The organism is Paucibacter sp. XJ19-41 (assembly GCF_028462495.1).
GTDB lineage: Bacteria > Pseudomonadota > Gammaproteobacteria > Burkholderiales > Burkholderiaceae_C > Roseateles_E.
The window spans coordinates 1-47,484 of the sequence record NZ_JAQOWX010000032.1; the positions used below are offsets into that span (position 1 = coordinate 1).

Sequence of the window (47,484 nt, forward strand, 5' to 3'; positions counted from 1 at the left end):
TCGGCCGAGCCGGCGCGCCGCCAGCACGGCCAGCGCGGCGCTGGCCAGCAGCGCCAGATCGACGCCGGCCACCGGCCAGTAGGCGCGGCCCAAGGTGCTCAGCAGATGATCGCCGGTGCTAGCCCAGTTCAGCAGCACGGCAGTGATCGCCAGGGCGGCCACCGCCCAGCACTGCTCGCCCCAGGCCGGTGCGATGCGGCCCTCGGACACCGGCGCCGTGCGCCACAGCGCATGGGCAAAAGCCAGCAGCCAGGCGCCCCAGAAGCCGTACTGCTCCCAGTCGCCGCGCGCCGGCAGATCGCCGGGCAGCAGACGGTTGGCGATCAGCACGGCCATGGTGGCGATCAGCATGCCGGTCACCGTGGTGACGGCCAGCGCATCGACCCAGCGCGCGCCGCTGAGCCCTTGCTTGGCATGCTGGCGCTTGCGCTTCTCGACGAAGAAGATGAAGCCCGTCGCGATGCAGACGCAGCCCGACAGCCCGCCCAGCACATAAAGCCAGCGCAGCAGCCAGTGGCGGAAGTGCTGCAGATGCAGGCCGGTCAGGAAGTTGTTGATGCCGGCCACCGCGGTGACCGGGGGATCCTCGCGGATCAGCGCGCCGCTGCTGCCCTTGAAGTGCATGCCCTCGCCGGTCAGCGTGACCCGGTCGGTGCCGGCGCGGTAGATGCTGACATAGGCATTGGCGTCGCCGACATGCTGCACGCTCAGAAAGCCGACCTCGCCGGCCATGCCCTTGGCGGCCCAGCGGCGCTGGGCCTCGGCCACCATCGCGTCGACCGAGGCCAACGCCGCCGGCTGGCCGGCGCGCTGGGCCGGCAGACCGGTTTCCATTGCCTCGTGCTGCTCATGCAGCTCGTGCAGCGGCTCCAGCTGGGTGTGGGTGACCGGGAAATAGATGCCGCCGAAGATCACCAGCCCCGACAGCGCGAAGATGAAGTGAAAGGGCAGGGCGACGACGCCGGTCAGGTTGTGCAGGTCCAGCGCGCTGCGCTGGGTGTGCTTTTTCGGCCGGAAGGTGAACAGCTCGCGGAAGATCTTGCGGTGCATCACGACGCCGCTGACCAGGGCCACCAGCATGATCAGGGCGGCGAAGCCGACGATCCAGGTGCCGAGGTTCTTCCAGTGCAGGTTCAGGCTGTAGTGCAGCGGGTAGAAGAACTGGCTGCCGATCTTCAGGTGGTCTTGCGGCAGTGGGCGGCCGTCGCGCGGATCGATGGTCAGGCTGCCCCAGACCACATCGTCGGCCTGCTTGGCATTGGGCAGCACAAAGCTGGTGAAGACGCTGAGCACCGGGTCGCGGTGCGTGGTGTAGGCGCCCCAGCTGTTGATGACCGGGAAGCTGTCGGCCATCGGACCGTTGACGCGCTCGCGCGCGGCCTCGATATTGGCCTCGTCGGGCTTGGTCATGGCCTTGAACACCGGTTGCAGCACCCGGTCGAACGAAGGCATCGGTTGCGGCGCGAAGCGCGATTCGGGAATCGCCCAGCGGTCGATCTCGCGATCGAACACCGACAGCGAGCCGAAGAAGAACACCACCATCAGCACAAAGCCCAGCACCAGGCCGAACCAGGTGTGCAGCCAGGCCATGGTGAGCCGGAAGTTCTGGAACACGGGTCTTACTCCTTGGGTCAGGGATTCAGAGCAGCGCGCGCTGGATCAGCCAGGCCGCCGCAGTCATCAGCGCGCCGCCACCCGCCAGCACACCCCAGACGCGGGCCAGGCTGCGGGCCGCGACGGCCCACAGAAACACCCCGAGGAAGTGGAGGAAGGCCAGCATATAGCTGAGCGACTCGGCATCGTGGAAAGGCATGCCGGCCGCGAACATCGATGCGATGAACAGCGCGACAAAGCCCCAGCAGAAGGCATAGCCGCCCAGCATCGCCGCCGCGATGCGGGCGACGACGTGCAGGCGGGACGGAGGGGTGAATGGGGTGCTGCTCATCGCGTGTCGCCGTCGCTTACCAGCGGTAGGCCAGCGAGCCCACCAGCTTGCGCTGGCTGCCGAACCAGCAGTCGCCCCGCTCCAGGCAGGAGGCGATATAGGTCTTGTCGGTGGCATTGCTGATATTGAGCGCGGCATGCCAGGGGCCCCGGTCCCAGGACAGCATCAGGTCCAGCAGGTTTGTCGAGGGCACGCTGGTGATGTCGGCGCCGTCCGCGGTCTTGCCCACATGGCGCAGCCCGACGCCGGCCTTGAAGCCGGCCAGGCCATAGGCGTCGAGCCGGTGCGTGGCCCAGACCGAGGCGCTGTGCTTGGGAATGCTGCTGAGCTGCTTGCCCAGATAGGCCCGGTCGCTGCCTTCGACCTTGGACTGGTAGGCGTCCATATAGGTGTAGCTGGCCAGCAGATCCCACTGGCGCAGGCTGGCGTTGAGCTCCAGCTCCAGGCCCTTGACCGTGACCTCGCCGCGCTGCACCGAGAAACCGACATGAGCAGGGTCCGGGTCATTGGTCAGGCGGTTGGTTTCGCGCAGCTCGTAGATGGCCGCAGCGGCCGTGATGTTGCGGTTGACCGGCGCCCATTTGAGGCCCAACTCGATCTGCTTGCCCTGCTTGGGCCTGAAGGCCTTGCCCTCGAAGTCCTTGCCCGCCACCGGCTCGAAGGACTCGGCATAGCTGGCATAGGGCGACCAGCCGCCATCCATCAGGTGCACCAGGCCCAGGTTCTTCGAGGTGGCGGAATCACGGGCATCGCCGCTCTTGACCTGGTCGTGGCGCAGGCCGGCTACCAGCACCCACTGCGGGCCGAACTTGATCTGGTCCTGCACGAGCAGCCCGGTCTGGCTGACACGGCTGATGTCGGCATTGACAGCGGACAGCGCCGGCAGCGGGAAGCTGCCATAGACCGGCTTGTAGACATTCAGCGCCGTGGCTGCGCCATCCCAGGACTTGTGGCCGCTGCGCGAGCGCATCGCGTCGACGCCCAGCAGCACGGTGTGCTGGATGGCGCCGAACTGCAGCCGGCCTTCCAGCAGCAGGTCGCTGTTGGTGATGCGGTTGCTGTCGTCGTTGGCAGACCAGGTGCGTTTCAGGTACTGGCCGTTCGGGTTGGCCTTGCCGTCGGCATCGAAGTAGCCTTCCCACCAGTTCGCATACATCGTGCGCATCTGGCCGTCGATGCGGTCATGGCGGAGCCGGTGCGTCAGCTTCCATTGCTCGTTCAGACGCTGCTCCCACTCGTAGCCCAGGCGCTTGCGTTCGCCGCCGTAGCGGTCCCAATCGGGCTCCCCGATGAAGACCGAGGGCGACAGATAGCCCTGCGGTCCCGGGCGCAGCGTGCCGTCTATCGGGAAGAAGGCATTGGTGTTGCCCGTCTTGTCCTTCTGGAACTCGCCGTAGACGCTCAGCTTGGCGCCGGCGAACGGTGTCCAGCTCAGCGAGGGCGCGAAAAACTGGCGCTCGTCATAGGCATGGTCGACCTGGGTGCCGCTGTCCTTGACCAGGCCGACCACCCGGTAGAGCAGGCTGGCGTCGCTGTTCAGCACGCCGCCCAGATCGGCGTAGATCTGCTTGTGGCCGTTATTGCCGAGCTGGACGCCGAGCTCGCGGAGGCTCTCGGCCTGCGGCCGCTTGGACACCAGGTTGACGACGCCACCGGGGCCATTCTGGCCGGCGATCACCGAGGCCGGGCCGCGCAGTACCTCGATACGCTCGAAGGCATAGGGCTCGTTGCGCACCACGCCCCACCAGCCGCTCAGCGGCAGGCGCAGGCCGTCCAGCAGGGTCGAGCCCTCGCTGCCGCCGCGCAGCGAGAACCAGTCGCCGCGGTTGTCCAGGCCGTACATCTCGGAGCGCACGCCGGCGCTGTAGCGCAGCACCTCCTGCATGGTCTGCGAGCTCTGGTCGCGGATCTGGTCGGCGCTGATCACCGAGATCGACTGCGGCACCTCGTTGAGCGGGGTGTCGGTCTTGGTGGCGGTGGCGCTGCGCTTGGCGACATAACCGTTGACCGGCCCGCCGGCGCTTTCCTTGTCGGCCGCAGCCTTGACCCGCACCGTCGGCAAGGCCTCGGCGGACTCGGGGGCGGGGCTGTTCTGCGCCCACAGCGCGGACGGCAGCAAAAGCAGCGCAGTGGCGCGGGCGATGGCGTGGGGACGCCAGGACTTCTGGGGGCTCATCAGCGGACAACTCCAGCGGGAATCAGGGGCGGGCAACGAGGGCGGGCGCGCTGCCTGGGCAGGCGCATCCGCTGTCGGGGGACTTCCGTGGCTGGCGATGGCTGGCGCGTCGGGCGGGCGGTCGCGCGCAGCGAGACCGCAAGAGGTGCAATCTTAATTGAGAATGATTCCCGTTATTGAATTCGCCCGCCGATCCGGTGGTGCTGATGCAACGGCCGTGCGCTCTGCAAACGCTTGCCAGCCTCACTAAATACTGTATATTTACACAGTATTGAGCGAGGGCCATCTCGCCAGCAAACCCGAGCGAGCGAGAGCATCACCATGAATCTCAATCTGAACGACCCTGACAGCATCATCGCCTGGTGGCGCGAGTTTCCCGAACGCCACTGGGACTATCTGGATGTGTTTGCCAAGCAGCCGCAGTTCATGGCCGCCGTGCGCCAGGCCCGCTTGCGCATCCGCAGCGACCCGCAGCTCGCGCCCATCCTGGACCGGGCGGTGAGCTCGGGCGCGGATCGCCGGCGCGCGATGGCGGCCTTGCTGGCTCGCCCGCGCGATCTTGAGATCGACGATGACGAGTTCGATCCCGGCGCCTACGGCTCGCACTGAGCGCCGCGCCTCCCTTTTTACCTTGCAGTTGCCGGGCGTTTGTTCTTCACGACCCGCGCGTTTTGCCCGACGGCCTTCTGAGGCCGTCGGGCTTTTTTTGCCGACCGCCGTTCGGCTGATCGGTCGTTCGTCAGGAAGCGTGCCGGGTCCGCTTGGCGCGGCGGGTGGTACTGGGAACAAGGCCTGGCTTCGGCGATGACATATCGCACCGATGGGCGCGCCATCAGTCGCTCGAAATAGGCGCCATCGATCATCCGAGTCTTTCTGTGGAGTCGCGATGCAGGGGGCCTGGTCTGTGCCGTGCCGCTCGGCCATGAGCCAGCATCGCGCCGCAGACATGGCCAACGTTGCCCGTTTTCCCGTCATCGCGCACGAACCGGTCTGCATATCGATCTTTCCGCCATGATGCTGAGCGCGCTCGTCGGCGCTCCTTGTCAGGGAAGGGCCTACTGGCCTGGGACTCACTAAGCCCTAAACTGCCCACCCGTTTCCGCGCCATTGGCAGGCGCGGCAATAGTGCGCGACCCCGTGTCCGTGCGCTCATAGAGGCCAAACTCAGGGAGTTTCCATGCTTTTAACGAACGTGCAACGTCGCTGTGCGGCGCTTGTTTTCGTCATGCTCAGCGCGTGTGGTGGTGGTGGTGGTGGTGGTGGTGGTGGTGGTGCCGACTCGGGCAATGCCCCGGCAATCACACCCCCTCCAACGACGATAGGAAGCTACGCTGTAGGTGGCTCGGTCAGTGGCTTGGCCGGCGGGGAGTTGGTCGTAGCGCTCAATGGCAGCCAGCTACTCAGCATCCGAAGCGATGGCATCTTCGCGTTTCCGCAGAAACTGGCTGATGGGACGTTGTATTCGGTTGCGGTGCATGCTCACCCGGCCTTACCCGCCCAGACCTGCTCTATCACCTCGGACCTTGCACGGGGCCAGGTGAGCGGCGCCGACAGTCGCCAAGCACTGATCCAATGTGGCGTCAATCACTATGGTATTGGCGGCACGGTCATCGGATTGAAGGGGCAAGGCCTTGCCCTCCAACTCAACGGGACGACGACCCTGCCGCTCGCTTCGGATGGCGACTTTCGGTTTCCCGACCAATTGCCCAGCGGCTCGACCTATCAGGTTCAAGTGAAATCTCAACCGCAGTCACCGGCGCAGACCTGTTCGCTCGGCAGCGGTACGGCGTCGGGCACTGTGGTTGCACTGGAGATCGGCGACCTGCGGGTCCAGTGCGCGACCAACCACTATGCCGTGACTGTTCAGGTCGCTGGCCTAACCGGCACAGGCCTCGTTCTGCGGAACAATGCAGCGGACGACCTCGCTGTCAGCGGCAACGGGTCTGCCACGTTCGCAGCGCCTGTATCCGCGAGTGCGGGCTATGCCGTCACGGTTCTACAGCAGCCGTCCTCACCCAGCCAGGCCTGCAGCGTGGTCAATGGCGTCGGTACCGCAGGGCCTTCGTCAGCCAATGTCGACACAGTCCGCGTGGTGTGCACGGATCGCAGCTTCACTGTCGCCGGTCAGATTCGAGGGCTCCAAGGAAGCGGCCTTGTGCTGCGCAACAATGGCGGCGACGAGACCGTTCCCGACCGCACCGGGCGCTTTCAGTTCCGTACGCCGGTTGCCAGTGGCGCTCGTTATGCCGTCACGGTGCGGACGCAGCCATCAAACCCGTCCCAGACCTGTACCGTCAATGCAGATACGGCCGTCGGACCGGTCACCGACGCGGATGTGAGCGGCGTCACGGTGTCATGCTCCACGAACGCATACAAGGTCGGAGGGGTGGTGCGTGGGCTTTGGGCGCCATCGCTCAGCCTCCAACTGAATGGCGCCGAGGATCTCGAGGTGCGCGGCGATGGCGCTTTCGAGTTCAAAGGTCCGCTTGCCAGCGGTTCGGCTTACCGGATCACCGTGAAGGCGCAGCCGCGCCGGCCGATGATGAACTGTGAGGTGATTGACGGAACAGGCGCAATATCTGCGGCTGACGTCGCGGCTCCTGTCGTGCAATGCGAGCCTGTCGGCGGAATGTTCGCATACTACCCTTCCATCTTTGGCGGGCTGGGTATGCTCGATATGGATCCGGCGACCGGCACATTCGCTCACTCGAGTGGCAATGGTTCCATATCCTTTTCCAGTGGCAGAGATCCGAAAGGTGCATCCTTCTCGGCAGACGGGGCGCTGGTGTTTGCTGCGAACGGCGATACAGGCGTGCCGTACTCGGGCTCATTGGACATGGTAACCCTGGATCCCCAAACTGGCCGGCTGGGTCGGATGGTGACCGAGATCATGAACTTGGACCGGCCGACCGGTATTACGGCCCATCCCTCAGGAAAGTACGCCTATTCCCCGACCAGGAACGGGAAGATCCGCTCGTTCAAGGCAGATCCCTTGGCCGGCACTCTGAAGCAGGTCGGCGAAATCACCTCCACGCTGTGGGAGGGGCGTGACGGTATCGTCGATCCAGCCGGGCGCTTCCTGTACGTGCAGTCTCCCACGGGTCACATCGAGGTGCTGCGCATCAGTGCGGTCGATGGGACCCTGACCTGGGTTCAGACAGCCCGGCCTTTCACGGACCCGCCGCGGATGGAGATGAAACTACATCCCTCGGGCCGCTTCCTCTATGTATTGCAGGGAGGGGTGTCGGGGATCGACTGGTTGCCTGGCTCGATTGCCACCATGTCGGTGGATGCCGAGTCGGGGCGCCTTACTTCAATCGGCTCGACCGGTGATCTGGGGAAGAACTCCCAGGCACTGGCCTTGCATCCATCCGGGCGTTATTTGTATGTCAACAGTGCGGGCCATTTCGACCATGGGCCGACGATGCCCATGGTTTTCGGGTCGCTGACCGCGATGTCGATCGATCCGGTCACGGGATTGCCATCGCGCCTGCAGCCTGACATTGACAATGGTTTCCCGGTTGCCTCCTGTGTCAGCGTCGATGTGTCGGGCCGCTATCTCTACGCAGATACCCTCTTGCCCGACGATTCAAGGGTAATCAGATTGTTTCGGATTGATGCCGGCACTGGAAAGCTGAGATTCGAGCGCAATCTTGCGAGGAATCTGCCGTGCCCGATGTATCGGGAGTCGGGTCTGTGACTAGGCCAGCGAGTTGCAGCGCTATAAGTGCCGCAACTGCGCCAAGGTGTTCAACGCCTTGACCGGCACACCGCTAGCGCGACTGCGTCAAAAGGCCAAGTGGCTGACTCAGGCACAGGTGTTGCGCCGAGGGGCTGAGCGTGCACCAGACGGCGCAGTGGTTGGATGTCGCGCCAAGCTTCGCGTTTCGCTGGCGTCACCGTTTTCTGCAACTGCCAAAAGACGTCAAGGCGCATGCTCTGCTCGGCGTGATCGAGGCGGACGAAACCTTTTTCCTGCGCTTGTACAAGGGGCAGCAAGTCAAGGGGCGCGCCCGGCGTCGGCGCGGCGGCAGTGCCGCCAAGCGAGGCTTGTCTGATGAGCAGGTGCCTGTGCTGGTGGCGCGCGACCGCTCGGGATTGAGCATGGACTTCATCTTGGAAGTGGCGGACAAGGCGCACGAGCTTGCCGTTCTGGCGCCACTGCTCGCCAGCGACTCCATCCTGCGCTCGGACGGCGGTGGCGGGTTGGTGGCCGTCGCACGCAAGCTCGACATCGAGCGCCATGTGCTCAATATGTCCAAGGGTTCGCGAGCACAGGGGCCGTGGTATTTTCAGAACGTCAACGCTTATCATGGTCGACTCAAAAACTGGATGGCGCGCTTCAAGGGAGCCACCTCTTACCTAGCCAGTTATCTTGGGATGGTTCGGAGCCAATGGATCGGTCGCCTCGAACTCGCGACCAGATCGCGTCATTGCTAGCTCTGGCTGCAGCCATGTGATCGCAGGCCTCAAAAAGACCTTTGCTGCGAACAAGGCCCGATGCACCGCGATGCGTCACTGGCCGAGAGCGGGATGCTCATATTCGGGCTCCGCAGCCCAACAGGAGTCTTGCCGAATCGCAGCGCACGGAAGACGCGACGAAAATTGCGGCGAGGAAAGCCGAGCTGGATGAGGCTTGCCACGATTTGGCCGAAGCTGAAAAGCCGCCAATACCAAGGCATCCCCCAAAATAGGTGGCGTGGCATCTAATCTCTTTAAGTTATTTCGGGCACAGTAGCGACCACACGAAGTGACCGCATGCCCTCCAGGGTGGCGAGATCATGTTTGGCCCGAGGGGGGGTGAATGCGTTTTTGGCAGCTCATAGCACAGGCGTGCCTGTCCATCAATATATTGGCCGGCTGCGGCGGCGGTGGTGGGGGCGAGCCTAACACCAGCACACCTCCGCCCGCTGCGGCTGCCATCGTGGGCCAGCCCTCCGACCAGACTGTCATAGAAGGCAGCGCAGCAACATTTGGAGTGACTGCGGTCAACGCAGTCGGATATCAATGGCAGATCAAATCTGCCGGAGGATCGTTCACCGACATCGCTGGAGCGACATCAGCGACCTACACGACATCAGCGACGGTTACTTCAATGACGGGTACGCAATACCGCGTCGTAGTCACCGGTAGCACTAACTCGGTTACGAGTTCGGCCGTCGTGCTGACCAGCATGACGCTAGTCATCGCCCCAACGATCATCGTGCAGCCGCCTGCCATTGCCTTGACCGAGGGGCAGTCGGCCAACTTCTCGGTGACGGCCACTGGTACGTCGCTAACCTACCAATGGCAGGTGAGCATTGACAACGGAATTCATTGGGTCCATATCGACACAGCCACAAGCGCGACCTTGAATGTCACCGCAGTCGCCGTGCCCGACAACGGCAAGCGCTATCGCGTTGTCGTCCGCAATGCTGCGAGCAGCATCGCCAGCGATGCTGCTTTGCTGACAGTGCAGGCGGCACCCGCCGTGCCGTTCTTCACCACACAGCCGGCTAACACCTCGGTCACTGCCGGCCGTAGCGCCATGTTCAGCGCGATGGCCAACGGCAACCCGGCACCGGCGATTCAGTGGCAGGTCAGTACCAATGGTGGCAGTGCATGGACCGATCTGCCGGGGGCCGTCGCCGGTAGCTATGCTATCGCGGCAACGACGAAGGCCGACGATGGTCGCCAGTATCGTGCGGTCGCAACGAATACCGCCGGCTCGCAGACCAGCATGCCTGCGCTGCTTACCGTGGAACCGGCGCCGGTGGAGCCTCGTTTCGTGACCTCCCCTGCCGATGTCGCGACAACAGCGCCGACGGGCGCGGCTTTCACGGTTGCCACGACGGGCACACCGACCCCGACCCTGCAGTGGCAGGTGAGCACTGACGGCGGTACGAGTTGGAGCAACGTCACGGGTGCTACCGGCGCCACGCTGAGCTTGGCCACGACAACACTGGTCGACTCAGGGAAGCGATTTCGCGCGGTTGCTACAAACACTGCCGGTGTCGTCGTCAGTACTGTAGGCACGCTGACCGTCACACCAGGTTTCACCTTCTCGGTGCATCCGGCTGACGCCAGCATCAGTGCAGGGGAGGCCGTGTCCTTCACTGCGTCGGCAGAGGGTGCGACTGCAGTGCAGTGGCAGGTCAGCTTGGATGAGGGGACCACCTGGCAGGACATCCGATGGGCCATGGGCACCGTCCTTGCGCTACCAGCCACTGCACCATGGGACGCCGGCAAGCGTTTCCGTGCTGTCGCAACTCAGGGGATCCGTACCATCAAGAGTCTACCTGCGAAGTTATCGTTCCACAGCATCCCAGCAACAGGGCTGAGCCTGCTGGCGGGGCAGATCGGGGGCTTCGGCAGTACTGACGGTAGAGCTGGAGCGGCGCGCTTCAACGAGCCCCGAGGCATCGCCATGGCACCCAATGGCGACATGGTTGTCGCCGATCACCTCAATTCCACGATAAGAAGAATTAGACCTGACGGCGGCGTGACAACCTTGGCCGGCTCGCCGCTGGCATCGGGCAGCGGCGACGGGACAGGTGCGGCGGCGCAATTCCGGAAGCCGCACAGCGTCGCGGTCGATGGTGCTGGCAACGTTTACGTTGCTGATGATTCGGCCGGTCTTCGCAAGATCACACCGGCCGGTGTCGTGACGACACTGGCGCATGGGGGCGGGGCAAGTGCGCTTGCTGTCGACGGTGCGTCGAACGTCTATGTCGCCAACCGCAGCATTCGCAAGCTTTCGCCGACCGGCCAGTTCAGCGTGCTTGTAGACGAAGTCACCGCCGACCTCGCTGATCCCAAAGGTATGGCCGTGGATGCGGCCGGAAATATCTACGTGAGCGATACCGATAACGGGCGAATCCGGAAGATCACATCTGCTGGCGTGGTATCCACGGTAGCCGGCGTGAAGGGGGACCGACAGATGGTCGACGGCACCGCCGTCGAGGCGCGTTTTCAGGCCCCTAAGGGGATTGCTGTGGACGCAGTTGGAAACCTCTATGTCGTTGAAGGCCTTGGGGCCGCAGTCCGCAAGATCACGCCGACGGGCATAGTGTCGACATTGGCTGGAGGCTCCGGCAATCATGGCCTGCTCGATGGGATGGGGCGTGCAGCGGAGTTCGCTTGGCCATCCGGTATCGTGGTCGATGCGATGGGGCACCTCTTTGTCGCCGATACCGACATGCATCGCATCCGCAAGATCACGCCGGCTGGCGACGTCAGTACCTTCGCCGGTGCACCGCCGACTTGGAGCAGCGTTGACAGCATCGGCAGCCTGGCACGCTTCGGCGAACGGCTTTCAGGAGGCATGGGCCTGGCGGCGGACACTGCGGGCAATATCTATGTCGCCGATTCCGGCAGTCGCTCGATCCGCAAGGTGACGCCGAACGGCTCGGTGAGTACGCTGCCGGGTCAGGCGACTGCGCCCGATTGGCTCACTGGTGTCAACGCACCGGATGATGTGGACATTGATGCCAATGGTCGTCTGTATGTGGCCCAGATGTTCGGTCACGGCTTTCACACCGTCAATGCTGGTGGCATCGTGTACTCGCTGTTCCCCGGCGTCGATCGTGTCGCGGTTGACGCGAACGGAAATGTCTACACCTCCAGCATCCAGAGCATTTTGAAGACCACACCACAGGGTGCGGTCACACTTCTGCCGCAGGTCGGCCGAGTTGGAGCGGTTGACGCGGCCGGTAATCTGTATATCTCGACCGGCACAACCATCGAAAAAATATCGCCAGCGGGCGTCGCGTCGACGTTGGCTGGCCTAGCGGGAACCAAGGGGGCGGCTGACGGTACCTGCAGCTCAGCGCGTTTTTACGACGTGGGACCGATGGCGTTCGATTCGCTTGGCAATCTGTATGTGGCGGACAACCAGACGATTCGCAAGCTTACGCCAGACTGTACCGTCACGACGGTACTCGGGATGCCAGGCCTGCAGGGGGTTGTGCTCGGCAGCAACGGGCGCCTGTCGCACCCGAAGGGCCTCGTAATGCTCGACTCAAAGCGCATGGCTATTGCATCGGAGAACGCGGTGTTGCTGTTCACGATGCCTTAGCCGATCACGACAACTCTGTCATGAACACCATGGAACACCGGCCGCCACTGCTGCAACAGGTTCTGAACGAATCTGGGCAGCCCGGCGCCTCAGTCGTACGGGGCGCCCAGCAGGGCGGGCTCGACGCGAGCTTGGACATTGAGTTAAGCATCTCATCTAAGTCGGCCGAGCCAAAGAAAAAGGCCTTGAATATCAAGGCCTGAGGATTCGCGTGGTGGAGAGGAGGAGGATCGAACTCCCGACCTCCGCATTGCGAACGCGGCGCTCTCCCAGCTGAGCTACCCCCCCGATGCGAGCAAAAAGTATAGCAATCGCACAAGCCATCATGGCCGGGCCTCACTGCGGGTTTTCGGCGAGAGCGCGCGTGGGGCGGGCTGGGGGACACTTGTGGCCATCTCGGTCCGCAACGACAAGCAAAGGATGCCCCATGGCCGACCACGCTCCCGAGTGGTTTGACACGCAGTACGACAACCGGGCCCGCGTGGCCGACAGCGCGCAGATCCTCGAGCGCTGGACGCGGGCGGCGCAGCTGTCGCGCGAGAAATCGGCGTGCCGGCTGGACCTGGCTTATGGCCCGCATGCCAGCGAGCGCCTGGACCTGTTCCCGGCCCAGACCGAGCACTCGGCGCTGGCCCCGGTGCTGGTCTTCATCCACGGCGGCTACTGGCGGGCGCTGGACAAGGCCGATCATTCCTTCCTGGCCCCGGTCTTCACCGACGAGGGGGCGATGGTGGTGATCCCGAATTACGCGCTGTGCCCCGGCGTCAGCATGGAACACATCCCGCTGCAACTGGTGCAGGCCCTGGCCTGGGTCTGGCGGCATGCGGCCGAGCATGGCGGCGATCCGAACCAGATCGTGCTGGTCGGCCATTCGGCCGGCGGCCATCTTGCGGCGATGCTGGCCTGTTGCGACTGGAAGGCGGTGGCACCGGATCTGCCGCGCCATCTGGTCAAGGGCGTGCTGTCGATCTCGGGCCTGCATGATCTGGAGCCGCTGCGCCATGCGCCGTCCTTCCAGCGCGATCTGCGCCTGGATGCCGATGCGGTGCGGCGCCTGAGCCCGGTCAATTTTCCGGCGCCCGACGAGACGCCGGTGTACTGCGTGGTCGGCGCCAAGGAGAGCGAGGAGTTCAAGCGCCAGAACGGCCTGCTGCGCCAGGTCTGGGGGGCGCGCAGCGTGCCGGTCTGCGAGGAGGTGCCAGGTCTTGACCATTTCAGCATACTGCACGATCTGGCCAACCCGGAAGGCCGCAGCCATCAGCTGGCGCGCAAGCTGCTCGAACTGCGTTGGTACAGCGGCCTGTTGTAGTCCTCAGGTCGCCATATAGCGGCCGGGCCGGTGATTGACCGCCAGCGCGGCATTGATGGCCGCCATGCCCAGCAGCGACAGGCCGATGCGGTCGGCCGGCACAAAGGCGGTCGAGGCCAGCAGGATGAGCGCGTCCAGCCCGGCCTGCACATAGCCGGCACGCCAGCCGTAGCGTTCCTGCAGATACAGCACCAGCACATTGAGCCCGCCCAGGCTGGCTCGGTGGCGAAACAGGATCAGCATGCCGGCGCCGATCAGCAGGCCGCCGGCGATGGCGCCGAACCAGGGGTTCAGATCGGCAAAGCGCAGCCAGCGCGGCAGCAGCTCGGACAGCAGCGACATCAGGCTTACCGCCAGCACGGTCTTGACGGTGAAGGCCAGTCCCAGCCGGCGATAGGCCAGCCAGTAGAAGGGCAGGTTCAATGTGAAGAACAGCGCGCCGAAAGGCAGGCCGCTGCCGTAATGGATCAGGAAGGCGATGCCCACCGTGCCGCCGGTCAGCATGCCGGCCTGCTTGAACAGGGCCACGCCCAGCGCGACGAACAAGGTGCCGGTGATCAGCGCCTGCGCGTCCTCGAACAGGCTGTGACGGAAGCTGCGGCTGCTCAGCCTGGCATTGCTCATTCGACGATGCCGCTGAGGAAAAACTTGATCACGCCCTTGGCCGCGAAGCCCACCAGGCCAAAGCCCAGGCCCAGCAGCAGGATGAAGGTACCCAGCTTGCCGGCCTTGGACTCGCGGGCCAGCTGCAGAATGATGAAGACCATATAGAGCATGAAGGCGGCCACGCCGAAGCTCAGGCCGAAGGTCGCGATCTGCTCCTCGCTGTAGCCGAACATCGCCGTCAGTCCTTGGGGCTCACCAGATCGCGGTAGGCATGCCAGCTGGCATGGCCCAGCAGCGGCAGGATCACGATCAGGCCCAGCATCAGCGTGAGCATGCCGATCAGGGTCAGCCCCATGATCAGCAGGGCCCACAGCGCCACCGGCGCCGGATGCTCGAGCACGACGCGCCAGCTGGTGAATACCGCGGCGAGCACCGAGACGCGGCGGTCCAGCAGCATCGGGATCGCGACCACGCTGGAAGCGAACACCGGTGCGGCCAGCAGTGCACCCAGCCCCAGCCAGGCCTCGAACAGCAGCGACTGTTCGCTCAACACCACCTGGCGCAGAAAGTCCAGCGGCTTGGCGATGGCGCCGGGGGCGAACACCGTGATCAGCGAGGCCGAGGTCAGCACCCAGCCGCTGCCGGCCAGGGCCAGCAGCAGGCCGAACAGGATCAGCCGCCCGTCATGCGGCCGCCAGGCCTGCAGCACGGTGCTCCAGCCGGGACGCTCGCCACGCTCCAGCGCACGGCTGATCGCATAAAGCCCGGTGGCCAGGATGGGGGCGACCAGCAGAAAGCCACTGAAGGCGCCGGCCAGCAGCCAGAAACGCTCGCGCGCCAGCCAGAAGATCAGGCTCCCGCCGGCGGCCATCAAGAGGCCATGGGCCAGCGAGGGGCCCGGGCAGCGGCGCAGATCGGCCAGACCGCGCGCCAGCCAGCCCAGCGGGCGCAGCAAGGGGATGGGCTTGACGCCGAAACGGCGCGATTCCTGCAGGGCGTGTTGGGTTCGCATCGAGGATCCGATAGTGCCAGTGCGAGTGTGCACCCGTCTTGACCTGGATCAGGTCGGCAGCTGTCGTGCCAGGTCTTGCAGCGCCGCCGGCTCGGCACTGGCCAGCTCAAGCCGGCGCGCCTGGGCCAGCTGCGGAAAATGGCCCTGCAGCGAGCGCTCGTAGCCGGGGTCGTAGTGCTCGCGCATCAACGCGGCGAACAGCGTGGCCCAGTGGCCGGCGCGGGCCTGGGCCTGCCAGCCGCGCACCGTGTCGCGGCCGCGCAGCGTGATCAGGCCATCGATCAGGGTGCAGAAGCCCTCGGGATCGGCGCGGAAATGCGCATAGTCCTGCAGCAAGAGTTCGACCCGCGCGGCCTCGGGCAGCTCCAGCCACAGGCAGGGGCTGGCGCGCATGCGCTCATGCAAGGCCTCGGGCACGCGCAGCTGGCCGATCTTGCGGCTCTCGCTCTCGACATAGATAGGCCTGGATGGGTCGAGCGCGCGCAGGCGCAGCCATAGCAGGCTGTCGAAGCGCTTCTGGCTCGGCTGGGGCTCGCCGGGCAGGCCACCCAACACCGAGCCGCGATGCGCGGCGCAGGCCTCCAGATCCAGCACCTGGGCGCCCTCGGCGGCCAAGGCCTGCAGCAAGCGCGTCTTGCCGCTGCCAGTGCGGCCGCACAGCAGCTGCAGCTGCAGGGCTGCCGGCCATTGCGCCAGGTCCTCGCGCACCTGGGCCCGGTAGGCCTTGTAGCCGCCTTGCAGCTGGCGTGCCTTGAAGCCGATCTGGCCGAGGAACCAGGTCATCGCGCCGGACCGCTGGCCGCCGCGCCAGCAATAGACTAGCGGCCGCCAGCTCTTGGGCAGCGGCGCCGAATGCGCATCCAGATGGGCGGCGATATTGCGTGCCACCATCGCCGCGCCGATCTTGCGGGCCTCGAAGGGCGAGCTCTTGTAGAGCGTGCCAACGACGATGCGCTCTTCGTTGCTGAGCACCGGCCAGTTCAGTGCGCCGGGCAGATGGTCCTCGGCGAACTCGGCCGGCGTGCGCACATCGACGATGGCATCGAAGCGGCCCAGCTCGGCCAGCGCCTCGGGCGCCGCGACGACATGGGAGGGCAGGGTGCTCATGAAGGCAGCGAGACGGCGTCCAGCAGCTCGGTTTCGATCTGCAGCTGGGCCTTGTTCTGCTGCAGCGCGGCGCCGTCGACCAGAAAGGTGTCCTCGACCCGCTCGCCCAAGGTCGAGATCTTGGCCAGCTGCAGATTGATGCCGTGCCGGGCCAGCACGCGGGCGATCGCATAGAGCAGGCCGGCGCGGTCGCTGGTGCTGATCGAGAGCAGCCAGCGCTGCGCGCGCTCGTCGGGCCGCAGCGCGATGCGCGGCGTGAAGGGGAAGGACTTGACTCGGCGCGACAAGCGGCCGCGCTTGGGTTCGGGCAGCGGGCCTTCGGCGTTCAGCGCCTCGCCGAGCTTGGACTCGACCAGGGGCACCAGATCGCGGTGATGCGATTCGAGGTCGGAGCTGGTGACCTGGAAGGTGTCCAGCGCATAGCCCTTGCGGGTGGTGTGGACCTTGGCGTCGAGGATGTTGAAGCCGGCGCCATCGAAATAGCCGCAGATGCGGGCGAACAGGTCCTGGCGATCCGGCGCATAGACCAGCACCTGCAGGCCTTCGCCGATCGGCGAGGGGCGGGCGCGCACGATCGGGGTGGCGGCCTGCACATGGCGCCACAGCGAGCGCGCATGCCAGGCCAGATCGCCGGCCTCGTGGCGGGCGAAATAGCTCAGCTCCAAGGTGGCCCACAGCGGCGCCTCGGTATCGGGCAGCATCGAATGCAGGGCCAGCTTCTCGCGCGCCTCCTGCTTGCGGGCCTCGATATCGGCCGCCAGATTGGGCTTGGCGCCGCCCAGGGCGCGCAGCGCCAGCCGGTACAGGTCCTCCAGCAGCTTGCCCTTCCAGGCATTCCAGACCTTGGGGCTGGTGCCGCGGATATCGGCCACGGTCAGCAGGTACAGCGCGGTGAGGCGACGCGCATTGCCCATCTTCTGGGCAAAGGCGGCGATCACCTCGGGGTCGGACAGGTCTTCCTTCTGCGCCACCCGGGACAGGGTCAGGTGTTGCTCGACCAGGAACACGACCAGCGCGCTGTCCTCGCGCGACAGGCCGTGGTCACGGCAGAAGCGCCGGGCCTCGACCGCGCCGAGGTCGGAGTGGTCGCCGCCGCGGCCCTTGGCCACATCGTGGAAGAGGGCGGCGATATAGAGCAGATAGGGCTTGTCGAACTGCGCGGCCAGCTGCGAGCAGAAGGTGTACTCGTGCGCATGCTCGGGGATGAAGAAGCGCCGCACATTGCGCAGCACCATCAGAATGTGCTGGTCCACCGTGTAGACATGGAACAGGTCGTGCTGCATCTGGCCGACGATGCGGCGGAACACCCACAGATAGCGGCCCAGCACCGAGGTCTGGTTCATCAGCCGGAAGGCATGGGTCTGCCCTTCCGGCTGCTGCAGGATCTGCATGAACATCGCGCGGTTGGCCGGGTCGCGGCGGAAGGCGCCGTTCATCTGCTCGCGGGCGTTGTAGAGCGCGCGCAAGGTGCGCGCCGACAGGCCCTTGATGCCGGGCGTCTGCTGGTAGACCAGAAAGGTCTCGAGAATCGCGTGGGGCTCGCGCTCGTAGAGGTCGTCGCTGACGACCTCCAGCATGCCGGCGCGCTCCATGAAGTGCGCATTGATCGTGCGGCGCAGGTCTTGCTGCGAGCCGTTGATCTGCTCCTCCAGGTTCAGCATCAGCACCTGGTTGAGCTGGCTGACGGCCTTGGCGGCCCAGTAGTAGCGCCGCATCAGCACCTCGGAGGCGCGCTGGCCCGGGCTGTTCTCGTAGCCGAAGCTCAGCGCGACGGCGGTCTGCAGATCAAACACCAGCCGGTCCTCGCGGCGGCCGGCCACCGCGTGCAGGCGGCAGCGGATCAGGTTCAGCAGGCCCTCGTTGCGCTGCAGCTGGCGGCTCTCGAAGGGCGTGATCAGGCCGCGTTGGGCCAGCGCACGCCAGGTCTTGCCCAGGCCGGCGGCGCGGGCGATCCAGATCAGCAGCTGCAGATCACGCAGGCCGCCGGGGCTTTCCTTGCAGTTGGGCTCCAGCGAATAGGGCGTGTCGTCGTATTTGGTGTGGCGCTGGCGCATCTCCAGCGTCTTGGCGCGCAGGAAGGCACGCGCATCCATGGCCTGGCCGAGCGCCTTCTCAAAGCGCTTGAACAGGGGCCGGGCGCCGGCCAGCGGGCGTGCTTCCAGCATCGCGGTCTGCACCGTGACGTCGCCGGCCGCTTCCTGCAGGCATTCGCCCAGCGTGCGCACCGAGGAGCCGATCTCCAGCCCGGTGTCCCAGCAGGCGGTGATGAAGGCCTCGATGCTGCTCTTGACGGCGCCGGGCTGGTGGGCCTCGCAGCCGTCGGGCAGCAGCAGCAGCACATCGACATCGGAGTAGGGAAACAACTCGCCGCGGCCATAGCCGCCGACGGCGGCCAGGCAGGCCCCGGCCGGCATGCCGGCCTGGGCCCACAGCGTCTGCAGCAGCGCATCGACCTGGCGCGCCAGCTGGCGCATCAGGGTGTGGGCGGCCGTGACGCTGGCCTTGTGTTGCAGGAAGTCGGCGATCAGCGCCTGCTTGCCCTGCTTGAGCTGGCGGCGCAGCTCGGCGATGTCCAGGGTCGTGCCGCCGCCGGGCGTAGCGAGCATGGGCTCAGCCGGCGGTGATGAAGGCGGGGGGCGGCGGGCTGCCTTCGGAGAGCGTGAAGATCTCGTAGCCGGTCTCGGTCACGAGCACCGTGTGTTCCCACTGGGCCGACAGCGAGCGGTCCTTGGTGACGATGGTCCAGCCGTCGCCGGTCTCGCGGATCTCGCGGCGGCCGGCATTGATCATCGGCTCGATCGTGAACACCATGCCCGGCACCAGCTCGTCCAGCGTGCCGGGGCGGCCGTAGTGCAGCACCTGCGGTTCTTCATGGAAGACCTGGCCGATGCCATGGCCGCAGAACTCGCGCACCACCGAGAAGCCGGCGTTCTCGGCAAAGGTCTGGATCGCGTGGCCGATATCGCCCAGGCGCGCGCCCGGCTTGACCTTGGCGATGCCCTTCCACATGGCCTCGTAGGTGAAGGCGCACAGGCGCTTGGCCGCGATCGAGCCCTCGCCGACGACGAACATGCGGCTGGTGTCGCCATGCCAGCCGTCCTTGATCACGGTGACATCGATATTGACGATGTCGCCGTTCTTCAGCGGCCGGTCGTTCGGAATGCCGTGGCAGACCTGATGGTTGATCGAGGTGCAGACCGACTTGGGATAGGGCGTGTAGCCCGGCGGGCAGTAGTTCAGCGGCGCGGGGATGGCCTTCTGGACATGGACGATATGGTCGTGGGCCAGTTTGTCGAGCTGCTCGGTCGTGACTCCGGGCTTCACATGCGGGGTCAGCATGTCAAGCACCTCGGAGGCCAGGCGTCCGGCAATGCGCATGGCTTCGATATCGGCGCCGGATTTGATCGTGATCGTCATGCGCGGATTATCTCAGACCGCTTTTACCTCTCACGCCGTCCAGGCAATCAGGCCGCTCCAGGCCGTGGCGAGAATCACGATGCCGAACACGATGCGATACCAGGCAAACACCTCGAAGCTGTGGCTGGCGATATAGCGCAGCAGCCAGCGCACGCAGATCCAGGCGCTGACGAAGGAGAACAGCAGGCCCACGCCGAACATCGGCGCATCGCTGAGCGCCAGCAGCGCACGGTCCTTGTAGAGGCTGTAGGCGCCGGCGCCGATCAGGGTCGGAATGGCCAGGAAGAAGGAATAGTCGGTCGCGGCCTTGCGCGACAGGCCGAACAGCATGCCGCCGATGATGGTGGCGCCCGAGCGGCTGGTGCCCGGAATCATCGCCACGCACTGGGCCAGGCCCACTTTCAGGGCGTCCAACGGCGTCATGTCGTCGACATGCTCGATGCGCACGACGGCCTGCTTGCGCCGCTCGGCCCACAGGATCACGAAGCCGCCGACGATCAGCGCGATCGCCACCACGGTGGGGGTGAACAGATGGGCCTTGATCGCCTTGCCCAGCAGCAGGCCCAGGATCACGGCCGGCGCGAAGCCGACCGCCACATTGATCAGAAAGCGCCGCGAACGTTCCTCGCTGCCCAAGCCGATGGCCACCTCGCGCAGGCGCTGCCAGTAGACCAGGATGACCGCGAAGATCGCGCCGGTCTGGATCGCGATGTCGAAGACCTTGCTCTTGGCGTCGTCGAAACCGAGCAGGGCGCCGGCCAGTATCAGGTGGCCGGTCGAAGAAATCGGCAAAAACTCGGTCAGGCCTTCCACCACACCCATGATGGCGGCCTTGATCAACAGCACTGCGTCCAACACTCACTCCCTGCTTGATTGGGCCCGCATGATAACGGCGCCCCATGACAGCGCCGCTTGCAAGAACGGGGCCCGGACAAGCCGCGATTGACCGGCGGATAGCTGCTGCGTACATTACTGACCAGTCAGTCAGTACAAGCCGCATGCCGCCGTCCCCCGCCCCGACCCCCTCCGCCAGCCCCCGCCAGCGCCGCAAGGAAGCGCGGCCGCAGGAGCTGCTGGAGGCCGCGCTGGCCCTTTTCATCGAGAAGGGCTTTGCCGCCACGCGCTCAGAGGAGGTGGCCGCGCGCGCCGGCGTGTCCAAGGGCACGCTGTATCTCTACTACCCCAGCAAGGAAGAGCTGTTCAAGGCGGTGGTGCGGGCCAATCTGGCCAGCCATATCGCCGAGGGCATGCAGATCGCCGCCCAGCACCAGGGCAGCATGGCCGAGCTGCTGGCGCTGGTGCTGCGCGAATGGTGGCAACGGGTCGGCCTGGGGCCGGCCGGCGGCATCAGCAAGATCATGATGGCCGAGGCGCGCAACTTCCCGGAGCTGGCGCAGTTCTATCTGGACGAGGTCATCGTGCCGACCCATCAGCTGCTCGGCGGCCTGGTGGCGCGCGGCATCGCCAGCGGCGAGTTCCGGCCGGTGCCGGTGATCGAGACCGTGCAGGTGCTGATCGCCCCGATGCTGCAGATGGTCTTGTTCGAGCACTCCTTCGGGGCCTGCCAGATGCTGAGCCCAGCGCTACAGCCCGAGGCCGTGCTGGCCGTGCAGCTGGACCTGATGCTGCGCGGGCTGCTGAGCCAGCAGCCCGGCAGCCAAGCCAGGGACAGCGAGCGATGACAGCGGGCCGCAAATTCAAGCTCCTGCTGATGGGCCTGGCGCTGCTGGCGCTGGTCCTGGTGCTGCTGTCGCGGCGCGACAGGCCGGCGGCGCCACCGGTGGTCGCGAGGAGCGGCGCGGTGCTGGAACTGGGCGCGCTCGATGTGGCCAGCGCCACGCGCCAGCGCTTTGCGCGCAGCCTGGCGCTGTCGGGCGGCTTGAAGGCGCTGGACCTGGCCCTGGTCAAGGCCAAGGTGGCGGCCGAGCTGAAGACGCTGACGGTGCGCGAGGGCGACCCGGTGCGCGCCGGCCAGCTGCTCGGCGAGCTGGACGCCACCGAGCTCGACTGGCGGCTGCGCCAGGCCGAGCAGGGCGCGGCCGCCGCCAAGGCTCAGCAGGAAATTGCCCGCCGCACGCTGGACAATAACCGCGCTCTGGTCGGCCAGGGCTTCATCTCGGCCACCGCGCTGGAGTCCTCGGCCTCCGGCGAGGCGGCGGCCCAGGCCAACTGGCTGTCGGCCCAGGCCGCGGTCGAGCTGGCGCGCAAGGCCCGCGCCGATGCGCGGCTGATCGCGCCGATCAGCGGCCAGGTCTCGCAGCGCCTGGCCCAGCCTGGTGAGCGGGTGCCGCTGGACGGCCGCATCCTGGAGATCGTCGATCTGAGCCGGCTGGAGCTGGAAGCGGCGGTGCCGGCCGAGCAGATCGCCGGCCTGCAGATCGGCGCGCTGGCGCAGCTGCAGGTCGAGGGTCAGGACTTGCCCGTGCCGGCCACGCTCTCGCGCATCAACCCGGCCGCCCAGGCCGGCTCGCGCGCGGTGCTGCTCTATCTGCGGGTCGAGCCCAAGCCGGGGCTGCGCCACGGCCTGTTCGCGCGCGGCAGCCTGGTGCTGGATGCCCGCGAAGGCCTGGTGCTGCCGGCCGATGCGCTGCGCATCGACAAGGCGCGGCCCTATGTGCTGCTGGTGCGCGAGGGCCGGGTGCTGGCGCAGACGGTGGAGCCGGGCCGCAGCGGCGAGGTCGACGGGCAGCCGGTGATCGAGATTGTCGGCGGCCTGGGCGAGGGCGCCCAGGTGCTGCGCGGCGCGACCGGCCAGGTGGCCGAGGGTACGGTGGTCAAGCTGATGCCGGCCGCCGTGCGCTGACCGCCCATGTGGTTCACCCGCGTCTCGATTCAGAACCCGGTGATGGCCGTGATGGTCATGCTGGCCTTTGTCGTGCTGGGCCTGTTCAGCTACCAGCGCCTGTCGGTCGACCAGTTCCCGAATATCGACTTCCCGACCGTGGTCGTGCAGATGGACTATCCGGGCGCCTCGCCCGAGATCGTCGAGAGCGAGGTGACCAAGAAGGTCGAGCAGGCGGTCAACACGGTGGCCGGCATCAGCACGTTGACCTCGCGCAGCTACGAGGGCAGCTCGGTGGTGATCGTCGAGTTCAATCTCGATGTCGATGGCCGCAAGGCGGCCGAGGATGTGCGCGAGAAGGTCGCGCTGATGCGACCCACGCTGCGCGACGAGGTCAAGGAGCCGCGCATCTCGCGCTTTGATCCGCAGAGCGTGCCGATCTTCAATGTCGCTGTGCTGTCGACCGATGGCTGTCCGGCGCCGGGCCGCCCCAAGCCGGACGCGCCCCCTCGGGGGGCAGGCATCGCCAGCGATGCCGTGGGGGCTTCATGCCTAAGCACCCAGGAGCTGACCACCTGGGCCACGCAGGTGCTGCAGAAGCGGCTGGAGAATGTGCGCGGCGTCGGCTCGGTCAGCGTGGTCGGGGGGCTGCAGCGCCAGATCCAGATCCAGCTGCGGCCGGCCGCGATGGAGGCGCTGGGCATCACGATGGAGCAGGCGCTGGCCGCCGTGCGCAGCGAGAACCAGGAGCTGCCGCTGGGCAATATCCGCTCGGCCGTGCAGGAGCGGGTCGTGCAGATCAATGCGCGGCTGAAGCGCCCCGAGGATTTCCGCGACATCGTCGTCGCGCGCAAGAACGGCGCCTCGATCAAGCTCTGGCAGATCGCCGATGTGGTCGATGGCCCGCAGGAGATCGAGAGCCTGGCGCTCTATAACGGCCAGCGCACGGTGCTCCTGAGCGTGCAGAAGAGCCAGGGCGAGAACACCATCGCGGTGGTCGACGGGCTGCAGCGCGCGCTGGCCGAGGCGCAAAGCCTGCTGCCTGCGGGCCTCAAGACCGAGGTCAATCGCGACAACTCGCGCGCCATCCGTGTCTCGGTGGCCAATGTGCGCCAGACCCTGATCGAGGGCGCCGCGCTGACGGTGCTGATCGTGTTCCTGTTCCTGAACAGCTGGCGCTCGACCGTGATCACCGGCCTGACGCTGCCGATCGCGCTGATCGGCACCTTTCTGTTCATGTACCTCTTCGGCTTCACGATCAACAACATCACGATGATGGCGCTGAGCCTGTGCGTGGGCCTGCTGATCGACGATGCCATCGTCGTGCGCGAGAACATCGTGCGCCATGTGCAGATGGGCGCCAGCCCCAAGCAGGCGGCGCTGGACGGCACGCAGGAGATCGGCCTGGCGGTGCTGGCGACGACGCTGTCCATCGTCGCGGTGTTCCTGCCCATCGGCTTCATGGGTGGCATCGTCGGCAAGTTCTTCCACGAGTTCGGCATCACCATCGTCGCGGCGGTGCTGATCTCGATGTTCGTCAGCTTCACGCTGGACCCGATGCTGTCCAGCATTTGGCACGATCCGGCCGCCCATGGAGGCCATGGCGGCCCGCCGGTGACGCTGTACGACAAGACCATAGGCCGGGTGACCGGTGCCTTCGAGCGCTTCACCGACTGGCTGTCGGCGGGCTATCAGACAATCCTGGCCTGGTCGCTGGCCCACAAGGGTCTGACCCTGCTGGTGGCGCTGGCGACCCTGCTGCTGAGCTTTGCGCTGCTGGGCGGTCTCGGCAAGGAGTTCGTGCCCAAGGCCGATCTGTCCGAGACGCAGGTCAATTTCTACACCCCGGTCGGCTCCTCGCTGGAGGTCACCGAGGCGCGCGCCCGGCAGATCGACGCGCTCTTGCGCGAGCTGCCCGAAGTCCGCTACACGGTGACGACGATCAACAGCGGCTTCGCGGCCGGCAAGATCTATGGCGCGATCTATGTACGGCTGACGGATCGCAAGGACAGACAGCGCAGCGTCAACGATCTGGTCACGCCGCTGCGCGACAAGCTCGCAACGATACCGGGCATCACGGTCACCAATATCGGCCAGACCGATCTGGGCGGCGGCAAGAGCCTGCAGTTCTCCATCCAGGGCGCCGACCTGAAGGAGCTGGAGCGCCTGTCCAAGAGCGTGATCGCGCGGTTGCAGCAGATCCCCGGCCTGGTCGACCTGGACAGCACGCTCAAGCCCGACAAGCCGACCGTGGCCATCGAGGTCAAACGCGAGGCCGCCGCCGATGCGGGGCTGAATGTCAATGCCTTGGCGGGCTCGCTGCGCACCTGGCTGGCCGGCACGACGGTGGGCAACTGGCGTGCGCCCGATGGCGAGAACTACGACGTGCTGCTGCGACTGGCGCCCCAGGGGCGTGACAGCCTGGCCGATCTGGCGCAGTTGCCCATCCCGGTGGCGCCGGCCGCCGACGGCGCGGCGCGGGTCGTGCGCCTGTCCCAGGTGGCCGAGATCCGGCCCTCGACCGGCCCCAACCAGATCAACCGCCGCGACCTGAACCGCGAGATCACGATAGACGCGAACGCGCTGGGCCGCAGCTCGGGCGAGGTCTCGGCCGATATCAAGAAGGTGCTGGACGACACCGCCTTCCCGCCCGGCTACCGCTACAGCTTCGGCGGCTCGACCAAGAATATGAACGAGTCCTTCCAGTACGCGGTCGGCGCGCTGGCCCTGGCCATCGTCTTCATCTACATGATTCTGGCCAGCCAGTTCAAGAGCTTTCTGCAGCCGCTGGCGCTGATGAGCTCGCTGCCGCTGACGCTGATCGGTGTGGTGCTGGCGCTCCTGGCCTTCCGCTCGACCTTGAATATGTTTTCCATCATCGGCATCGTGATGCTGATGGGTCTGGTGACGAAGAACGCGATCCTGCTGATTGATTTCGCGATCCGCGCCCGCGAGGGCGAGCATGGCCACGGGGTTGACAGCGAGCCGATGGGCCGCGAGGCGGCCCTGCTGCGCGCCGCCCAGGTGCGGCTGCGGCCCATCCTGATGACGACGCTGGCGATGATCTTCGGCATGGTGCCGCTGGCTTTTGCGCTCAGCGAGGGCTCGGAGCAGCGCGCGCCGATGGGGCAGGCGGTGATCGGCGGGGTGATCACCTCCTCGCTGCTGACCCTGGTGGTGGTGCCGGTGATCTATTGCTATCTGGATGATCTGTCGCAGTGGGCGCGGCGGCGCTGGCAAGGCCAAAGCGTGGCGCCGCCGAAATAGAATCCGCGCTGCAGTCAGAAAGACCGTCTTCGAGGAACCTTATGAACGTCGAACAAGCCCGCTTCAATATGATCGAACAGCAGATCCGCCCCTGGGATGTGCTGGACCAGGGCGTGTTGTCGCTGCTGGCCCTGGTCAAGCGCGAGGACTTCGTGCCGCCGGCCCATCGGGCGCTGGCCTTTATGGACACCGAGATCCCGCTGCCGCACGGCGGCGCGATGCTGGCGCCGCGGGTCGAGGCCCGGCTGCTGCAGGAGCTGAAGGTGGCGCGCCACGAGAAGGTGCTGGAGATCGGCACCGGCGCCGGCTATCTGACGGCCCTGCTGGCCCACAAGGCGCAAAGCGTGATCAGCCTGGAGGCCGATGCCCAGCAGGCCAAGCTGGCGACCGAGACGCTCAAGCGCAACGGTGTCAGCAATACCAAGGTGCGCGAGGGCCATGGCGCCCAGGGCCTGGCCGCCGAGGCGCCGTTCGATGTGATCCTGCTGGCGGGCTCGGTGGCCGAGGTGCCGCAGGTTCTGCTGGACCAGCTCAAGCCCGGCGGCCGGCTGGTGGCCATCGTCGGCGAGCTGCCGGTGATGCGTGCCACGCTCTACACCCGTTCGGGTGCGGGCTTCAGCAGCACGGTGCTGTTCGACACCGTCGCGCCGCGCCTGCCCGGCTTTGCCGAGCACACCGCTTTCTCGTTCTGAGCCAGCGCATGCCGCAGCAGCTGTCGATTGAAGCCGCGCGGGCGCTGTGCGCCGGCGCGGCGTCCGGCCAGGCGCCGCTGCTGCTGGACGTGCGCGAGCCCTGGGAGGCTGCGCTGGCCAGCATCCGGCTGGACGGGGTGGCCAGCAAGCTGATGCCGATGGGGCAGGTGAGCGCCCGGCTGGCCGAACTGGACCCGGCGCAGCCTGTCGTCGTTTATTGCCATCATGGCGTGCGAAGTCTGCAGGTCGTCGCATTCCTGGAGCGTCAGGGCTTCGAGTCGGTCTATAACCTCGCCGGCGGCATTGACGCCTGGTCCTGCGAGGCCGATCCGTCCGTGCCCAGATATTGACCCTAGCACCCGAAGTGCCGGCCCAGGCCTTCACAAACACTCATCGCAAGCCAAGGAAGCCTCATGTTCGCTGATCAGAAAATGAAGAAGAAGACAAGCCCGCATTCGCGCATGAGTTCTTCATTGACCCGACTGTCACTGTGCGTGGCCCTGGCTTTCGGTGCTGCGGCCAGTGCCCAGGCGCAAAGCCTGCTGGAGCTCTACGAAGCCGCGCGCGTCTATGACGCCGGCTATCTGGCCGCCCGGGCCCAGGCCGACTCGGCGATCTACAAGGCCGAGCAGGCCAATGCGCTGGACCGGCCCACGCTGGGTCTGGGCGTCAGCGGCACGCATCTGCAGAGCGATCCGCCGACGGTCTATGGCGCCGGTGGCGCCAAGGTGGCCGGTGACCGGGTCGGATCGAGCACGGTGCAGGCCGGCCTGCGGGCCAACTATGCGCTGTACAACCGCAGCAACAAGATCACGATCGAGCAGGCCAAGCGCGGGCTCAATGTGGCCCAGGCCGATCTGGAGATTGCCGAGCAGGACCTGATCGTGCGGGTCTCGCAGGCCTATTTCGATGTATTGGCAGCCGGCGATGTGCTGTCGACGACACGGGCCAGCAAGGCCGCCATCGCCGAGCAGCTGGCCTCGGCCAAGCGCAATTTCGAGGTCGGCACCGCCACCATCACCGACACCCGCGAGGCCCAGGCCCGCTTCGATGTGGAAAGTGCCCGCGAGCTGGCGGCCGACAACGATCTGCGCATCAAGCGCATCACGCTGGACCAGATCGTCGGCCGCTCCGGCGTCGAACCCAAGCCGCTGGCCGTGCCGGTGGCGCTGCCGGCCGTGACGCCCTTGACGGTGGACCCGTGGGTCAACCAGGCCGACGAGCTTCACCCCCAGGTGCGCAAGGCCCGGCTGGGCCTGGATGTGGCGGGCCTGGAAGCCGACAAGGCGCGGGCGGCGGACGGCGTGACGGTGGACCTGAGCGGCAATCTGGGCGTCAGCAATGCCCGCGGCCGCGGCGCGCAGCTGCCCGGCACGGGCGGGCAGGGCTCGGTCGCGGTGGAGATGAATCTGCCGCTCTACACCGGTGGCTACAACAGCAACCGCATCAAGGAAACCCTGGCGCTGCAGGAGCGCTCGCGCAATGACCTGGAGTTTGCCCGCCGCACGGTGGCCGAGGGCACGCGCCGCGCCTTCTTCGGCGTGCAGTCGCTGGCCGCCCAAGTCAAGGCTCTGGAGGCCGCCGAGTCGTCCAGCAAGCTGGCGCTGGAAGCCACCCAGCTGGGCTACAAGGTCGGCGTGCGCGTCAACCTCGATGTGCTGAACGCCCAGAGCCAGCTCTATGCGACCCAGCGCGACCTGGCCAAGGCCCGCTACGACGTGGTGCTGACCGGCCTGCGCTTGCGCCAGGCCGCTGGCCAGCTGCGCCCCGAGGATGTGGCGGCGGTCAACACGCTGCTGTCCAAGTAAGAAGGCCAGGCCCTCAGGCCTGGGGACTGCGCCGGCGCCGCTTCGCGGTGGCCGGCGTTTGCTTGTCCGGTGCGGCTGAGTTGGCCGGGGCGAGCAGCGGGGCCGGGCGCAGCGGCGCGTTCTCGCGCACGCTCTTCAGGATGATGGCGGTGGAGGTCTCGGCCAGCGCGCAGTAGCGCTGCAGCACCTGCTCCAGATGGGCGACATCGCGCACCGCGATCTCGAGGATCCAGCTGTCCTCGCCGGTCACATTGAAGGCGGTCAGCACCTCGGGGCTGGCCTCGACCGCCTGGCGCACCCGTGCCTCGTCGGCCCGGCCCACCCGTATCACCGCACGGATCGCATAACCGAGGCGGGCGCTGTCGACCACGGCGCGGTAGCCGCTGATCACGCCGACCTCCTCGAGCCTGCGCACCCGCTCGGTGACGGCCGGCTGGCTCAGGTGCACACGCCGGCCCAGCTCGGCCATGCTGAGGCGGGCATCGGCCTGCAACTCGGCCAAAATGCGGCTGTCATGGTGGTCCAGCGTGTAGTCCATTGATTTGCAGGTCAAATGCTTGAATGTCCTGCAAGTTTAAGGCTTTGGTCCTTTTGAAGCGTCAGTTTCATCTTCAAGCCGGCGTACCAATTCCCTAGCATTGCCAGCCATGGACAACAGCAACACCCTGAGCCGCAGCGGCGGGCTGAGCCCCCGCGTGATCGCCTGCCTGGCCGCCACCTGGCTGGTCTGGGGCTCGACCTATCTGGCCATCAAGTACGCCTTGCTGAGCTTTCCGCCCTTCTTCCAGATGGGCACGCGCTTCCTGGCCGCCGGTGTCTTGCTGGCCGCATGGATGCGCTGGCGCGGCGCGGCCTGGCCGGGCCCGCGCCAATGGCTCAATGCGCTGCTGGTGGGCAGCCTGATGCTGGGCGGCGGCATGGGGGGCACGGCGACGGCCGAGCAGACCGTCGGCTCGGGCCTGGTGGTCGCCTTCATCGCGGTGATGCCCTTGATGATTGCGGCGCTGAACCTGCTGTGGCGGGTGTTGCCCAGCCGGCTGGAGCTGGCCGGCATTGTCGTGGGCCTGTTCGGCGTGCTGATGCTGACCCAGGGCCAGGGTTTCGGCGCCTCGCCGCAGGGCCTGGTCGCGATCACGACGGCCTGCGCCTGCTGGGCGCTGGGCAGCGTCCTGTCGCAGCGCGGCTTTGCGCTGGCGGCCGGGCCTATGGGTTTTGCCAGCGAGATGCTGGCCGGCGGTGCGGTGCTGATGCTGTTGAGCCTGTTCAGCGGCGAGACTCTGAGCCTGCCGCTGCGCGGCGAGGCGGTCTGGGCCTGGCTGTATCTGGTGGTGTTCGGCTCGCTGATCGCCTTCAACGCCTATATGGTGCTGCTGGCCGAGGCGCCGGCCGGCCTGGCGTCGAGCTACTCCTTCGTCAATCCGGTGATCGCGATGCTGCTCGGGGTGGTGATCGCCGGCGAGGTGGTCAGCGGCTATGAGTGGCTGGCGGCCCTGGTGGTGCTGGTCGGCGTCGTGCTGCTGCTGCGCGGGCGCAAGGCCTGACCCCCGTCTGCGCCACCGGCGCCGAAGCGGGCAAAATGGCGCCAAGCTTTATCTGCTCTCGCCCGCCAAATCGCTGGACTACGACACCCCGGTCGCCGCGCCGCTGCTCAAGCTCGCCACCGAGCCGCAGTTCCTGCCCCAGTCCAAGGCCTTGATCAAGGTCTTGAAGACCAAGACGGCGGCCGATATCGCCGCGCTGATGGACCTGAGCCCGGCCCTGTCCGAGCTCAATGTGAACCGTTACCACGCCTGGCAGCCTCGCTTCACCGAGGCCAATAGCAAGCCGGCGGTGCTGGCCTTCAACGGCGATGTCTATGACGGTCTGGACGCCAAGAGCCTGGCTGTCGAGGACCTGCAATGGGCGCAGCAGCATCTGGCCATCCTGTCCGGGCTGTACGGCGTGCTGCGGCCGCTGGACCGCATGCAGCCCTACCGCCTGGAGATGGGCACGAAGCTGGCCACCGAGCGCGGCAGCCATCTGTACGGCTTCTGGGGCGACACGCTGGCCGAGCATCTGAATGCGCGCGCGGCCCAGCAGCAGGTGCCGGTGATCGTCAATCTGGCGTCGCAGGAGTATTTCAAGGCGGCCGATCGCAAGGCCTTGCAGCCGCGCGTGATCGAATGTCAGTTCGAGGACTGGAAGAACGGCCAGTACAAGATCATCAGCTTCTTCGCCAAGCGGGCGCGCGGCCTGATGGCGCGCTATGCGATCACGCGGCGCATTGATACGCCGGTCGGCCTGAGGGACTTCGATCTCGACGGCTATGTCTACCAGGCCGAGCTGTCGACGCCCGAACGCCTGCTGTTTCGCCGCCGCCTGGGCTGAAGAGGCCGGAGTCCACCATGAGTGCCCAGACCATCACGCCCGAGCTGCAGCGCTGGATCGTCGAGCAGGCCAAGGCCGGGCTGACGGCCGAGCAGGTGCTGCAGGCCATGCTCAAGAGCGGCTGGGACGAAACCGTCGCGGCCCAGGCGCTGGCGCAGAGCGTCGCCGGTTTCGTGCCGGGCCAGGGCCTGGTCCTGCCGGTGCCCAGCGCTGTGCCCGAGCCCGATCTGAGCGGTGCGCCGCCGCTCTTGAATGCCGGCGACCGCACGGTCGGCGTGCTGGTCAGCCTGCAACTGCCGCGCCTGCTGGTGTTCGGCGGCCTGCTGTCCGACGAGGAGTGCGATCTGATGCGTGCGGCGGCAGCCAGCCGCCTGGCCCGCTCGGAGACGGTGGCGGCCTCGGCCGATGGCAGCGAGGTCAATGCCGCGCGTACCAGCGAGGGCATGTTCTTCGAGCGTGGCGAGAACGAGATCTGTCGGCGGGTCGAGGCCCGCATCGCCCGGCTCTTGAACTGGCCGGTCGAGAACGGCGAGGGCCTGCAGGTGCTGCGCTACCGGCCCGGGGCCGAGTACCTGCCGCACTACGACTACTTCGACCCGCGCCACACCAGCACGCCGCCCATCCTGCAGCGCGGCGGCCAGCGGGTCGCCACCTTGGTGATGTACCTGAACACGCCCGAGCAGGGCGGGGCGACGATCTTTCCCGACATCGGCCTGGAGGTCGCGCCGATCAAGGGCAATGCGGTGTTCTTCAGCTATGACCGGCCGCACCCGATCACGCAAAGCCTGCATGGCGGCGCGCCGGTGCTGGCCGGCGAGAAATGGGTGGCGACCAAATGGCTGCGCGAACGGCGCTTCGAGTGAGCGCTAGCGATTCAGCGGCAGCTGGCTCTGCTTGAGCTGGCGCAGCACAAAGCTGCTCTTGCTGTGGCGGATGCCGGGGATCTTGTAGAGCCGCTCGCGCAGCAGGCGCTCGTAGTCGCGCGTGTCGGCCACCGCGATGCGCACGTAGTAGTCGTAATCGCCCGAGACGAGAAAGGCCTCCAGCACCTCGGGGATCTGCTCCAGCGCGCGGCCGAACTCGAACAGCGCGGCGTCCGAATGATCGTTCAGGGTCACCTGCACGATCACCGTGTCGGCCAGGCCGATCTTGGCGGCATTCACGCGCACCGAGTAGCCCTCGATGACGCCGGCTTCTTCCATGCGCTTGATGCGGGTCCAGCAGGGCGAGCTGGTCAGCCCCACCTTGCCGGACAGCTCCTGCAGGCTGATGCGGGCGTCGCGCTGCAGCTCGGTCAGGATGGCCAGATCGAATTTATCGAGTTTCATGCTGCCGGATTCTATTCATCAAGGAAATTTTCCTGAATTGAAGTCTTGTGCAGGAAATTTCAGCAGCAATTTCTGGGCGAGCTTGGGCACAGTGAGGGCATGAATGCTGTGCTCCAAGACCTGCCCCATGCCCGTCCGCAAACTCACCCAAGTAATGGCGCCGAGGCGCTGATCGCGACCCTGCTGAGCCTGGGTGTCGACACCGTGTTCGGCTACCCCGGTGGCGCGGTGCTGCCGCTGTACGACGCGCTGTACGCCGAGCCGCGGCTGCGCCATGTGCTGGTGCGCCACGAGCAGGCCGCCGTCCATGCGGCCCAGGGGTATGCGCGCACGACCGGCCGGGTCGGCGTGGTCTTCGTGACCTCGGGGCCGGGCATGAGCAACACCACCACCGGCCTGCTCGACGCCTTGTGCGACTCGATCCCGGTGCTGTGCATCAGCGGCCAGGTCGCGACCACGGCCATCGGCACCGACGCCTTCCAGGAATGCGATGCGCTGGGGATTTCGCGGCCGGTGACCAAGTGGAATGTGCAGGTGCGCGAGGCGGCCGCGCTCAGCGAGACCCTGGCGCTGGCCCATGCCAGGGCGGCCGGCGGACGGCCGGGGCCGGTGCTGGTCGATGTGCCCAAGGATGTGCAGCTGGCGCCGGTGGCGGCGTGGCGGGCACCGGTGTTGCCCATGGCTGCACCTGTGCTGCCGGCGGCCACTCAAGTCCAGGCCGCACTGGCCCTGCTGGCGCAGGCGCGCCGGCCGGTCTTCTATGGCGGCGGCGGGCTGATCAATGCCGGCTCGGCGGCCTGTGCGGCCTTCACGCGCCTGGTGCGGGCCAGCGGCGCGCCCTGCACGCTGACCCTGATGGGGCTGGGCGCCTTCCCGGCCGACGATCCGCAGTCGCTGGGCATGCTGGGCATGCACGGCAGCCTGGAGGCCAATCTGGCGATGCATCATGCCGATCTGCTGGTCTGCGTCGGCGCGCGATTCGACGACCGCGTGACCGGCCGGCTCGATGCCTTCTGCCCGCAGGCCAAGGTCATCCATCTGGACATTGATCCGCGCTCGATCGGCAAGGTGGTCAAGGCCGATGTGGCCCTGCTGGGTGACTGTGGCGCCAGCCTGCGGGCGCTGGAGCAGGGCTGGCAGAAGGGTGGACAGAAGGGCTGCGATCTGGGCGACTGGTGGGCGCGGATCGAGGGCTGGCGTGCCGAGCGCTCGCTGGCTTTCGAGGACCGCAGCGATTGCATCCTGCCGCAGGCCCTGATGAGCCGGCTCGATGCGCAGCTGGCCGGCCGCGACGCCATCGTCGCCACCGATGTCGGCCAGCACCAGATGTGGGCCGCGCAACACCTGCGCCAGCAGCGGCCCGGCCGCTGGCTCAGCTCGGGTGGTGCCGGCACCATGGGCTATGGCCTGCCGGCCGCGATCGGCGCGCAGATCGCGCACCCCGAGGCCCTGGTGGTCTGCGTCAGCGGCGACGCGTCCATCCTGATGAATATCCAGGAGCTGTCGACCGCGACCCAGCACCGCACGCCGGTCAAGGTGGTGCTCAGCAACAACGGCCGCATGGGCATGGTGCGGCAGTGGCAGGAGCTGATCCACGGCAACCGGCTGAGCCACAGCTATACCGAGGCGCTGCCGGATTTTGTCGCGCTGGCCCAGGCTTTCGGCTGGCAGGCACGACGGGTCGAGCGGCGCGAGGAACTGGACGCGGCGCTGGCCGAGTGCCTGGCCAGCGAGGGGCCGTTCTTCCTGGATGTGGTGGTGGCGGCCGAGGAGAACTGCTTCCCGATGATTCCCGCCGGCGCGGGGCATCATGAGGTCTTGCTCGGCAAGGGACGCCAGTACAACGCTTGAAACTGCGCCTGAAATGCACAAGGGCACCCGAAGGTGCCCTTGTGATGGAGTCGCAGCGCTTAGACGCGCTTGCGGTACTCGTGCGTGCGGGTGTCGATTTCGATCTTGTCGCCCTGGGCCACGAAGATAGGCACCGGGATTTCGAAGCCGGTGGAGATCTTGGCAGGCTTGAGCACCTTGCCCGAGGTATCGCCCTTGACGGCCGGCTCGGTCCAGGTCACTTCGCGCACCAGGCTGGTCGGCAGTTCGACCGAGATCGCCTTGCCTTCGTAGAACACCACTTCCACGGGCATCGCGTCTTCCAGATACGACAGAGCGTCACCCATGTTCTCGGCTTCCACCTCGAACTGGTTGTACTCGGCGTCCATGAAGGCGTACATCGGATCCGCGAAGTAGGAGTAGGTGCACTCCTTCTTTTCCAGAATGATCTGGTCCATCTTGTCGTCGGCCTTGAACACGACTTCGGTGCCGGAGTTGTTCAGCAGGCTCTTGAGCTTCATGCGCACGGTGGCGGCATTGCGACCACCGCGGCTGTATTCGGTCTTCAGCACGACCATCGGGTCCTTGCCGTGCATGATCACGTTGCCGGCGCGGATTTCTTGAGCGATCTTCATGAGTGTTCGGGTCCGTTGAGGGAGTCGTTGGAGTCGTGGTTGGGGGCTGGCTTGCTCTCGGACAGGTGAAAGCAGGTGCCCAGCGCGCGCCCGAAAACTCCCATGGCGCGGCAAAGCCCGAGATTTTAGCCTGAAACGCCGATGAAACGCAGCAGCTGCGCGCTCAGATCGGCTTGCATTGCCAAATGCGCACGCCAGCTTCGAGCATGGCGCTGCGCGGCTTCGGCTTGCGGCAGGCTGGCCGGCCAGGCCGCCAAGCCGTTCCAGGCGCGCCACAGGCCTCGGCTGGCCGCAGCCAACTCTGCGGTCGCGTCGGCCAGCCACAGGTCCATGAAGGCTTCCAGCTTGGGGCCATGGGCGCCGTCCTGCTGGGGATAGATCTGCCAGACAAAAGGTTTGGCTGCCCACTGGGCGCGCACAAAGGAGTCCTCGCCGCGCACGAAGTTCAGATCGCAGGCCCACAGCAGGTGGTCGAACTCGGGCTGGCTCAGGTAGGGCAGGGCCTGCCAGCGCAGCGCCGGTGGCAGCGTCAGCCCGGCGATCTGGGACTGGGTGGCACCGGGGCAGACCAGCAGCAGGGTCGGCGTGTCGGCCAATGCCTGCAGCAGCGCCGGCAGCGCCGGGTTGGCATAGGCGAACAGGCTGAGCAGGCGCTCGCCCGGCTGCGGCGCGATGCCTCGGGCGGCCCGCCAGGCGGGGGCGTCGAAGCGTTGCTGGCGCTGCAGCAGCTCGGGCTCGCGCAGCAGGCCGCCGGTGCGCGGCGTGAAGCCGGGGTAGAAGAAGCGCTTGGAAAGGCCGGCGCCGGGGCCACTGAATTGCGGTGAGGCCAGGCCATGGCTGCGCTCGACATAGGGCTCGGCGCTGAGGTACTCAAGATTGATCCATTGCGGCGGCGTCGGCCGGGCCGCCATGCGCGCGACAAAGGCCGGCGGCAGCTCGCATCCGAAGGTCTCGACGACGACATCGCCGACCGCCACCGCGTTATCGGCCTCGTCCCAGGCCAACACCTCGATACCTTGCGCCGTGCAGTCCGGCGCCATCCAGGCCAGAGCGGAGCCATCATCGAGCCAGAGCCGCACGGTCTGGCCGCGAGCCGCGAGAGCGCGGGCCAGCCGCCAGCTCACGCCGAGATCGCCATAGTTGTCGATCACGCGGCAGAACAGATCCCCATGCATAGTCATCGCCGGATTATCTGGCGGCACAATCGCGCCCCATGCAAGGCAGCAGCAACCCCTCCCAGACCGATACCGCAGCGACACCCGAGCCGGCCGACGCCGAGCAGGCCGCGCGCGAGCTGCGTGCCCAGGTGCTGGCCGCTGTATTGGCCGAGGTGGCAGCCTTGCCGGGCCTGCCGGGCGTCTATCGCTATTTCGACGCCCAGGATCAGGTGCTCTATGTCGGCAAGGCCAAGAACCTGAAGAAGCGGGTCTCCAGCTATTTCCAGAAAGACCATGGCGGCACCCGCATCGGCATGATGGTCGCGCGCATCGCGCGGCTGCAGACCACGGTGGTGCGCACCGAGGCCGAGGCCTTGCTGCTGGAAAACAATCTGATCAAGACGTTGAACCCGAAGTTCAACATCCTGTTCCGCGACGACAAGAGCTATCCCTCTCTGAAGCTCAGCGGCCACGACTACCCGCGAGTCAGCTATTACCGCGGCGCGGTCGACAAGCGGCACCGCTATTTCGGGCCGTTCCCGAGCGCCTGGGCGGTCAAGGAATCGATACAGCTGATACAGAAGGTGTTCCGGCTGCGCACCTGCGAGGACACGGTTTTCAACAACCGCAGCCGGCCCTGCCTGCTGTACCAGATCCGGCGCTGCTCGGGGCCTTGTGTGCCCGAGGGTCAGGGAGCGGAATACGGTCGCGATGTGCGCAATGCCGAACGCTTTTTGCTGGGCGAGACGCAGGAGGTGATGGACGGGCTGCAGGCGCAGATGATGGCTTATGCGGACGCGCTGCAGTTCGAGCTGGCGGCCGAGGTGCGCAACCAGATCAGCGCGCTGTCCAAGGTCTTGCAGCAGCAGGCGATGGACGAGAACAGCGCCACCGGGCGCGACCGCGATGTCGACATCCTGGCCGTCAAGGTGCAGGGCGGACGGGCCTGCGTCAATCTGGCAATGGTGCGGGGCGGGCGGCATCTGGGCGACCGGGCCTATTTCCCCAAGCATGTCGAGGACGCCACCGCGGTGGCGCTGGCCGATGATGATGAAGAGGGTCAGGCATCGAGCCGCTCCGCCCAGTCGCCGGAACGGCAGGTGCTGGAGGCCTTCATGGCCCAGCACTATCTGGACGCGCAAGTGCCCTCGCTGATCGTCGTCAGCGACGAGGTCGATGCCGCGCTGGCCGAGGCCCTGACCCTGCAGGCCGGCTACAAGGTGACCACTCAGGCCCAGCCGCGCGGCCAGCGTCGCATCTGGCAGGAGATGTGTGTCAAGGGCGCCGAGCTGGCGCTGGCACGCTTGCTGTCGCAGGAGGGCTCGCAGCAGGCCCGCACCCAGGCGCTGATCGAGGCACTGGACCTGAGCGTGCAGGAACTCGACAAGTTCCGCATCGAGTGCTTCGACATCAGCCACACGGCCGGCGAGGCGACGATGGCCTCCTGCGTCGTGTTCGAGGGTCACCAGATGCAGAGCGGCCAGTACCGGCGCTACAACATCGAGGGCATCACCGGCGGCGACGACTATGCGGCGATGCGTCAGGTGCTGACGCGGCGCTACAGCAAGATGGCCGAGGCCGCCCAGCTGGGCACGGGCCGGCTGCCGGATCTGGTGCTGGTCGACGGCGGCAAGGGCCAGGTCTCGATGGCGCGTGAGGTGTTCGAGGAACTGGGCCTGGATCTGGCGCTGATCGTCGGCGTCGAGAAGGGCGAGGGCCGCAAGGTCGGGCTGGAAGAGCTGGTGTTCGCCGACGGCCGCGACAAGGTCTATCTGGGCCGCGACTCGGCGGCGCTGATGCTGGTGGCCCAGATTCGCGACGAGGCGCACCGCTTTGCGATCACCGGCATGCGCGCCAAGCGCGCGGCGGTGCGCACCGGCGGCTCGAAGCTGGAGGATGTGCCCGGTGTGGGGCCGAAAAAGCGCGCACAGTTGCTGCAGCGCTTCGGCGGTGTGCGTGGCGTGGCCGGCGCCAGCGTCGACGAGCTCTGCACGGTCAAGGGCGTCTCAAGAGAATTGGCAGAGGAGATTTATCGTGTTTTGCACTGAACAAGAGGGCCGCTGGCAACGCGCCGCACGCGGGCTGGGCCTGGGAGCGCTGCTGGCGCTGGTCGGTTGCTCTGGCCCGCGTGCGCCGGTGCCGCCGCCGGCATCGACCGCCCAGCCCAGCGGCTCGGCGCCGTCGGCCGCCAGCCCCCAGCTGCCAGGCAAGCCGCCGGGCCAGCCGGCGCCGCAGGTGCTGGAGCCGCCCAAGCCGGTGCGCAGCGCCGTGGAGCTGCGTCTGCAGGCGGCCTACCGGCTGATCGTCGCGAACCCGGACCGCGTCTATATGGGCGAGGTGCCCGAGCCCTTGCTGGCGATCCCGGTGCTGGAGATCGAGCTGTTTTCCGACGGCCGCGTCAAGCACATCCATGTGCTGCGCAAGCCCGGTCAGGCGCTGGACACGGTGCAGCTGGCGATCGATGCGGTGCACCGCGCCGCACCGTTCGGCGATGTCTCGCGCATGCCCAAGCCCTGGAAGTTCAGCGAGACCTTTCTGTTCAACAACCAGCGCAAGTTCAAACCGCGCACGCTCGATCAGTGAGCCAGGCTCGGCATTAATGAGACAAAGTCGGTACCCGTCTCGGGCGCTGCACGGTAATTGGGCACAATGCCCGCATGTTCTTCACGCTGCCAACCCTGTTCACCTGGGCCCGGATCCTCGCGATCCCGCTGATCGTCGGGGTGTACTACCTCGACCTGCTGCCGGCGCACCAGAATCTGTTTGCCACCGTGCTCTTCGTGGTGGTCGCGCTGACCGACTGGCTGGACGGCTATCTGGCCCGCAAGCTCAACCAGACTTCGGCCTTCGGCGCCTTCCTGGACCCGGTGGCCGACAAGATCCTGGTCTGCGCGGCCCTGCTGGTGCTGCTGGAGCTGCAGCGCGTCAATGCCATGGTCGCCCTGGTCATCATCGGCCGCGAGATCACCATTTCGGCGCTGCGCGAGTGGATGGCACAGATCGGTGCCTCGCGCAGCGTGGCCGTGCACATGGTGGGCAAGCTCAAGACCACGGTGCAGATGGTGGCCATCCCCTTCCTGCTTTATGACGGCCGCCTGTTCGACCTGATCCCGACCCGTGAGTGGGGGACCTGGCTGATCTATGCGGCCGTCGTGCTGACCATCTGGTCCATGGTCTATTACCTGCAAAAAGCCCTGCCCGAGATCCGCGCCAAGGCCAAGTGAGGCTGCGCTTTCGGGCTGTCCGTTTGGCGCTTTCTGGGCGCTTGGGCGACCGCCGACACACTCATTTGTATCGGGACTTTTCCTGGCTCAGCAGCCCGGATGATTGCGTCTAGAATCCGCTTCCCCGCAGGTTCGCCGGCGCTGGCGTGCCAGGATGGACGCGGCTGGTGTCCTGGCGGCCCAGACAGGACGTCGCCTTCGTTGCCGCGTTTTTGCAAAACCTTTTGAGGGGATTCTTTGTGAACAAGTCCGAACTGATCGAGCACATCGCCAAGCAGGCCGACATCTCCAAGGCGGCGGCGGGGCGAGCGCTGGAGGCGCTGATTGGCGGTGTGAAGACGACGCTGAAGAAGAATGGCAGCGTTTCTCTGGTAGGCTTCGGCACCTTCAGTGTGACCAAGCGCGCCGCGCGCACCGGTCGCAACCCGCGCACCGGCGACACGATCAAGATCAAGTCGGCCAAGGTCCCGAAGTTCCGTCCCGGCAAGGCGCTCAAGGACGCGGTGAACTGAAGAATCCCGGATCAACCGGGTGCTTAGCTCAGTTGGTAGAGCGGCTCCCTTACACGGAGTAGGTCAGCGGTTCGAGCCCGTTAGCACCCACCAAGTCTTGCCCGCCCGAGGTGGCGCGGGCCGAGGCTAGAATCACATCCGATGCAAAGGCGAACCCAGGTTCGCCTTTGTCGTGTTTGAGCAGCGCCCGGTCGTGGCCATGCCGGCGCGCACCGCAATGCCTGTTTGAGGTCCTTGATGTTTGAATTCGTCCGTAAGCACAATCGCCTGTTCCAGTTCATCCTGCTGATCCTGATCGTGCCCGCCTTCGTGCTGGTCGGCCTGGAGGGTTACAGCAGCTTCATGGATGGCAGCAATGCCGGCGTGGCCAGCGTCAATGGTCGCAAGATCACGCAGGCCGAGTGGGACGCCACGCACCGCGAGCAGATGGAGCGCATGCGCGCCCAGATGCCCAACCTCGACGTCAAGCTGTTCGACTCGCCCGAGGCGCGTCAGCAGTCGCTGGACTCGCTGGTGCGTGAGCGCGTGATGCAGGCGGCCGCTCAGGGCCAGCATCTGGTGGTCAGCGACGAGCGCCTGCAGCAACTGTTCCGCAGCGACCCGCAGTTCGCCTTCCTGCGCAACCCGGACGGCACCGTCAACAAGAATCTGCTGATCGCCCAGGGCATGAGCTCGGAGATGTTCGCCCAGCGCCTGCGTCAAGACCTGACCCTGCGCCAGGTGATGATGGGTGTGGGCGGCTCGGCGCTGGCCGGCAAGGCCAATGCGGCGGTGGCCTTCGATGCCTTGCTGCAGCAGCGCGAGCTGCAGCTGCAGCGCATCGAGGCCAAGGACTTCCTGGCCCAGGTCAATCCCAGCGATGCCGAGATCGAGGCCTTCTACAAGGAACCGGCCAATAACGCGCGCTTCCAGCTGCCCGAGACCGCCAGCATCGAGTACCTGGTGCTGGACCTGCAGGCTTTGAAGTCCGATGTCAGCGTCAGCGACGAGGATCTGCGCAAGTACTACGCCGAGAATCAGTCGCGCTATACCGTGGCCGAGGAGCGCCGCGCCAGCCATATCCTGATCAAGGCCGATAAGGATGCCCCCGCAGCCGAGCGCAGCAAGGCCAAGGCCCGCGCCGAGGAACTGCTGGCCGAGGCACGCAAGAACCCGGCCGGCTTCGCCGATCTGGCCCGCAAGAACTCGCAGGATGAAGGCTCGGCGCCCAATGGCGGCGATCTGGACTTCTTTGCCCGCGGCGCCATGGTCAAACCCTTCGAGGATGCGGCCTATGCGCTCAAGCAGGGCGAGATCAGCAATGTGGTCGAGTCTGACTTTGGCTACCACGTGATCCAGCTGACCGGCCTGCGCGGCGGCGACAAGAAGAGCTTCGAGGCGGTGCGTCCCGAGCTCGAAGACGAGGTGCGCCGCCAGCAGGCGCAAAAGCGCTACACCGAGGTGGCCGAGCAGTTCAGCAACACCGTCTATGAGCAGTCCGACAGCCTGAAGCCGGCGGCCGACAAGCTCAAGCTGAGCATCCAGACCGCCATCGTGCAGCGCGCTCCGGCGCCCGGCGCCAGCGGTCCGCTGGCTTCGGCCAAGCTGCTGGAGGCCGTGTTCGGCAACGAGGCGCTGCGCAACAAGCGCAATACCGAGGCGGTCGAGACGGCGCCCAACCAGCTGACGGCCGCCCGCGTGGTGCAGCACAACCCGGCCCGCCTGCCGGCCCTGGCCGATGTGAAGCCGCAGGTGCGCGCCCAGCTGATGCAAAAGCGCGCCACCGAGCTGGCCATCAAGCAGGGCCAGGAGCGCCTGGCGGCGCTGCAGAAGTCCGGCGATGCCGCCGGTCTGGATGCGCCCGTCGTCGTTTCCCGCGCCAAGCCGGCCAATCTGTCGCAGAAGGTGCTGAACGAGGTGTTGCGCGCCGATGCCAGCAAGCTGCCGGCCTATGTCGGCGTCGACAGCGGCGAGGGCGCCTATGTGCTGGTGCGCATCAACAAGCTGCTGCCGCGCGACCCGGCCGTGATCGACGAGCAACGCGCCAGCCAGCAGTACGCGCAGGCCTGGACGGCGGCCGAGTCCGAGGCCTATTACAAGGCGCTGAAGACCCACTACAAGACCAAGGTCACGGCGCCTGCCGCTGCCGCCGCATCGGCACCCGCTCCCTGATGGATTGAATAAATTTTGGCGGTTTGGAGGTAAATCTCTTCTCATACCGCTGAAGTCTGCCTATAATCATAGGCTCAGCGGTGGTTGTAGCTCAGTTGGTAGAGTCCAGGATTGTGATTCCTGTTGTCGTGGGTTCGAGTCCCATCAGCCACCCCAAAAAATCAAGGGCTTAGCGGTGAAAACTGCTAAGCCCTTCGTCTTTTCCGCTGTCGATATCCTCGGCCTGGGAATATGCCTCAGTTTGCAGAGCGCCGAGCCATCTGGTCTCGGCGGGCGTGCATGGGCACCGCTCTCAGGCCTCGCTCAGTGCGGCGCGGACCGCGTCCTCGCTGAGGTCGGCCACGCACTCCTGCAGAAAGCGATAGGCGTAGCCGCGCAGATAGTGGCCGCGCTTGAGCGCGATATGGGTGGTGTTGGCTTCAAACAGATGGGCGGCGCTGAGCAGCTGCAAGCCCTGGTCGCGCTGCGGCTCGAAGGCCATCGCCGCGATGATGCCGACGCCCAGTCCCACCTGCACATAGGTCTTGATCACATCGGCGTCCAGCGCCGACATCACCAGGTCCGGCGCCAGGCCGGCCTTGGCGAAGGTCGCATCGATGCGCTCGCGGCCGGTATAGCCCTGGTGGTAGGTGATCAGCGGGTGCTCGGCGATCTGCTCCAGGGTCAACGCACTGGACTGCGCCAGTGCATGGCCCTGGGGCACGACCACCGCATGATGCCAGTCGTAGAAGGGGAAGGTGACGAAGGCATTGTTCTTGCCCAGCGCCTCGGTGGCGATGCCGATGTCGGCCTCGCCGGACTCCAGCAGCGCGACGATCTCGGCCGGGCTGCCCTGGTGCAGCACCAGATGGACCTTGGGATAGGCGGCCTTGAAGCGCGCCACCACCTGAGGCAGGGCATAACGGGCCTGGGTGTGGGTGGTGGCGATGCTCAGCTGGCCGACATCGGCGTCTGCGAACTGCTCGGCCAGACGCTTGATGTTCTTGGCATCGAGCAGCATGCGCTCGACGATCACGGCCAGCTCCTTGCCGGGCGCGGTCAGGCCCAGCAAGCGCTTGCCATGGCGCACGAACAGCGCCACGCCCAACTCGTCCTCCAGGTCCTTGATGTGCTTGCTGACGCCCGACTGCGAGGTGAACAGCGCCTCGGCCACATCGGTGAGGTTGAAGTTCTGCTGGACCGCCTCGCGGATGATGCGCAGTTGCTGGAAATTCATGGTGAAAGGACTCAGGCGGCGTCGAACAGGCTCAGGCGCGAGGCCTGCAGGCGAACCTGCTGGCCGGACCGCAGGTTCAGGGTGGCGGCATGCTCGCGGCTGAGCTCGGCTTCCAGCGGCTGGCCGCCCGGGCCGGTCAGCTCGACCCGGCTGGCGGCGCCGAAGCTCAGCACCCGATCGACGGTCGCGGCGATGCCGGGGCCGTCGCCGCTGGTCAGGATCTGCAGCTCATGCGGGCGTGCATAGGCCTGCACCTTGCCGCTGGGCACATGGCTGAGGCCATGGTTCAACTGATGGTCGCCGATATGCACCAGCGCCCCCTCGGCGCGACCCTCGAAGCGATTCACCGCGCCGAGAAAGCCGTAGACAAAAGGCGTGGCCGGGCGCTCGTAGACCTCGGCCGGCGTGCCGATCTGCTCGACCTTGCCGTGGTCCATCAGCACCACGCGGTCGGCCACCTCCAGCGCTTCTTCCTGGTCATGGGTCACGAAGATGCTGGTGATGTGCAGATCGTCGTGCAGCCGGCGCAGCCAGCGGCGCAGCTCCTTGCGCACTTTCGCATCGAGCGCGCCGAAGGGCTCGTCGAGCAGCAGCACGCGCGGCTCCACCGCCAGCGCGCGGGCCAGCGCGATGCGCTGGCGCTGGCCGCCGCTGAGCTGCGGCGGGTAGCGGTCGGCCAGCCAGTCCAGCTGCACCAGATTCAGCAGCTCATGAACCTTCTTCTTGATCTCGCTCTCACTGGGGCGTTCCTTGCGCGGCTTGACGCGCAGGCCGAAAGCGACGTTGTCGAACACCGTCATATGGCGGAACAGCGCGTAGTGCTGGAACACGAAGCCGACCTGGCGCTCGCGCACATGGGTGTCGGAGGCGTCCTCGCCTTCCAGCAAGACCTGGCCCCGGTCGGCCGTCTCCAGACCGGCGATGATGCGCAGCAGGGTGGTCTTGCCGCAGCCCGAGGGGCCCAGCAGCGCGACCAGCTCGCCGGTCGGGAAGTCCAGCGAGACGTCGCCGAGGGCGGTGAAGCTGCCGAAGGATTTGTGGATGTTGCGGACCTGGATGCTCATGGCGCTTCCTTGACTTGGGAGTGGGCTTTCCACTCGACGATTTGCTTGATGACCAGGGTCAGCAGGGCCAGCAGGGCCAGCAGCGAGGCCACCGCGAATGCGGCGGCAAACTGGTACTCGTTATAGAGGATCTCGACGTGCAGCGGCAGGGTATTGGTGTAGCCGCGGATATGGCCCGAGACCACCGAGACCGCACCGAACTCGCCCATCGCCCGCGCATTGCACAGGATCACGCCGTAGAGCAGGCCCCACTTGATATTGGGCAGGGTGACGCGCCAGAAGGTCTGCCAGCCCGAAGCGCCCAGCACCGTGGCGGCTTCCTCCTCGTCGCGGCCCTGGGCCTGCATCAGCGGGATCAGCTCGCGGGCGATGAAGGGAAAGGTCACGAACACGGTGGCCAGCACGATGCCCGGCACCGCGAAGATGATCTTCAGGTCATGGCCCTGCAGCCATGGTCCGAACCAGCCCTGAGCGCCGAACAGCAGCACGAAGACCAGGCCGGCCACTACCGGCGAGACCGAGAAGGGCAGGTCGATCAAGGTGATCAGCAGCTGCTTGCCGCGGAAGTCGTGCTTGGCGATGGCCCAGGCCGCGCTGACGCCGAACACCAGGTTCAAGGGCAGCGAGATCGCTGCGGCGAGCAGGGTCAGCTGGATGGCCGAGACCGCATCGGGCTCCAGCAGCGCCGCGAGATAGACGGCCCAGCCTTTGCGCAAGGCCTCGATGAAGACCGTCAGCAGCGGCAGCACCAGGAACAGCAGGAAGAAGCCCAGGCCCAGGGTCAGCAGGGTGCGACGCACCCAGGGCGCCTCGCGGGTGGCGGGATTGTTTTGATAGAGACCACCGGGCGTGCGGGCCACGGTCAGGGTCGATGCAGCGGCGCCGGCCATCAGCGATTTCCTTGTTGTCCGTTGCGACGCGAGCTCCAGGCCTGCAGGCCGTTGATGGCCAGCAGCAGCACAAAGGAGAAGATCAGCATCACGGCCGCGATCGAGGTCGCGCCCACATAGTCATACTGTTCGAGCTTGGCGATGATCATCAGCGGTGTGATCTCGCTGACCATCGGGATATTGCCGGCAATGAAGATCACCGAGCCGTACTCGCCGACGGCGCGGGCAAAGGCCAGCGCGAAGCCGGTCAGCAGGGCCGGCAGCAGCATCGGCAGCACCACCAGACGGAAGGTCTGCCAGCGATGCGCGCCCAGCGCCGCCGCCGCCTCCTCCAGCTCGGTCTCCATATCCTCCAGCACCGGCTGCACCGTGCGCACGACAAAGGGCAGGCCGATGAAGATCAGCGCGATCAGGATGCCCAGCGGCGTGAAGGCGATCTTGATGCCGTAAGGGGCGAGCAGCGAGCCTATCCAGCCATTGCCGGCATAGAGCGCGGTCAGCGCGATGCCGGCCACCGCGGTGGGCAGCGCGAAAGGCAGATCGACCAGCGCGTCGACCAGCTTCTTGCCCGGGAACTCGTAGCGCACCAGGGACCAGGCGAGGATCAGACCGAAGACCAGATTGATCAGGGCCGCCAGCAGCGAGGTGCCGAAGCTGAGCTGGTAGGAGGCCACGACGCGCGGCGCGGTGGCCGCCGCCCAGAAGGCCTCGAAACCATGGCCGCCGGCCTTGATGAAGACCGCCGACAGCGGGATCAGCACGATCAGCGACAGATAGAAGACGGTAAAACCCAGCGTGGGCGCGAAGCCGGGCAGGACCCGGCGCGGCCGGCGCAGGGGCGCCGTGCTCGGCGCGCCGCTCAGGACGACGGTATTCATCAGCGTTTCAGGACCAGCTGGTCATAGATGCCGCCATCGGCGAAATGGGTCTTGACCACGGCCGGCCAACCGCCCAGCAGCGAGTCGACCGTGAAGGTCTTGACGGCCGGGAAGCGCGCCGCGTGGCGCTTGGCCACCTCGGCGTCGCGGGGGCGGAAGTTGTGCTTGGCGAGGATTTCCTGGCCCTCGGGGCTGAACAGGAAGCTGAGGTAGGCGCGGGCGGCCTCGCCCGAGTTCTTCTTCGCGACGACCTTCTCGTTGATCGCCACCGGCGCCTCGGCCGAGATCGTGATGCTGGGGTAGACCACCTCGTACTTGCCCTTGCCGAACTCATTCTCGATCAGCTCGGCCTCGTTCTCGAAGGTCACCAGCACGTCGCCGATATCGCGCTGCGTGAAGGTGGTGGTGGCGCCGCGGCCGCCGCCGTCCAGCACCGGCACGTTGGCCAGCAGCTTGGCGACGAAATCGCGCGCCTGGGCCTCGTTGCCGCCCTTGGCGATCACGCTGCCCCAGGCCGCCAGATAGGTGTAGCGGCCATTGCCCGAGGTCTTGGGGTTGGGCACGATGACGCCGGTGCCGGGCTTGGTCAGGTCGGCCCAGTCCTTGATGCCCTTGGGGTTGCCCTTGCGCACCAGGAAGACGGTGACGCTGGTGTAGGGGGCGGCGCCCTGCGGGAAGGCCTGGCGCCAGTCCTTGCGAATGATGTCCTTCTCGACCAGGAAGTCCAGGTCCGAGGCCTGGTTCATCGTGATCACGTCCGCATCCAGGCCGCTGGCCACCGCCAGGGCCTGCCGGCTGGAGCCACCGTGGGACTGGTTGACCGTGATGGCCTTGCCGCTCTTGGTCTGCCAATACTTGCTGAAAGCCGGGTTGACGTCCTTGTAGAGCTCGCGGCTGACATCGTAGGAGACGTTCAGCAGGGCGTCCTGGGCCAGAGCCGGCAGGGCGAGTGCAAGACCCAGGGCCAGGGTCGTGATCGACTTTGTGAGCATGGTTTTCTTGTGCGACCCGCAGGTCTTGCTGATGCGAAGACCTGCAGAGTGCCAAGAAGCGCTTATTCGCGGAACGATAGTTTTGGTATTTGTTTATCCGGAATAAGCACTTCTGAAAAAGAGCTATGGCTAGAACGCCGGGATCAGCGAGCCCTTCAGGCTGGTCTCGACAAAGCTGCGCACCTCGGGCGACCGGAAGGCCTTGACCAGGGCGGCCACCCAGGGCTTGTCCTTGTCCTCGATCGCGTCGCGGCTGGGCAGCAGGCCGGCCTGCATCGCGTAATTGGTGTTGATGGCATTGGCGTCCAGATCATCCAGCGTGCGCGGCAGCGGCCTCGACCTGGATGATCTGCAGGTTCTTCGGGTTGTCGGTCAGATCGGCCAGCGATTTGTACTTCTTCGAGTAGAAGCCCAGCGGCGCGGTCACGGTGTTGCCGACCGTACTGATCTTGTAGCCGCGCGCCTGGATCTGGCTTTGCAGAAAGGGCAGGTGCTGGAAGCTGTTGGCCTGCACATCGCCGGCGTCCAGCGCCGCATTGGGCTGGATGTAGTCGGCGAACTCGACGATCTGGGCCAGGCCGGCGGCGGCGAGGCTCAGGGCGACCAGCTCACGCAGTGCGGCCGCAGCCAGCGCGGGCTGGCGTCAGCGACGCGGGCGGGCGACAGGCGCAGAGAGGGATCGAAGGACGGCATCGGCCGATTGTTCGATCAGCGCCGAGACCGGCCAACGAAGCTGTACGCATAAGCTTGTGCTCGAAACAAGCCTGGGCCGTATCAGGCCGGGTCCGCGTCGTTCGCGTCGATCAGCTCGGCCGCCAGCGCGCGGCGGTGGCCGGTGCCGCCGTCAGGGCAGGGCCTGGCCGCGCGCCGCGACATAGAGCGCATACCAGTCCTCCCGGCTGAGCCGGATGCGCGCGGCATCGCCGCAGGCGCGGATGCGGGCCGGGTCGGCCGTGCCGATGACCGGCTGGATGCCGGCCGGGTGACGCATCAGCCAGGCCAGCACAATGCTTTCCGGCGCGGTGGCATGCTGCTCGGCGAGCTCGCGCACCAGCGCGGCGCT

At 66.4% G+C, this 47,484-nt stretch carries 41 protein-coding genes, 3 tRNA genes and 2 pseudogenes; 24 read left to right on the forward strand and 22 right to left on the reverse strand.

What is annotated here, in order from left to right:
- From PO768_RS10585 to PO768_RS10595, 3 genes are all read right to left on the reverse strand, one after another.
- A partial coding sequence (locus PO768_RS10585; RefSeq protein WP_272646042.1) for a PepSY-associated TM helix domain-containing protein occupies positions 1 to 1,614 on the reverse strand: 1,614 nt, incomplete at its 3' end.
- Positions 1,615 to 1,639: 25 nt separating this feature from the next.
- Positions 1,640 to 1,945, reverse strand: coding sequence for an iron uptake protein (locus PO768_RS10590; protein ID WP_272646043.1), 306 nt, complete (start codon positions 1,943 to 1,945; stop codon positions 1,640 to 1,642).
- 16 nt (positions 1,946 to 1,961) lie between these two features.
- The gene (locus PO768_RS10595; RefSeq protein WP_272646044.1) at positions 1,962 to 4,121 is read right to left on the reverse strand and encodes a TonB-dependent siderophore receptor; all 2,160 of its coding nucleotides are present in this window, start codon (positions 4,119 to 4,121) and stop codon (positions 1,962 to 1,964) included.
- A 321-nt stretch (positions 4,122 to 4,442) separates the two neighbouring features.
- Between PO768_RS10595 and PO768_RS10600 the strand changes: the two genes are divergently transcribed.
- The 5 genes and pseudogenes from PO768_RS10600 to PO768_RS10620 all read left to right on the forward strand — a co-directional run bounded on the left by PO768_RS10600 (position 4,443) and on the right by PO768_RS10620 (position 12,380).
- A complete protein-coding gene (locus PO768_RS10600; protein WP_272646045.1) occupies positions 4,443 to 4,730 on the forward strand; it encodes a hypothetical protein in 288 nt (95 codons plus the stop codon).
- Between the two features lie 568 nt (positions 4,731 to 5,298).
- Positions 5,299 to 7,821, forward strand: coding sequence for a lactonase family protein (locus PO768_RS10605; RefSeq protein ID WP_272646046.1), 2,523 nt, complete (start codon positions 5,299 to 5,301; stop codon positions 7,819 to 7,821).
- A 4-nt stretch (positions 7,822 to 7,825) separates the two neighbouring features.
- A pseudogene (locus tag PO768_RS10610) lies at positions 7,826 to 8,581 on the forward strand (IS1595 family transposase); the annotation flags it as partial.
- A gap of 464 nt (positions 8,582 to 9,045) precedes the next feature.
- Positions 9,046 to 12,177: an NHL domain-containing protein gene (locus PO768_RS10615; RefSeq protein ID WP_272646047.1), complete on the forward strand. Its 3,132-nt coding sequence runs from the start codon at positions 9,046 to 9,048 to the stop codon at positions 12,175 to 12,177.
- Between the two features lie 20 nt (positions 12,178 to 12,197).
- Positions 12,198 to 12,380: a hypothetical protein gene (locus tag PO768_RS10620; protein WP_272646048.1), complete on the forward strand. Its 183-nt coding sequence runs from the start codon at positions 12,198 to 12,200 to the stop codon at positions 12,378 to 12,380.
- A 9-nt stretch (positions 12,381 to 12,389) separates the two neighbouring features.
- On the opposite strand, the gene PO768_RS10625 is transcribed toward PO768_RS10620, so the two are convergent.
- Positions 12,390 to 12,465 (reverse strand) — tRNA-Ala (locus tag PO768_RS10625).
- A gap of 139 nt (positions 12,466 to 12,604) precedes the next feature.
- Between PO768_RS10625 and PO768_RS10630 the strand changes: the two genes are divergently transcribed.
- Entirely contained in the window at positions 12,605 to 13,486 is an 882-nt protein-coding gene (locus tag PO768_RS10630; protein WP_272646049.1) for an alpha/beta hydrolase, read from the forward strand.
- A gap of 3 nt (positions 13,487 to 13,489) precedes the next feature.
- On the opposite strand, the gene PO768_RS10635 is transcribed toward PO768_RS10630, so the two are convergent.
- The 7 genes from PO768_RS10635 to PO768_RS10665 are packed head-to-tail and all read right to left on the reverse strand — an operon-like array spanning position 13,490 to position 20,483.
- Positions 13,490 to 14,110, reverse strand: a complete 621-nt coding sequence (locus tag PO768_RS10635) for a YitT family protein (protein WP_272646050.1) — start codon at positions 14,108 to 14,110, stop codon at positions 13,490 to 13,492.
- Positions 14,107 to 14,325, reverse strand: coding sequence for a DUF2788 domain-containing protein (locus PO768_RS10640; protein WP_137942419.1), 219 nt, complete (start codon positions 14,323 to 14,325; stop codon positions 14,107 to 14,109). The genes PO768_RS10635 and PO768_RS10640 overlap by 4 nt, the downstream gene beginning before the upstream one ends.
- A 5-nt stretch (positions 14,326 to 14,330) precedes the next feature.
- Complete coding sequence (locus PO768_RS10645; protein ID WP_272646051.1) at positions 14,331 to 15,104, reverse strand: DUF2189 domain-containing protein; 774 nt, start codon at positions 15,102 to 15,104, stop codon at positions 14,331 to 14,333.
- A gap of 48 nt (positions 15,105 to 15,152) precedes the next feature.
- A complete protein-coding gene (mnmH, locus tag PO768_RS10650; protein ID WP_272646052.1) occupies positions 15,153 to 16,211 on the reverse strand; it encodes a tRNA 2-selenouridine(34) synthase MnmH in 1,059 nt (352 codons plus the stop codon).
- A complete protein-coding gene (locus PO768_RS10655) occupies positions 16,208 to 18,817 on the reverse strand; it encodes a [protein-PII] uridylyltransferase (protein ID WP_272646053.1) in 2,610 nt (869 codons plus the stop codon). Before PO768_RS10655 ends, mnmH begins: the two co-directional genes overlap by 4 nt.
- Positions 18,818 to 18,821: 4 nt before the next feature.
- Complete coding sequence (gene map / locus PO768_RS10660; RefSeq protein ID WP_137942423.1) at positions 18,822 to 19,628, reverse strand: type I methionyl aminopeptidase; 807 nt, start codon at positions 19,626 to 19,628, stop codon at positions 18,822 to 18,824.
- Between the two features lie 30 nt (positions 19,629 to 19,658).
- The gene (locus tag PO768_RS10665) at positions 19,659 to 20,483 is read right to left on the reverse strand and encodes an undecaprenyl-diphosphate phosphatase (protein ID WP_272646054.1); all 825 of its coding nucleotides are present in this window, start codon (positions 20,481 to 20,483) and stop codon (positions 19,659 to 19,661) included.
- Between the two features lie 143 nt (positions 20,484 to 20,626).
- Here PO768_RS10665 and PO768_RS10670 point away from each other — a divergent pair, with 143 nt between their 5' ends.
- The 6 genes from PO768_RS10670 to PO768_RS10695 all read left to right on the forward strand — a co-directional run bounded on the left by PO768_RS10670 (position 20,627) and on the right by PO768_RS10695 (position 28,177).
- Positions 20,627 to 21,310, forward strand: coding sequence for a TetR/AcrR family transcriptional regulator (locus PO768_RS10670; RefSeq protein ID WP_272646055.1), 684 nt, complete (start codon positions 20,627 to 20,629; stop codon positions 21,308 to 21,310).
- Entirely contained in the window at positions 21,307 to 22,431 is a 1,125-nt protein-coding gene (locus PO768_RS10675; RefSeq protein ID WP_272646056.1) for an efflux RND transporter periplasmic adaptor subunit, read from the forward strand. The genes PO768_RS10670 and PO768_RS10675 overlap by 4 nt, the downstream gene beginning before the upstream one ends.
- Positions 22,432 to 22,437: 6 nt before the next feature.
- Complete coding sequence (locus PO768_RS10680; RefSeq protein ID WP_272646057.1) at positions 22,438 to 25,677, forward strand: efflux RND transporter permease subunit; 3,240 nt, start codon at positions 22,438 to 22,440, stop codon at positions 25,675 to 25,677.
- 41 nt (positions 25,678 to 25,718) lie between these two features.
- A complete protein-coding gene (locus tag PO768_RS10685) occupies positions 25,719 to 26,369 on the forward strand; it encodes a protein-L-isoaspartate O-methyltransferase family protein (RefSeq protein WP_272646058.1) in 651 nt (216 codons plus the stop codon).
- An 8-nt stretch (positions 26,370 to 26,377) separates the two neighbouring features.
- The gene (locus PO768_RS10690) at positions 26,378 to 26,719 is read left to right on the forward strand and encodes a rhodanese-like domain-containing protein (protein ID WP_137942429.1); all 342 of its coding nucleotides are present in this window, start codon (positions 26,378 to 26,380) and stop codon (positions 26,717 to 26,719) included.
- A gap of 81 nt (positions 26,720 to 26,800) precedes the next feature.
- Positions 26,801 to 28,177 carry a TolC family outer membrane protein gene (locus PO768_RS10695; protein WP_262968098.1) on the forward strand — a complete coding sequence of 459 codons (1,377 nt, stop codon included), beginning with the start codon at positions 26,801 to 26,803 and terminating at the stop codon, positions 28,175 to 28,177.
- Positions 28,178 to 28,190: 13 nt separating this feature from the next.
- On the opposite strand, the gene PO768_RS10700 is transcribed toward PO768_RS10695, so the two are convergent.
- A complete protein-coding gene (locus PO768_RS10700; RefSeq protein WP_262968133.1) occupies positions 28,191 to 28,715 on the reverse strand; it encodes an Lrp/AsnC family transcriptional regulator in 525 nt (174 codons plus the stop codon).
- Between the two features lie 109 nt (positions 28,716 to 28,824).
- On the opposite strand from PO768_RS10700, the gene PO768_RS10705 reads away from it, so the two are divergent.
- The 3 genes from PO768_RS10705 to PO768_RS10715 are packed head-to-tail and all read left to right on the forward strand — an operon-like array spanning position 28,825 to position 31,407.
- Complete coding sequence (locus tag PO768_RS10705) at positions 28,825 to 29,718, forward strand: EamA family transporter (protein WP_272646059.1); 894 nt, start codon at positions 28,825 to 28,827, stop codon at positions 29,716 to 29,718.
- A 7-nt stretch (positions 29,719 to 29,725) separates the two neighbouring features.
- Positions 29,726 to 30,544 (forward strand): peroxide stress protein YaaA, encoded by an 819-nt coding sequence (gene yaaA, locus PO768_RS10710; RefSeq protein ID WP_272646070.1) that lies wholly within the window; start codon positions 29,726 to 29,728, stop codon positions 30,542 to 30,544.
- 17 nt (positions 30,545 to 30,561) lie between these two features.
- Positions 30,562 to 31,407 carry a 2OG-Fe(II) oxygenase gene (locus PO768_RS10715; protein ID WP_272646060.1) on the forward strand — a complete coding sequence of 282 codons (846 nt, stop codon included), beginning with the start codon at positions 30,562 to 30,564 and terminating at the stop codon, positions 31,405 to 31,407.
- A 3-nt stretch (positions 31,408 to 31,410) separates the two neighbouring features.
- Here PO768_RS10715 and PO768_RS10720 read toward each other — a convergent pair whose 3' ends face one another.
- Positions 31,411 to 31,872 carry an Lrp/AsnC family transcriptional regulator gene (locus PO768_RS10720; RefSeq protein WP_137942434.1) on the reverse strand — a complete coding sequence of 154 codons (462 nt, stop codon included), beginning with the start codon at positions 31,870 to 31,872 and terminating at the stop codon, positions 31,411 to 31,413.
- A gap of 99 nt (positions 31,873 to 31,971) precedes the next feature.
- Between PO768_RS10720 and ilvB the strand changes: the two genes are divergently transcribed.
- Complete coding sequence (gene ilvB, locus PO768_RS10725; protein WP_272646061.1) at positions 31,972 to 33,723, forward strand: biosynthetic-type acetolactate synthase large subunit; 1,752 nt, start codon at positions 31,972 to 31,974, stop codon at positions 33,721 to 33,723.
- A 59-nt stretch (positions 33,724 to 33,782) separates the two neighbouring features.
- On the opposite strand, the gene efp is transcribed toward ilvB, so the two are convergent.
- Together efp and earP are read right to left on the reverse strand one after the other, a co-directional pair.
- Positions 33,783 to 34,337: an elongation factor P gene (efp, locus tag PO768_RS10730; RefSeq protein ID WP_137942436.1), complete on the reverse strand. Its 555-nt coding sequence runs from the start codon at positions 34,335 to 34,337 to the stop codon at positions 33,783 to 33,785.
- A gap of 125 nt (positions 34,338 to 34,462) precedes the next feature.
- Positions 34,463 to 35,512: an elongation factor P maturation arginine rhamnosyltransferase EarP gene (gene earP / locus PO768_RS10735; RefSeq protein ID WP_272646071.1), complete on the reverse strand. Its 1,050-nt coding sequence runs from the start codon at positions 35,510 to 35,512 to the stop codon at positions 34,463 to 34,465.
- A 38-nt stretch (positions 35,513 to 35,550) separates the two neighbouring features.
- On the opposite strand from earP, the gene uvrC reads away from it, so the two are divergent.
- From uvrC to PO768_RS10770, 7 genes are all read left to right on the forward strand, one after another.
- Positions 35,551 to 37,542: an excinuclease ABC subunit UvrC gene (uvrC, locus tag PO768_RS10740; RefSeq protein WP_272646062.1), complete on the forward strand. Its 1,992-nt coding sequence runs from the start codon at positions 35,551 to 35,553 to the stop codon at positions 37,540 to 37,542.
- Entirely contained in the window at positions 37,529 to 38,077 is a 549-nt protein-coding gene (locus PO768_RS10745; protein ID WP_272646063.1) for a hypothetical protein, read from the forward strand. The genes uvrC and PO768_RS10745 overlap by 14 nt, the downstream gene beginning before the upstream one ends.
- Positions 38,078 to 38,151: 74 nt before the next feature.
- Positions 38,152 to 38,718: a CDP-diacylglycerol--glycerol-3-phosphate 3-phosphatidyltransferase gene (gene pgsA, locus PO768_RS10750; protein WP_137942439.1), complete on the forward strand. Its 567-nt coding sequence runs from the start codon at positions 38,152 to 38,154 to the stop codon at positions 38,716 to 38,718.
- A gap of 239 nt (positions 38,719 to 38,957) precedes the next feature.
- Positions 38,958 to 39,230 carry an HU family DNA-binding protein gene (locus PO768_RS10755; RefSeq protein ID WP_137942461.1) on the forward strand — a complete coding sequence of 91 codons (273 nt, stop codon included), beginning with the start codon at positions 38,958 to 38,960 and terminating at the stop codon, positions 39,228 to 39,230.
- Positions 39,231 to 39,247: 17 nt separating this feature from the next.
- A tRNA-Val gene (locus PO768_RS10760) sits at positions 39,248 to 39,323 on the forward strand.
- Between the two features lie 144 nt (positions 39,324 to 39,467).
- A complete protein-coding gene (locus PO768_RS10765) occupies positions 39,468 to 41,381 on the forward strand; it encodes a SurA N-terminal domain-containing protein (RefSeq protein WP_272646064.1) in 1,914 nt (637 codons plus the stop codon).
- Positions 41,382 to 41,461: 80 nt separating this feature from the next.
- A tRNA-His gene (locus PO768_RS10770) sits at positions 41,462 to 41,537 on the forward strand.
- A 136-nt stretch (positions 41,538 to 41,673) separates the two neighbouring features.
- Here PO768_RS10770 and PO768_RS10775 read toward each other — a convergent pair.
- The 6 genes and pseudogenes from PO768_RS10775 to PO768_RS10800 form a co-directional block, all read right to left on the reverse strand.
- On the reverse strand, positions 41,674 to 42,597 hold the full coding sequence (locus PO768_RS10775) for a CysB family HTH-type transcriptional regulator (protein ID WP_262968106.1): 924 nt from the start codon (positions 42,595 to 42,597) through the stop codon (positions 41,674 to 41,676).
- 11 nt (positions 42,598 to 42,608) lie between these two features.
- Positions 42,609 to 43,661 (reverse strand): sulfate/molybdate ABC transporter ATP-binding protein, encoded by a 1,053-nt coding sequence (locus PO768_RS10780; RefSeq protein ID WP_137945632.1) that lies wholly within the window; start codon positions 43,659 to 43,661, stop codon positions 42,609 to 42,611.
- Complete coding sequence (gene cysW / locus PO768_RS10785) at positions 43,658 to 44,551, reverse strand: sulfate ABC transporter permease subunit CysW (RefSeq protein ID WP_272646065.1); 894 nt, start codon at positions 44,549 to 44,551, stop codon at positions 43,658 to 43,660. Before cysW ends, PO768_RS10780 begins: the two co-directional genes overlap by 4 nt.
- Positions 44,551 to 45,429, reverse strand: coding sequence for a sulfate ABC transporter permease subunit CysT (cysT, locus tag PO768_RS10790; protein ID WP_272646066.1), 879 nt, complete (start codon positions 45,427 to 45,429; stop codon positions 44,551 to 44,553). Before cysT ends, cysW begins: the two co-directional genes overlap by 1 nt.
- Positions 45,429 to 46,421, reverse strand: a complete 993-nt coding sequence (locus PO768_RS10795) for a sulfate ABC transporter substrate-binding protein (RefSeq protein WP_272646067.1) — start codon at positions 46,419 to 46,421, stop codon at positions 45,429 to 45,431. Before PO768_RS10795 ends, cysT begins: the two co-directional genes overlap by 1 nt.
- A 129-nt stretch (positions 46,422 to 46,550) precedes the next feature.
- Positions 46,551 to 46,992: pseudogene (locus PO768_RS10800) on the reverse strand (MetQ/NlpA family ABC transporter substrate-binding protein); the annotation flags it as partial.
- Between PO768_RS10800 and PO768_RS10805 the strand changes: the two are divergent.
- Positions 46,912 to 47,166: a hypothetical protein gene (locus PO768_RS10805; RefSeq protein ID WP_272646068.1), complete on the forward strand. Its 255-nt coding sequence runs from the start codon at positions 46,912 to 46,914 to the stop codon at positions 47,164 to 47,166. The pseudogene PO768_RS10800 and the gene PO768_RS10805 overlap by 81 nt on opposite strands.
- A gap of 99 nt (positions 47,167 to 47,265) precedes the next feature.
- On the opposite strand, the gene PO768_RS10810 is transcribed toward PO768_RS10805, so the two are convergent.
- Positions 47,266 to 47,484: aldo/keto reductase (locus PO768_RS10810; protein WP_272646069.1), on the reverse strand; the 219-nt coding region annotated here is incomplete at its 5' end.

What these genes read in the sequence shown, in the direction of transcription:
- PO768_RS10590 (WP_272646043.1), bottom strand. Translation starts at nt 1,945, where the DNA reads ATGAGCAGCACCCCATTCACCCCTCCGTCCCGCCTGCACGTCGTCGCC.
- PO768_RS10595 (WP_272646044.1), bottom strand. Translation starts at nt 4,121, where the DNA reads ATGAGCCCCCAGAAGTCCTGGCGTCCCCACGCCATCGCCCGCGCCACT.
- PO768_RS10600 (WP_272646045.1), top strand. Translation starts at nt 4,443, where the DNA reads ATGAATCTCAATCTGAACGACCCTGACAGCATCATCGCCTGGTGGCGC.
- PO768_RS10605 (WP_272646046.1), top strand. Translation starts at nt 5,299, where the DNA reads ATGCTTTTAACGAACGTGCAACGTCGCTGTGCGGCGCTTGTTTTCGTC.
- PO768_RS10620 (WP_272646048.1), top strand. Translation starts at nt 12,198, where the DNA reads ATGAACACCATGGAACACCGGCCGCCACTGCTGCAACAGGTTCTGAAC.
- PO768_RS10630 (WP_272646049.1), top strand. Translation starts at nt 12,605, where the DNA reads ATGGCCGACCACGCTCCCGAGTGGTTTGACACGCAGTACGACAACCGG.
- PO768_RS10635 (WP_272646050.1), bottom strand. Translation starts at nt 14,110, where the DNA reads ATGAGCAATGCCAGGCTGAGCAGCCGCAGCTTCCGTCACAGCCTGTTC.
- PO768_RS10640 (WP_137942419.1), bottom strand. Translation starts at nt 14,325, where the DNA reads ATGTTCGGCTACAGCGAGGAGCAGATCGCGACCTTCGGCCTGAGCTTC.
- PO768_RS10645 (WP_272646051.1), bottom strand. Translation starts at nt 15,104, where the DNA reads ATGCGAACCCAACACGCCCTGCAGGAATCGCGCCGTTTCGGCGTCAAG.
- mnmH (WP_272646052.1), bottom strand. Translation starts at nt 16,211, where the DNA reads ATGAGCACCCTGCCCTCCCATGTCGTCGCGGCGCCCGAGGCGCTGGCC.
- PO768_RS10655 (WP_272646053.1), bottom strand. Translation starts at nt 18,817, where the DNA reads ATGCTCGCTACGCCCGGCGGCGGCACGACCCTGGACATCGCCGAGCTG.
- map (WP_137942423.1), bottom strand. Translation starts at nt 19,628, where the DNA reads ATGACGATCACGATCAAATCCGGCGCCGATATCGAAGCCATGCGCATT.
- PO768_RS10670 (WP_272646055.1), top strand. Translation starts at nt 20,627, where the DNA reads ATGCCGCCGTCCCCCGCCCCGACCCCCTCCGCCAGCCCCCGCCAGCGC.
- PO768_RS10675 (WP_272646056.1), top strand. Translation starts at nt 21,307, where the DNA reads ATGACAGCGGGCCGCAAATTCAAGCTCCTGCTGATGGGCCTGGCGCTG.
- PO768_RS10680 (WP_272646057.1), top strand. Translation starts at nt 22,438, where the DNA reads ATGTGGTTCACCCGCGTCTCGATTCAGAACCCGGTGATGGCCGTGATG.
- PO768_RS10685 (WP_272646058.1), top strand. Translation starts at nt 25,719, where the DNA reads ATGAACGTCGAACAAGCCCGCTTCAATATGATCGAACAGCAGATCCGC.
- PO768_RS10690 (WP_137942429.1), top strand. Translation starts at nt 26,378, where the DNA reads ATGCCGCAGCAGCTGTCGATTGAAGCCGCGCGGGCGCTGTGCGCCGGC.
- PO768_RS10695 (WP_262968098.1), top strand. Translation starts at nt 26,801, where the DNA reads ATGAAGAAGAAGACAAGCCCGCATTCGCGCATGAGTTCTTCATTGACC.
- PO768_RS10700 (WP_262968133.1), bottom strand. Translation starts at nt 28,715, where the DNA reads ATGGACTACACGCTGGACCACCATGACAGCCGCATTTTGGCCGAGTTG.
- PO768_RS10705 (WP_272646059.1), top strand. Translation starts at nt 28,825, where the DNA reads ATGGACAACAGCAACACCCTGAGCCGCAGCGGCGGGCTGAGCCCCCGC.
- PO768_RS10715 (WP_272646060.1), top strand. Translation starts at nt 30,562, where the DNA reads ATGAGTGCCCAGACCATCACGCCCGAGCTGCAGCGCTGGATCGTCGAG.
- PO768_RS10720 (WP_137942434.1), bottom strand. Translation starts at nt 31,872, where the DNA reads ATGAAACTCGATAAATTCGATCTGGCCATCCTGACCGAGCTGCAGCGC.
- ilvB (WP_272646061.1), top strand. Translation starts at nt 31,972, where the DNA reads ATGAATGCTGTGCTCCAAGACCTGCCCCATGCCCGTCCGCAAACTCAC.
- efp (WP_137942436.1), bottom strand. Translation starts at nt 34,337, where the DNA reads ATGAAGATCGCTCAAGAAATCCGCGCCGGCAACGTGATCATGCACGGC.
- earP (WP_272646071.1), bottom strand. Translation starts at nt 35,512, where the DNA reads ATGCATGGGGATCTGTTCTGCCGCGTGATCGACAACTATGGCGATCTC.
- uvrC (WP_272646062.1), top strand. Translation starts at nt 35,551, where the DNA reads ATGCAAGGCAGCAGCAACCCCTCCCAGACCGATACCGCAGCGACACCC.
- pgsA (WP_137942439.1), top strand. Translation starts at nt 38,152, where the DNA reads ATGTTCTTCACGCTGCCAACCCTGTTCACCTGGGCCCGGATCCTCGCG.
- PO768_RS10765 (WP_272646064.1), top strand. Translation starts at nt 39,468, where the DNA reads ATGTTTGAATTCGTCCGTAAGCACAATCGCCTGTTCCAGTTCATCCTG.
- PO768_RS10775 (WP_262968106.1), bottom strand. Translation starts at nt 42,597, where the DNA reads ATGAATTTCCAGCAACTGCGCATCATCCGCGAGGCGGTCCAGCAGAAC.
- PO768_RS10780 (WP_137945632.1), bottom strand. Translation starts at nt 43,661, where the DNA reads ATGAGCATCCAGGTCCGCAACATCCACAAATCCTTCGGCAGCTTCACC.
- cysW (WP_272646065.1), bottom strand. Translation starts at nt 44,551, where the DNA reads ATGGCCGGCGCCGCTGCATCGACCCTGACCGTGGCCCGCACGCCCGGT.
- cysT (WP_272646066.1), bottom strand. Translation starts at nt 45,429, where the DNA reads ATGAATACCGTCGTCCTGAGCGGCGCGCCGAGCACGGCGCCCCTGCGC.
- PO768_RS10795 (WP_272646067.1), bottom strand. Translation starts at nt 46,421, where the DNA reads ATGCTCACAAAGTCGATCACGACCCTGGCCCTGGGTCTTGCACTCGCC.